The following is a 55,162-nucleotide window of genomic DNA, read 5'->3' on the forward strand; positions in this document are numbered from 1 at the left end:
CACGGCGACCGGGGCCACCGCGCCGCGGCTGGCGATCTCGGCGGCCAGGCGCTCCAGGGCATCGCCACGGCGCGCGACGAGGGCAACCCGCACACCCTCGCCGGCCAGCACCCGCGCCACGCCCGCACCGATGCCGGCACTGGCACCGGTGACCAGCGCGGTGCGCCCTTTGAGATCCAGATCCATCGCGGCTCCTCTTTTGCAGTGGGAAGAAACGCAGTGTCGCGGGCGACTGCCGCCCGATCAACCGCGCCCGGCTTGCTGCATTCCACACCGGGAGTTTTCAATGGATGGACCAAGGCTCCGGCATCGCATCAGCCGACGGCTTCCTCCACCGCGGTGCTTTGGACAGGCTTCAGCGCCGCTTTCTGCGCCTGCAGCGCCTCGGCCGTGATCGCTGCCTTGTGGCAGTGCGCGGTGGCGGCCTGCGAGAGGATCGTCCACAGCGCATCGTTGCCGGGCGACATGTGGTTCAGGATGCCGCTGGCGATCAGGTCTGCCGGATTGCGCAGCCCCACCGCCTTTTCCTCCAGTTGCTGGTTGGACGGCGGGCTGGCGTCGCCCGAAGCGGTCGATCCGTCGAAGAACTCGGGATGGAACTGCAGGCCGATGAGCGGCGCCCGCGGCTGGGACGACTCGATCGCCATCACGGCCCGCCAGGCGGTATCGCCCGCTGCGGACGGGATCGTGCGGCGCAAGGCGGTGCGCAGATCCGGCCGCGCCTCTTGATCGTCGATCACCGCCTGGTGGTGATACACGGCCGCACGAATGTTGTGCAGCGCGGTGCCGAAGACACCGATCTCTGCCTGCCCGACCCCCTTCTCGGCGCTGGAAGCCGGTGCGGTTGGCACAGCGGGCACCGCTGCCGCGCGGTCATCGTCCAGGGTGCGAACGCCGACCTGGCTGCCCACGTGCTGCTGCAGCGCCGCACCGAAAAAGACGTTGGTCATCTGAAAGCCGCGGCAGATCGCCATCAGGGGCACGCCCCGGTGAAAGCACTGGTGCAGCAGGCCCAGTTCGAGCACGGACCGCCGGTAGTCGCCGCTCCAGTCCGTCTGCGGCTCGGCCTGCCGGCCATACAGGCGCGGCGAAATGTCTTCACCGCCCGGCAGGACCACGGAATCGACATGGCGCGCGAGGATTTCGGCCTTCGCCAGGATCTGCGCGATCCCGGGCAGCGTTTCAGGCTGCGCCAGGGCGTCGATCACCAGCCGCTGGGCGAGCGGCTTGCCGCCGGAAGGCTGGGCCGCCAAGCGCTCCAGATGGGCCTCGACCTCGGCATCCACCGCCGCCGCCTGCAGCGACGCCGCGCGCATCTCGACCCGCAGGGGCAAGGTGCCCGCCACGGCCGCGATCTTGGCGCCCACGCGTGGCACCGTAATGCCGCGCACCTCGTGCGAGACCAGGGTGGCCGTGGTGGGCCGGGTGAGGCGGGCCGTCTTTTGTGAATCCGCATCAATGCGGAACCGGGCTTCGGTGCCCAGGAACACCGTGTCGGTCAGGTCGGAGGCTTCGATGCGCGCGTCCCCCACCGACGCGCAGAGGAAGTGCGTTCCCGGCATCTTCACGCCCTTGAACACCGAGCCGTCCTGCAGGTGTGCGTCTTCGAAACTGCTGCTGTGCAACTGGCTGGCCTCGAAGCGGACACCGCTCAAGGTCGCGTTGAGAAACATCGCCTCCTGAAAGCGGCAACCGATGAACTGGCTGTCGCGCACTTGAGCGTGGGCAAGTGACACCTCGTTGAACTGGCAGCCCTGAAAGGCGCTGCCTTCGATGTGCGTATCCGCCAGCGAAGTGCGGTCGAAGCGGCAGTCCTCGAAGGTCACGCCGGACAGGTCCCAGCCGCGCAGCGCCGGGCTGCCTTCCAGCAGTTCCGCCCCCTTCAATCGGGGTGCGTGGCCCGCCGCAGCCAGGGCCGCTGCCAGCGATGGCCGGCCTGCATCGGCTGCTGCCGGGTTGGTGACACCAGCCTGCAGCAGCCGGCGCAGCAGGGCGGTGTCCGCCAGGCCGCTGGCCCGGGCACTGCCGCTGGCCAGGCCAGGGGCGCTCGGGGCGAGCAGCGCCGTCAGCGGGGCGCGCAACCGGGCGGCTTCGGTGCCGGGGGAGCGGGGCTCGCGGGCCGCCAGGTCCGGATGGCCCGAAGGCCCCAGGGAAGCGGGCCCGCTTTTGCTGGCCGCTACAGCGGTTTCGCCGCCCGTGGATTCGGATTGCCGATGTTGGACCTCGGCAGCGTTCAATGACACTTTCATGGTGGGCCTCCCTGTTCGCCGGCCTTCCTGAGCAGCACAGCGCCGCTAGTGAAGCGATGCCGACGGAAGGTGATCTTTGAACGCGCCCATGCCAGAGCCAACGCATGTTTTCGCATAAGGCCCAACGCTATGGGCTGGAGCGGCGGCCCCCGCTCCGCAGGTCAGTCGCCCCTGCAGCCCGTCACTGGCCCCGCAGCCGCTCGATCAACCCGTTCAGCGCCTCGATCGAGCCGAACTGGATCGCCAGCTCGCCCATCTCTTCGGTGCGGCTGCCGCGCTTGACGCGCTTTTTCACGCGCACTTCGACCTCGGCCATGAGCAGGTCGGACAGCTCTTCTTCCACCCGCTTCAGGTCGCGCGACTTGGCGTCCTTCTTGGGCTTTTGCGGCACCAGGCTGAACTCGGCGCCGATCTTCTTGACCAGGGCCTCGGCCTCGCGCACCGACAGCTTCTTGGCAGCGATCTGGTTGCCCGCCGTGATCTGCGCCGCCCGGTCCAGCGACAGCAGCGCGCGCGCGTGGCCCATGTCGATGTCGCCGGCCATCAGCATCGTCTGCACGGGGTCGGCCAGGTTCAGCAGGCGCAGCAGGTTGCTGGCGGCGCTGCGCGAGCGGCCCACGGCCTGCGCGGCCTGCTCGTGCGTGAGGCCGAACTCCTTGACCAGCCGCGACAGGCCCTGCGCCTCTTCGAGCGGGTTCAGGTCTTCGCGCTGGATGTTTTCGATGAGCGCCATGGCGGCCGCCGACTCGTCGGGCACGTCGCGCACCAGCACCGGCACGGCGTCCAGGCCCGCCAGCCGCGCCGCGCGAAAACGCCGTTCGCCGGCAATGATTTCGTAGCGGCCCGCGTGGTCGCCCTGCGCGAGCCGGCGCACCAGGATCGGCTGCATGATGCCCTGCGCCTTGATCGACTCGGCCAGCTCGTACAGCGCGCCTTCATCCATGCGCGTGCGCGGCTGGTACATGCCGGGCACCAGTTCGGTGAGCGCCAGAGTGCTTGGCGTGCCTTCGGGCGGCGCCAGGGCGGCATCGCCCTTCTCTGCGACCTTGGGGCCCAGCAGGGCTTCGAGGCCGCGACCGAGGCCCTTGGGTTTCTTGGTGACCATGGAAAGTGCTTTCTGTTGTTCTTCGAAGGGGCCGGGCGGCGTGGGCGCTGGGCCTTCACGCTGCCGGACAAAATTTCAAGCGGTCATCGGTCGATGATGACCAGGGTGCCGTGGCTGCCGGGCGCCACGGCGTGCGGCACGCCCGCAGGGACGATGAACATTTCGCCGGCGCCGACCGGATGGCATTCACCGCCGATCTCCAGGTTCATCTGTCCTTGCAGCACCAGCAGGGCTTCGTCGAAGTCGTGCACCTCGTCGGGATAGGCCTGCGAGTCCATGCGCAGGACCTTCACCTGGGCACCGGCCGCCACTCCGCACACCTGCGGCCGCCAGGCCTGCGCGGCGGCCTCCGCCACCGCCAGCAGATCGGTCTTCGCCGCGGTCATGCCGAAGGCCCTGTATCAAGCCCTGTACCAAGACCGCCGCCAGGCCCTGCCACTGCGGGCTGCAGCAGCGATTGCAGCAGCGCCCTGCCCTCGGCCCAGTCGCCCAGGCCCGACTCGGCATTGATGTGGCCGGCCGCACCCGCATCGACGAAACGCGCGCCCCAGTCGCGGCCCAGGGCCTGTACGCGCTCGAAGCTGCAATACGGGTCGTTGCGGCTGCCCACCAGCACGGTGGGGAACGGCAGCGGCTGGCGCGCGATGGGGGCCCAGCCGGGCAGCAGGGGCGCGATGTCGGGGTGCTCCACATCGCCCGGGGCCACCAGCAGCGCGCCGCGCACCCGGTGGGCGTTCTTCGAATGCGCCGCCCACCAGGCGGTGAGGATGCAGCCCAGGCTGTGCGCCACCAGCACCACGGGGCCGTTGGCGTCCACCACGACCTCTTCCAGCCGCGCGGACCAGTCGCCGCGCAGTGGGCGCATCCAGTCGTGCTGCTCTACACGGCGATAGCCTTGCAGGCGCTCCCAGCGGCTTTGCCAGTGGTCTTCGCCGGAGTTCTGCCAACCCGGCAGCAAAAGGACGTGGTCAGGCTTCATACTATGAATTTGATAGCAACAAGGACAATGGATACGGCGGCAGAGGGGCGATTCGATTCAAATCCGCTGCGGCCGCCTACATGCGCTTGACGCGCTTGACCATCTCGCGGGCGAACTCGACGAACGCCTGGCTGCCCTTGGCCGCCGGATCGAACACCACGCCGGGCAGGCCGTAGCTGGGCGCCTCGGCCAGGCGCACGTTGCGCGGGATCACGGTGTTGAACACCTTGTCGCCGAAATGGTCCTTGAGCTGCTCGCTCACCTGGCTTTGCAGCGTGATGCGCGGGTCGAACATCACCCGCAGCAGGCCGATGATCTGCAGGTCCTTGTTCAGGTTGGCGTGCACCTGCTTGATGGTGTTGACCAGATCGGTCAGGCCCTCCAGCGCGAAGTATTCGCACTGCATCGGCACGATGACGCCGTGCGCGCAGCACAGGCCGTTCAAGGTGAGCATGCTCAAGGAAGGCGGGCAGTCGATGAGGATGAAGTCGTAGTCCTTGTCCACCTCGGCCAGTGCGGCCTTCAGGCGGCGCTCGCGGTGCTCCAGGGCCACCAGTTCGACTTCGGCCCCGGCCAGCTCCCGGTTGGCGCCCAGCACGTGGTAGCCGCATTTTTCGGACAGCACGGCCGCTTCCTTGACGGACGACGACTCCAGCAGCACGTCGTACACGGTGAGCTCCAGCGCGCGCTTGTCCACGCCCGAGCCCATGGTGGCATTGCCCTGCGGGTCCAGATCGACCATCAGCACCCGCTGGCCGATCTTGGCCAACCCCGCGGCCAGGTTGACGGAAGAGGTGGTCTTGCCCACCCCGCCCTTCTGATTGGCAATGCAAAAAATCTTGGCCATGAATGCTTTCGTTTCGCGGATTTATTTGGTGAAGGCCAGCTTGATGCCGAAGCCGATGAGAAACACGCCGGCGATCTTTTCCAGCACGCGTGCCACGCGCGGGTTGGCGCGCATGCGCTCCGCCAGGCGGTGGGTGAGCAGCACGACGATCAGGCCGTACACGAAGGTGAGCGCCGCTATGGTGGCCGCCATGGCGCCGAAGGTCCACAGGCCCTGGTGGCGCGCCGGGTCCACGAACAGCGGAAAGAACGCCATGTAGAACACGATGGCCTTGGGGTTGAGCAGCGTGATCCACGCCGCCTGCTTGAAGTAATGCCGTGGCTCGATGGCGATCACGGGCTGGCCGCCGGGCCGTGCGGTGAGCATGCGAAAACCCAGCCATGCCAGGTAGGCCGCGCCCAGCCACTGGACGGCATGGAAGGCCGTGGGGTAGGACGCGAGCAATGCCGCCACACCGGCCACCGCCATCCACATCAGCACCTGGTCGCCGAACATGACGCCCAGCGTGGCCGCCAGCCCGGCACGGATGCCGCCCTTGCCGGTAGAGGTGATGAGTGCCAGATTGCCCGGGCCGGGAATGGCGAGGAACAACACGATGGCTGCGACGAACGCGCCGTAATCTGCTACGCCAAACATGAAAGCCCCCCGAAAACTGGAGGAGCGAGTTTAAGCGACCGCAGGTGGCGCACCGTCCGTTTGCCGCATCCAGACGATGCAACGCTCGGCATCCAGCCCTGGCACGGTCAGAGGTTCCACGTGAAACACCTGCACATCGGGCGACAGCGCGGCGATTTCATCGTCGGGCCGCTTGCCTTTCATCGCGAGCCAGACCGCGTGCGGGGCCATGGCGCCACCCGACCAGGCGGTGAAGTCGGGCAGGGAGGCAAAGGCCCGGCAGCTCACCAGATCGTAGGGACCGGCAAGGTTTTCGACCCGCGCGTGAATGCCGTGCAGGTTGGGCAACCGCAGCGTGACCGCCGCCTGCTGGATGAACGCCGCCTTCTTGGCCACCGTGTCCACACAGCTCACATCCAGGCCAGGGCAGCAGATGGCGAACACCACGCCTGGCAGCCCGCCCCCCGAGCCCACGTCCAGCAGGCGCGGGGGCAAGGCCGGGTTGGCGTCGATGGCCGCTGGCACCAGCGCCAGCTGGCGGCGCAGCGGCGGCACCGCGGCCAGGCTGTCGAGCAGGTGGTGGGTGAGCATTTCCTGCGGGTCGCGCACGGCCGTCAGGTTGTAGACCTTGTTCCACTTCTGCAGCAGCGCCAGGAACTCCAGCAACTGCGTGATCTGGCCGCTGGTGAGCCCCAGGCCCAGGGATTGCGCGCCTCGGCTCAGCGCGCTCTGCAATGCCTCGGCATTCATGCGGGCACCTCGTCTTGCACGGGCGCCGTGCTGAAGCCCTTGAACCCGCCCCGCTTCAAATGCACGAGCAGCAGAGAAATGGCGGCAGGCGTTACGCCCGAAATGCGCGAGGCCTGGCCCAGGGTTTCCGGGCGGTGCTTTTGGAGCTTCTGGCGCACTTCGATGGACAGGGCTGGCACCTGCAGGTAATCCAGCTCGGCCGGCAAGCGCAGCGTTTCGAAGTGCGCGGCGCGCAGCACTTCGTCTTTTTGCCGGTCGATATAGCCTGCGTACTTGGCGGCGATCTCCACCTGCTCCACCACCGGCAGCGCCAGTTCACCCAATGTTTCACGTGAAACGTCCGCAGACGCCAGTCGGCCGCCGCCCATGCCCATGAGGTCGCCATAGGCCACATCGGGCCGGCGCAGCAGATCGAACAGGTTGTATTCGTGCTCGATGGATTTGCCCAGCACACGCGCCGATTCCTCTGCCGGCAGGCTGCGCGGGTTCACCCAGGTGGTCTTGAGGCGTTCTGTTTCACGTGAAACCGCATCGCGCTTTCGACTGAACGACTCCCAGCGCGCATCGTCCACCAGGCCCAGTTGGCGACCCACTTCCGTCAGCCGCATATCGGCGTTGTCTTCGCGCAGTTGCAGGCGGAACTCGGCCCGGCTGGTGAACATGCGGTACGGCTCGGTCACACCCTTGGTGATGAGGTCGTCCACCATCACGCCCAGGTAGGCCTCATCGCGGCGGGGCAGCCAGGCACCCCCGAAATCGTTGGCCTCGCCCTTGATCTGGCGGCACTGGAGCGCCGCGTTGATGCCCGCGAACAAGCCTTGCGCAGCCGCCTCTTCGTAGCCGGTGGTGCCGTTGATCTGCCCCGCGAAGAACAGTCCCTGCACCTGCCGCGTTTCAAACGTGCTCTTGAGCGAGCGGGGGTCGAAGTAGTCGTATTCGATCGCGTAGCCGGGCCGCAGGATGTGCGCGTTTTCGAGGCCGGCCATGCTGCGCACCAGGTCGTACTGGATGTCGAACGGCAGGCTGGTGCTGATGCCGTTGGGGTAGAACTCGTGCGTGGTCAGGCCCTCGGGTTCCAGGAAGATCTGGTGGCTGTCCTTGTCGGCGAACCGGTTGATCTTGTCTTCCACGCTCGGGCAGTAGCGCGGGCCGACGCCCTCGATCTTGCCCGTGAACATCGGGCTGCGGTCGAACCCGCTGCGGATGATGTCGTGAGTGCGTTCGTTGGTGTGCGTCACCCAGCATGGCATCTGGCGCGGGTGCATGGCCGCGCCGCCGTAGGCGTGCGCCATGAAGCTGAACACCGGCACGGTGCCCTCATTAATGCCGCCGGGCATGCCATCGCCGGGCTGCTCTTCGCACTTCGAAAAGTCAATGCTGCGGCCATCGATGCGCGGCGGGGTGCCCGTTTTCAGGCGGCCTTGCGGCAGTTGCAGTTCTTTCAGGCGCGCCGACAGGCTCGCTGCCGGAGGGTCGCCCGCGCGGCCGGCGGCGTAGTTGTTCAGGCCGACGTGGATCTTGCCGTCCAGGAACGTGCCCGCCGTGAGCACCACCGTGCGGCTGCGAAACCGCACGCCCACCTGCGTGACGGCGCCCACCACCCGGTCGCCCTCGACCATCAGATCGTCCACCGCCTGCTGGAACAGCCACAGGTTGGGCTGGTTCTCCAGCATTCGCCGGATGGCCGCCTTGTACAGAACGCGGTCGGCCTGCGCCCGCGTGGCGCGCACTGCGGGGCCCTTGGAACTGTTGAGGATGCGGAACTGGATGCCGCCCTCGTCCGTCGCCAGGGCCATGGCCCCGCCCAGCGCGTCTACCTCTTTCACCAGGTGGCCCTTGCCGATGCCGCCGATGGAGGGGTTGCAGCTCATCTGGCCCAGCGTTTCGATGTTGTGCGTGAGCAGCAAAGTGCGCTGGCCCATGCGCGCGGCGGCCAGCGCGGCCTCGGTGCCGGCATGGCCGCCACCGACGACGATGACATCAAATTCCTGGGGGTACAACATGGGACTGCTCCGGGGCCCCGCAGGGCCGTTCATCGACACGGACGCCGCCGCAAGGCGCGGGGCGCGCCCGCCAGTACCGGCGCACAGGCCGGCCCTGCCGGGCTGGAAACCCGGGATTTTCCCACTTCGGGCCCGCCCCTGCCATCGGTGCTGTTTCACGTGGAACCGGCCCGGTTGCCCGCGCGGTTTCTTGCAGGTTTCCTGCCCGGGCGGTGTGATTCAATCGCGGCCATGCAAAAACTCCTCGTCTTCGCGGGCAGCACCCGCCAGCAATCGTTCAACCGCCGCCTGGCGCGCGCCACCGCCGACATTGCGCGCGATGCCGGCGCCGACGTCACCTTGCTCGAACTCGCCGATTTCGACATCCCCATGTACAACGCCGACCTCGAAGCCGTTGGCACGCCCCCCGACGTGTTGCGCCTCAAGGCCGCGATGGACGCCCACCCCGGCTGGATCATCTGCTCGCCCGAGTACAACGGCAGCTACACGGCGTTGCTCAAGAACACCATCGACTGGGCGTCCAGCCCCGTGGCCGGCCACCCGGAGTGGAGCGACGGCACCCGCCCATTCCGCGGCAAGGTCGTGGGCATGCTCAGCGCCTCCAACGGCGGCCTGGGCGGCCTGCGCTCGCAAAGCCACCTGGCACCGCTGCTGATCAACCTGGAATGCTGGCTGGCGCCGCAGGCGTTCGCCCTGGGCCTGGCCGCGAGCGCCCTGGACGATCAGGGCGTGCTGGTGCACGAACCCCACCGCCAGCGCGTGCGGGCCGTCGTCGATCAAGTGCTGTGGGCGTCCGAGCGCCTGGGCACTGCTCGCATGGCCGGCGCCGCCGCTTGAGCCGGGTGCGACAGGGCTTGGGGTCAAAACAGCCTCCAGCGCAATATTCACTAGGGTGTATAGCTATACATTTAATAGCAAACGCATGGCATTGACTTGCCGCCCGGGTTGCGGCGCGTGCTGCACGGCGCCCTCCATTTCCAGCCCCATTCCCGGCATGCCTGCGGGCAAGCCGGCGGGCATGCGCTGCGTGCAGCTCGACGAGGCGCAGCGCTGCCGCATCTTCGGGCACCCGGACCGCCCGGCCGTGTGCGCCTCGCTGCAGCCCGAGCCGGCCATGTGCGGACCCGACCGGAGCCACGCCCTGCTCTACCTGGGTCGGATGGAGGCTGCCACCCGGCCGGCGCCACCGCCTGCAGCGGGCTCGGCCGCTTCCGGCTAGCATCCGTGGCTTGTCCAACACCACACCTTCGGGTCATCCATGAAGCTTTACTACAGCCCCGGCGCCTGCTCCCTGTCTCCCCACATCGCCCTGCATGAAGCGGGCCTGGCTTTCACCCCGGTGCTGGCCAGCACGAAGAGCCACAAGCTGCAGGACGGCACGGACTACTACACGATCAACCCGCTGGGTTACGTGCCCCTGCTGGAGCTGGACGACGGCACCCGCCTGCGCGAAGGCCCCGCCATCGTGCAGTACATCGCCGACCAAGCCCCCCTCAAGAACTTGGCACCCGCCAACGGCACCCTCGCCCGCTACCGCCTGCAGGAGTGGCTGACCTTCATCGGCACCGAACTGCACAAGGGTTTCAGCCCCCTGTTCGGCTCGGCCACGCCCGAGGAATACAAGGCCATGGCGCGCGAGAAGCTGCTGTCGCGCCTGCAATGGGTGGACGGCCAGCTGGACGGCAAGGAATGGCTGGGCGACCATTTCTCCGTGGCCGACGGCTACCTGTTCACGGTGGTCGGCTGGGGCAAGGTCGTGGGGCTGGACACGTCCCACCTGACCCATCTGTCGGCCCACCACGCCCGCGTGGGCGCCCGCCCTGCGGTGCAGGCTGCACTGAAGGCCGAAGGCCTGCTCAAGTAATCAAGCCAAACCGGTAAACGGCAGAGGCGGGGCGCATGCCCCGCCGCCTGCCGCGTGCCGTGCCCGGCCTCAGGCACGCCCCTTCCAGGGCACCAGGCGCGCCTCGGCCCAGCGCACGGCCAGGTCGAAGGTCCAGGCGACCAGTCCGATCACCAGAATGCCCATCACCACCAGGTCGGTGCGCATGAAGTTCGAGGCGTTGAGCACCATTTGCCCCACGCCGACGGTGGCGGCCACCATTTCGGCCGCGACCAGCGTCGTCCAGCCGAATCCCAGCGCGATGCGCAGGCCCACCAGAATGTCCGGCAGCGCCGCCGGCACGACCACATGCCACACCACTTGCAGCCGGCTCGCGCCCAGCGAGGCCGCGGCATTGAGCTGCTCGGTGCTGGCGCTGCGCACCCCGGCCTTGGCTGCCAGGGCGATGGGCGCAAAGCACGCCAGATAGATCAACAGCACCTTCGACGCCTCGTCGATGCCCAGCCAAATCACGATGAGCGGCAGGTAGGCCAGCGGCGGCAACGGGCGGTAGAACTCGATCGGCGGATCGAACACGCCGCGCGCGATGCGGCTCACGCCCATGGCGATGCCCACCGGCACGGCCGTCACCGCCGCCAGCGCGAAGGCGCCGAACACCCGCAGCGCGCTCCACTGCAGGTGCACCCACAGCGGCTCGCCGCCCTGGATGCGGCCCTGCCAGGCGTCCACGAAGGCGCGCGCCACGGCGTCCGGCCCCGGCAGGAACAGCGGCGGCACCCAGCCCCAGTGCGTGGCTGCCCACCACAGGCCGAACAAGGCCACCACGCACGCGGCGCTCAGGGCGCGGCTGCTGCCCGCGCCGGGCCGCACGAACGGCACCACGGGCGGCAAGGCGGCGACCGTCTCGCGGTCCAGGATGAAGGGTTGCTGCGGCTTTTCCTGCAACGCGCCCTCCTGCGGCGCAGGCTTGGCATCAACGGGCCATGTGGAGGCGGGCTGTGCCCGGCGGATGCTCATCGCCCGACCCCGGCCGATGCTGCCACTTCTTGCATTTCCTCCGTTTCCTGCACCGCCTGCAAGGCCTGTGGCGCGACCCAGCCCAGCACCCGCTCGCGCCACGCGATGAAATCCGGCCCCGACTTCACCGCGCGCGCCGCCTGCCCGCCCAGATAGGCGCGGTTGAACGCCAGGGGTTGCTCGCGAACGATGCGCCCCGGGCGTGGCGACATGACGATCAACCGCGAGGCCAGGAACAGCGCCTCTTCCACGTCGTGGGTGATGAAGAAAACGGTCTTGCCCGTGCGCTGCCACAGCCGCAACACCAGCTCCTGCAAGGACTCGCGCGTGAAGGCGTCGAGCGCGCCCAGCGGCTCGTCCATCAGCAGCACATCCGGGTCGCTCGCCAGCACCCGGGCAATGCCCACGCGCTGCTGCATGCCGCCCGACAGTTGCCACACGGGCGAATTCGCAAACGCTTCCAATCCCACCAGCGCCAGCGTGTCGGCGGCCACCGCACGGCGGGTTTCACGTGGAACACCGCGCAGCCGCAAACCCAGCGCCACGTTGTCGATCACATTGAGCCACGGCATCAGCGCATGCTTCTGGAACACCACGCCGCGCTCGGCGCCCGGGCCGCGCACCACGCGGCCTCCCAGTGCGATGTGCCCTGCCGAGGCCTGCGTGAAACCAGCGATGCAGTTGAGCAGCGTGGTCTTGCCGCAGCCCGAGGCGCCCAGGGCGACGACGAATTCGCCAGCGGCGATGTCCAGATCGACGCCTGCGAGGGCCAGCACCGGCTCGGCCCCGCGCGCGCCGGCGTAGCGCACGCTCAGGCCGCGAACGGTCAGGTCGCCCGCTCCAGGGCAGCCCGGAGCCGCCGAGCCCGGGGCGGATCCGGCTGCATCGCCGTCGCCCGCGCTTGTCCCGGCAGCGGGCAGGCTACTTCGCACGCTGCACCCAGGTCGGGTTCACACCCACCGAATAATCCGGCAGCACGCTCTGAACGGTGCCCTGCGCCTTGAGGAAAGCGGCCGTGGCGGCCAGCGACTGCGCGGCCACCGAATCCTTGCCGCCGCCCAGCCACTTCGCCGACGCCTGCTCGGCCGGCGGCACGAACGCATACAGCGCCAGGCTGGCAGGCACCGTGGAGGCCTCGGCGCCGGTCCACTTCGCCACCGCCTTCACGGCGGGTGAATCGGCCGTCCAGGCGGCCTTCCGGGCCGTGTAGGCGCGGTCGGCATCGGCCAGCAACTGCACGAACTGGGTCAGGAACGCATCGTGCTCACGCGCAAACGCCCGGGTCACGGCCAGCCCGTCGAAAGTGGCCTTGCCAGTCTGCGCTGCGATCTGGCCCGACGTGGCGATCACTGTGCCGCTTTGCTTGACCTTGGCCAGCACCGGGTCCCAGACGAAGGTCGCGTCGATATCGCCCCGCTCCCACGCCGCCAGGATCTCGGGCGGGCGCAGGTTCACGATCTTCACGGTCTGCGGGTCCACACCCGCGGCCTGCAACGCCACCAGCGCGTGGAAGTGGGTGGTGGAGACGAACGGCAGGCCGATCTTCTTGCCCTTCAGGTCGGCCAACTGCTTGACGCCCGATCCGTTGCGCGCCACCAGTGCCTCGGCCTCGTGGATATCGTCGAGGACCCAGAACACCTCGATGGGCACGCCCTGCGACAGCGCCGCAGCGAAGGGCGACGACCCGGCCTCGCCGATGTGGATGGCGCCCGAGGCCAGCGCGCGCACCACCTCCGCCCCGCTGCCCAGCTTGCGGTAGGTGACCTGGTAGCCCGTGCGCTGCTCGACCTCTTTCGTTTCCTGCGCGTAGCGCCAGGGCACGACCATGTCCTGGTAGCCGATGACGACCTCCTTCCTGGTCTGCGCGCCCGCCGCCGTGCAGAACAGCGTGGCGCCGAGCACGGCGAAAAGGCCGCGGGCAACGGCCCGGCGGGTGGCAACGAATGGCGAAGGCATGCGGAGTTTCCTCGGAGAAAAAAAGGGGGGCGGAACCATCGGAGCGGCCATGGCGGCGCACGGAGGCCCCTGCGCAAAATTCTAGGAAGCGCCCCGCAGGCCGCATGCGCCCGTTTCGCGCATCGATATCCGGAAAACGCCTGAGCAGCGCCCACGCACCGGCAGCCCGCGCCGCGGCCGGCCCGGCCACTAGCACAGACGGCAAATCCCCGGGGTCGCCAGTGCACTGCAGCACTTCGGAAATGGCGGTAAGTTCGTGTCCCTGGCCGGTGGGCGCGATTGCCCGGCCGATGCCATCCCGGAGCCCCGGGGCTCCGTTGTTTTTTCCTTCCAAGAAAGCAGCCTTCCAATGACGACTCTCTTCGACCCGGTCCAGGCCGGCGATCTGCACCTGGCCAACCGCATTGCCATGGCGCCGCTCACGCGCAACCGCTCGCCCGACGCCATTCCGAAGGACATCACGGCCACCTACTACGCGCAGCGCGCCACCGCCGGCCTGCTGATCACCGAGGCCACCGCCATCAGCCACCAGGGCCAGGGCTACGCCGACGTGCCGGGCCTGTACGGCACCGAGCAGCTGGACGGCTGGAAGCGCGTGACCGAGGCCGTGCACGCGCGCGGCGGCAAGATCGTGACCCAGCTGTGGCACGTGGGCCGCATCTCGCACAACGACCTGCAGCCGGAGGGCGGCAAGCCTGTGGCGCCCTCGGCCATCACTGCCAAGTCCAAGACCTACCTGGTGGACCGGGCCAGCGGCAAAGGCCAGTTCGTGCCGACGTCCGAGCCCCGCGCGCTCGACGCGTCCGAGCTGCCCGGCATCGTGCACGACTACGCCGCCGCCGCACGCAACGCGGTCGAGACAGCAGGCTTCGACGGCGTCGAAATCCACGGTGCCAACGGCTATCTGCTGGACCAGTTCCTCAAGACCGGCGCCAACCAGCGCACCGACGACTATGGCGGCAGCATCGAAAACCGCGCCCGCCTGCTGCTGGAGGCCACGCGCGCCGCGGTCGATGCCATCGGCGGCGGCAAAGTGGGCATCCGCCTGTCGCCCGTCACGCCGGCCAACGACATCGTGGACGCCGATCCCCAGCCCCTGTTCGACTACGTGATCCGCCAGCTCGCCCCCCTGGGCTTGGCCTACATCCACGTCATCGAAGGCGCCACCGGCGGCCCGCGCGAAGTGGAAGGCCGCCCCTTCGACTACGCCGCGCTCAAGGCCGCGTACCGCGAAGCCGGCGGCAAGGGCGCGTGGATGGTGAACAACGCCTATGACGGCGCCCTCGCCGGCAAGGCCGTGGCCAGCGGCGATGCCGACATCGTCGCCTTCGGCAAGCCCTTCATCTCCAACCCCGATCTGGTCGATCGCCTGCGCCAGAACGCACCGCTCATCGCATGGGACCAAAGCACGTTCTACGGCGGCGGTGAAAAGGGCTACACCGACTACCCGACGCTGGCCGAAAAGGCGGCCTGACGCGAGCCGCCAGTCGCTTGCTGTGGTGGCGCCTGATGGCGCTGCCCGACAAGCGATCCGGTGCGGCACGGTAGAGTGCCTTGCTGCCACAGCCCGCCATGGCCCCGACGGCCCGGCGGGCTGTTTTCATTCCCGTTCTATTCCTATTGCTTCAGGGCACATCCCCATGGTCACCTGCTACCTGCGCTACGTCATCGACCCCCACCAACTCGCCGAATTCGAGCACTACGGCAAGCTGTGGATTCCGCTGGTGGAGAAATTCGGCGGCCAGCATCACGGCTATTTCCTGCCGTCGGAAGGCGCGAACAACATCGCGCTGGCGCTGTTCACCTTCCCGTCGCTGGCGGCCTACGAAACCTACCGCGAGCAGTCGATGCAAGACCCGGAATGCCTTGCCGCCTTCCGCTACGCGCAGGAAACGCGCTGCATCCTGAGCTACGAGCGCAGCTTCTTCCGGCCAGTGTTCGAGTGATGCCTGCGACCTTTGATGCGTAGTTACGTAATTTTGCAATTTTGACGGATTTCGGCATTCAAACCTGCTTATATTTCGTTCCGCCTGACAGAATTCAAACGCATTCAAAGGGAGGTTTTCCATGTCCAATCCCGTTGCCAAGGGCGACGCTGCTGAAAAATCGCAGGATGAACTCAGAGCGATAATCGAATCGTTCTTCCGTTTCGCCCATGTCCAAGTGCCATGGGACGGCACCGTGAACGACAGCGTGGCCCTCGTTTTCCACCAGATGCTGTTGGAAACCGCCAAATGTTCCAATGCGATGTCTTTCGTTCCCCGCCCCGCAGGCGGGCCCCCTTCCGTACTTTGGCTCGCCACCCAATTGGCGACCATGGGCTACCGGAACATCGAGAACAAATTCACCATCTCCTGCGCCAAGACAGCCATTCGCAATTTCCGCTCCGACTTCGAACAGGCATCCACGGGCATCGCGGCCCTGATGTTCATGCCATGCGCCTGAAGCCGCTTCTTTTCTGCGCCCTGCTGCACGCATCGCTGGCCGGCAACGCCTTCGCCGGCGAGAAGGGGATGCTGGAAGACCGGAATTGGCCTGCCTACCAGCGTTGCTCCGGATGCGTGGCATTGCAGTACGGCTGGCTGGAACTGAAAGTCCCCCGGCATCTGGTGGGCAAGTTCTTCGTGCCGCCAGGGGGGGATCCCTTCGTCATCCTCGCGCCCACCGAGAACAACTTGCCCAACGGCCTCGTGGACGGCCCCGTGATTCACCTGAGGGAATACGCCAAGTTGCAAGAGCGTTACCAGAAGCTCGGCGTGCTGGAAAAGCATGGCATCCAGACACCGCTGGCGTTCTACGAGTTGCTGGGGCAGGCCAATTTGGGCGATCCCGTGATCGACCTGGCCCGAAAGGTCGAGGGCGTTGCGAATTCGATGCGCTACGAGAAATTTTCCAAGGGCCCCTTCACCGCCATCCGCATCCAGGACATAGAGCCCGATTTGGACCGGCTGTACCTCTTCACCCCCGATCCCGAGAACTACTACATGGTGTCCGGGCGCCTGTCGCCTGCGCTGTTCAGGCAACTGATGTCGCATCTGAAACTGGCCAAGTTCTGACTGTTATCCGTGAAGGCCGCGCATCCCGGTGTGGCCGTGGCACTCACCCTGCAAACACGAGCCGCACGCGCAGGCCCTCGCCGTGGGGGCCTGGCTCCAGCGCCAGGCGCACGCCCAGCAGTTCGGCGTAGCGCGCCACGATGGCCAGGCCCAGGCCAGCGCCCTGTCCCAGGCGCTCGCCCTCGCGGCCCTGGGCCCAGCGTTGCAGAAGATTCGTGCGCTGCGCGGCCGACAGGCCCGGCCCGTTGTCCACCACGGCCAGGGCGATGGTCTCGCGGCCATCGGCCGTGGTCTCGCGCGCGATTTCCACGGTGACGCGGGGGCGGCCTCCGGCCGGTGGGCGGCCGTAGCGCAGCGCGTTGTCGATCAGGTTGCCCAGCACGCCTTCGATGAGCAGGGGCTGGCCCAGCACCACCACGGGCTGGTCCAGGCCGGTGGCGCCCAAGTCCACGCCGGCTGCATCGGCGCGTGGCAAAAAACGCAGCACGGCATCGCGTGCCAGCTCGTCCAGCGCCACGGGCTGGCGGGGCATGGCGCCGCGGGCCTCGTCGGCCAGCGCCAGCGCGAGCAGTTGATCCACCAGGTGGCTGGCGCGGGCTTCGCTGTCGGCGATGCCGGCCAGTTGCTCGCGCCACACGGCCGGGTCTTTGTGGGCCAGGCCGTAGGCGGCCAGGGCGCGGATGCCGGCCAGCGGGGTGCGCAACTCGTGCGCCACGTTGCCGGCGAATTCGCGCTGCGCCCGCACCCCCTGGGCCACGCGCGCCAGCAGATCGTTCACCGCGGCGCCCAGGTGCTGCACATCACTCGTCGAGGCTTGCACGGGCACGGGTGCCAGGTCGCGCGCATCGCGCTGGTCCAGCGCCTGCTGGAACGCGGCGAGCGGCTGCAGGTCGCGCTGGATGGCGCGCCGCAGCCATACCGCCAGCGCGACCAGCAGCAGCAATTGCGATACGCCCGAATACAGCAGCACGCTGCGCAGCATGGCACTGCGGCTGTGCACGGTCTGCGCGGTGACGACCTCGAACGGCTGGGGCTCGCGCACATCGAGTCGCACCGCGCGCAGCGCACGGCCATGGAACTGGATGTCGGAAAAGCGATAGGCCTCGTCGCCACGCGGCGGGGGCACGGGCAGGCCGCCCGCATTGCCCGCCAGCATGGAGCCGTCGGGCCGCAGCACTGCGAAATACACCGTCTCCACCTGGTCGAACAGCACGGCCTTGACCTCGCGCGAGGTGAGTGCGAAGTCGAGCGCATCGCCCTTGAGCCGCACGTTGGCGGCCACCGCGTAGGCATCGTCGAGCAGCGACCGGTCGAACGCGCGCTGGGTGAACGCATTGGCCAGCAGCACCGAACCGGCGGTGCCCACCAGCCAGGTCAGCCCGAGCGGCACCAGCACGTGGCGCAGCAGCCGCGCGCGCAGCGAGTGGGGCGTTCGTTGCACCGATGGGCCGGCGGGCTTCGGGGAAGGCGTTGCGGCAGTGGTCATGGTGCCTCGGGCGTGTCTGCCTCGGCCTCCACCATGTAGCCCAGTCCGCGCAGCGTGCGGATGCCCGCGCCGCTGCCCTGCAGCTTCTTGCGCAGGCGCGAGATGAAGGCTTCGAGCGCGTTGTCGCCCAGGGCCTCGTCGAAGTCGGAGAGCTTGTCGGACAGGGTGCGCTTGCTCACCACGCGTCCGGGCGGTGTCATCAGTTCCCACAGCACCTCGAACTCGCGCGCGGGAAGGTCGGCCGGCGCGCCGTGCAGGGTGAAGCGGCGCGCCCGCCGGTCCAGCACCAGCGCACCGACGGCCGAGCGGTCGTCCGCGCCCAGGGTGCGCCGTGCCAGGGCACGCAGGCGGGCCTCCACTTCGGCCAGATCGAAAGGCTTGCCCAGGTAGTCGTCGGCACCGGCATCCAGGCCGGCGATGCGCTCTTCGGTGCGGTCTCGCGCAGTGAGCACCAGCACCGGCGTGCGGTCGCCCCGGGCCCGGGCTGCGCGCAGCACGGTGAGGCCGCTGGCGAGCGCGCTGCCGGGGGTGCTGTCCTGCGGCAGGTTGAGGTCCAGCAGCACGGCATCGAAGGGCTGCACGCTCCAGAAATGGTGCGCCTCGGCCACGGTGGCGGCCGCGTCCACGCGATGGCCCGCATCGGTCAGGCTGCGCAGCATCACGCCGCGCAGCACGTCATCGTCTTCCACGACCAGGATTCGCATGGGTTGGGGCTGGGTTGGTTGGTCAGGTAGCGGTCAGGCACCTGGGCCGATAAACGCGGCATGAGCATACGACACCCCTGCATCCTTCTTTGCGCCCTGGCCTGCGCGCTGCCGGGCTGGAGCCAGACCCGCGCCGCCGAAGGGCCGGCCGCCCCCGCTGCCGCCACGGTATCCCCGGCCGCCGCCACGCCGATGTCGCCGCAGTGGACGCTGGCGCAGGCCTTGGCCGCCGCCCGCGACAACAGCGACGTGATCCAGTCGCAGCAGGCGCTTGCCGCCGCGCGCGCCGACGTGCTGAGCGCCGACCACGCCCCTTTGCCAGTGTTCAGCTCGAAGGCCACCTCCATGGACCTGCAGCACGGCCTGGGCCCCGGCAACGTGCTCACGCGCAAGCGCATCGACAAATCGGTGGGCATCGACTGGACCTGGGAGCGCGGCAACAAGCGCGAGCTGCGCACGCAGGCCGCCCAGCGCGCCGCAGATGCGGCCCAGGCCGATGTGGAAGACACGCAGACCCAGCAGTTGCAGGCCGCCCTGGTCGCCTACTACGACCTGATGGCGGCGCAGGACCGCGTGCGCGAGACCGCCGAGATCGAACGCAGCGTGGGCGACCTCGCCCGGCTGGCCGACCGGCGGGTGAAGGCCGGCGACCTGTCCGCGCAAGACGCCGCCCGTACCCGCATCGAAGCCGAACGCGCCCGGGCCGACACGCAGGCCGCCATGCAGTTGCAGGAACAGGCCGCGCTGGCCCTCGCCCAGGTCACCGCCAGCAGCCTGGCCGTGCAGGCCAGCGGCACCGATTGGCCGGCGTTGCCGCGCACTGCGGCGCCGACATCGACATCGGGAACCGTGCCAGCGATAGCCGCCGGCAGCGGTGCGCTGGATGGCGGTGGCGACCTGGGCGCCTGGGCCGAAGCCCGCGCCGATGTGCGCGCTGCCATCGCCCGCGTGCAATCCGCACAGGCGGCGCTGGACAACGCGAGCGCCCTGCGCAAGTCCGACTGGACGGTGGGCGCCTCGGTGGACCACTACCCCGGCACCTCCAACCGCCTGCTGGAAGTGCGCGTGCAGATCCCGCTGCAGTGGGGCTACCAGTTCCAGGGCGAGATCGGCCGTGCGCAGGCCGAGCTGACCCGCGCGCAGGACGCGCTGGACAACACCCGCCGCCTGGCCCTGCTGGACCTGCAGCACCTGCAGCAGGCCGCTTCGAGCGCCGCGCGGCGCGCCGCCAGCTATGACGAAGGCGTGCTGCCGCAGGCGCGCCAGGTGGCGCAGAACGCCGATCTGGCCTACCGCAAGGGCGCCATGCCGCTGACCGATCTGCTGGATGCCCAGCGCACCCTGCGCGCAACGGCGCTGGAGGCGCTGTCGGCCCGCGCCGACTACGCCAAGGCGCAAGGCGCCTGGCTGCTGCGCACGCAGCCGCAGGCCCTGCAGGGCAGCCTGCCCTGAGCGGCGCACGGCGCCTGCCCTGCGGCCTTTCATTCCTCCCGTTTCACGTTTCTCTCTCTACAGCGAAGTCCACCATGGTGCACCCTGCCCTCTCCCTACCGCGCCTGACCACCTGCGGCCTGCTCGCCCTTGCCTTGGGCGGCGGCGCGCTGCTGCAAGGCTGCAGCAAGGCCGCCGAAGCCACTGCGGCGCCGGAAGCCGCGCCGCCCATCGCCCAGTCGGGGCAACTGCGTTTTCCGCCAGGGCATCCGCAACTGGCGTTGCTGGCCGTGGCCCCCGCGCGCGCCAGCAAGGAAATCGCCGTAGACCTGCCCGCGCGGCTGGTGTGGAACGAAGAGCGCACCCAGCGCGTGTACCCGGCATTCGCCGGCCGCGTCACGGCCATCCGCGCCGACCTGGGGCAGGCGGTGAAGGCCGGTGCGCCGCTGGCTTTGCTGGCTTCGCCCGACTTCGGCCAGGCCCAGGCAGACACGGCCAAGGCCCGCGCCGACCAGTCGTTTGCCCAGCAGGGCCTGCGCCGCCAGCGTGAACTGTTCGATGCCGGCATCGTGGCCCGCAAGGACCTGGAGCAGGCCGAAGCCGACGCGGCCCGCGCCCAGGCCGAGGTGGCCCGCGCGGCCGCGCGCACCAGCCTGTACGGCGGCGGCAACGCCGTGAACCAGCAGCTCGCGCTCACCGCCGGCATGGCGGGCGTGGTGGTCGAGCGCAACCTGAATCCCGGCCAGGAAGTGCGGCCCGACCAGTCCGGCCCCGGCAACCCGGCCCTGTTCGTGGTGACCGACCCGGCCTCGCTGTGGGTGCAGATCGACGCGCGCGAGGGCGACCTGGCCTCGCTGCGCCCCGGCGATACCTTCACGCTGCAGGTGCCTGCCTACCCCGACGCCACCTTCACGGGCTGCGTGACCGCGACGGCCGACGCGATCGACCCCGGCACCCGCACGCTCAAGGTGCGCGGCGTGGTGCCCAATGCCGACCGCCGCCTGAAGGCCGAAATGCTCGCCACCGTGCATGTGCAGGAAAGCCGCGACAGCGGCGTCGTCATCCCGGCCGCCGCCGTCACCCTCAGCGGGGCCGTGCACACCGTGTACGTGCAGCGCGATGCCGGCGTGTTCGAGCCGCGCACCGTCACGCTGGGCCATGAAGGGCCGAAGGACGTGGTGGTCACCGCCGGCCTGCAGGCGGGCGACAAGGTCGTCACGCAGAACGTGCTGCTGCTGGCCCGGCAATTCCAGCTGGCCGAGCAGGACGGCGCACCGCAGAAGGCCGCCCCATGAAACGGCTCATCCACTACGCGCTGCACCAGCCGCTCTTCATCGTGCTGGGCGTGCTGCTGTTCGCCATGGCGGGCGTGATCGCGTTCAAGAACCTGTCGGTGGAGGCCTTTCCCGACGTGACCGACACGCAGGTCACCATCATTGCGCTATACCCCGGGCGCGCCGCCGAAGAGGTCGAAAAGCAGGTCACGCTGCCCATCGAGGTGGCGCTGTCGGGCCTGCCCAACGCCATCCGCGTGTTCTCCCACACGCAGTTCGGCCTGTCGTTCACCGTGGTCACGTATGACGACAACGCCAACGTAAACCTGGTGCGCCAGCAGGTCGGCGAGCGCCTGCGCGGCGTGGACCTGCCGCCGGGCGTGGAGGCTGACATCGCCCCCAACGCCACGCCGGTGGGCGAAATCATGCGCTACCGCGTGAAGGGCGACGGGCACTCCACCACCGACCTGCGCACCATCGAGGACTGGACCGTGGAACGCGCGCTGCGCCAGGTGCCCGGCGTGGCCGACGTGGTGGCCATGGGCGGCTCGATCAAGCAGTACGAAGTGCAGCCCGACCTGGACAAGCTGCGCGCATACAAGCTCACCTTCCAGAACCTGCTGGATGCCCTGGGCCGCGGCAACGCCAACGCCGGCGGCAGCTACGTGGCGCAGGGCGCGCAGCAGTACGCCATCCGCGGCATCGGCCTGCTGCAGTCCAGCGAGGACATCGGCCGCATCGTGGTCGCCGCGCATGGCGGCACGCCGGTGCTGATCCGCGACGTCGCCCAGGTGAAGGTGGGCGCGGTGCCGCGCCTGGGCACGGTGGGGCAGGACGACGACGACGACGTGGTGACCGGCATCGTGGTCATGCGCAAGGGCGAGAACGCGAGCGTGGTGCTCAAGAACGTCAAGGACAAGATCGCCGACCTGAACGCGCGCAGCCTGCCGCCGGGCGTACAGATCGTGCCGTTCTACGACCGCACCTGGCTCATGGACAAGACGCTCACCACTGTGTTCCGCAACCTCGTGGAAGGCGCGCTGCTGGTGTCGCTGGTGCTGTACCTGTTCCTGTCCAACCTGCGCGCCAGCCTGGCCGTGGTGGTGGTCATCCCGCTGTCGCTGCTGGCCACGTTCATGGGCCTCAAGGTGATGGGCGTGCCGGCCAACCTGCTGTCATTGGGGGCCATGGACTTCGGCATCATCGTGGACGGCGCGGTGATCGTGATCGAAAACATCATGCACCGCCTGGCCGAGCGCGGCGAAGACATGGACGACCGCGACCGGCGCGACACCATCATCGAAGCCGCCGGCGAAGTGGGCCGGCCCACGCTGTTTTCGATGCTCATCATCATCGCGGCGCACATTCCCATCTTCGCGCTGCAACGCCACGAAGGCCGCATCTTCCAGCCCATGGCGCTGTCGGTCACCACCGCGCTCATCGGCTCGCTGATCTTCTCGCTCACCCTGGTGCCGCTGCTGGCCTACTGGATGCTGCGCAAGAAGCTGCCGCACGGCGACAACCGCGTGGTGCGCGCCGCCAAGCGCGCCTACGCCCCGGTGCTGGACTGGGCGCTGAACCGCCGCCGCACGGTGGTGGTGGTGGCGCTGGCGGTGTTCGGCCTGGCGCTGGTGGCGGCATCGCGCCTGGGATCGGAGTTCCTGCCCGAGCTGGACGAAGGCACCATCTGGGTCAACGTGCGCCTGCCGGCCAGCGTGTCCAACGACGAGGCGGCGCGCATGCTGCGCCAGGTGCGGCAAGCCCTGCGCACCGTGCCCGAGGTGCGCACCACCGTCTCCAAGGCCGGCCAGCCCGAGGACGGCACCGACCCCAAGACCATCTCCATGGCCGAGATCTTCGTGGACGTGAAGCCCGCCGAGCAGTGGCGCCCGGGCCTCACGCACGCGCAGCTCATCGAAGAGATGGACCGCGCCGTCTCCGCCATTCCCGGCATGGAGCCCGCGTTCTCCCAGCCCATCCGCGACAACGTGCTCGAATCGATTTCGCAGATCGACGGGCAGATCGTCATCAAGGTGGCGGGCGACGACCTGGTGGAGCTCAAGCGCCTGACCCAGTCCATCGAAAGCGAGATCCGCCAGGTGCCCGGCGTGTACCGCGCCGAGATCGACCGCCTGGGCGACCTGCCGCAACTGGTGATCGACATCGACCGCGACCGCGCGGCGCGCTACGGCCTGAACGTGGGCGACATCCAGGACGTGATCGAAGCCGCGCTCGCGGGCAAGGCCACCACCAACCTGTGGGAGGGCGAGCGCAAGTTCGCCGTCGCCGTGCGCATGCCGGAAGACCGCCGCGCGCTCGCCCGCCTGCCCGACACGCCCATCGCCACGCCGGACGGCGGCTACACCACGCTGGGCAGCGTGGCGCGCATCCGCGAAACCAGCGGCGCCATGAACATCGCCCGCGAGGCCGGCCGGCGCACCATGGCCATCGGCATCTTCATCAAGGACCGCGACATGGGCTCGGTGGTGAAGGACATGCAGACCCGCGTGCAGAAGAACGTGCAATTGCCGGCGGGCTACCAGGTCAACTGGTCGGGCGAGTTCGAGAACCAGGAACGCGCGATGAAGCGCCTGTCGGTGGTCGTGCCCATCTCGCTGCTGCTGATCTTCGTGCTGCTGTTCGACGCGTTCAAGTCGTTCAAGATGGCCTCGCTGATCCTCATCAACGTGCCGCTGGCGCTCATCGGCGGGTTCATCGCGCTGTGGATCTTCAACATCCCGCTGTCGGTGTCGGCGGCCATCGGTTTCATCGCGCTTTCAGGGCAGTCGGTGCTCAACGGCGTGGTGATGCTGTCGGTGTTCCAGCAGCTTCAGGCCGGCGGCATGGCCGTGGCCGAAGCCGTGCGCCTGGGCTCCATGCAGCGCCTGCGCACGGTGCTCATGACCGCGCTGCTGGCCATGCTGGGGCTGCTGCCCATGGCGCTCTCGCACGAGATCGGCTCGGAGACGCAGCGACCGTTGGCCATCGTGGTGATCGGCGGGCTGGTGACGGCCACGCTGCTCACGCTGGTGGTGCTGCCGGCGCTGTATGTGTCGTGGTTCGGAAAGAAAGCGCCCCGCGAGGCTGCGGGTCAGTGACCGCGCGGGGCTGCGGCCGTGGGCTGGGCAAGGAATGAAGCGGATGCGGACGCGTCCCGTGCGTCCGCTCCCTTGACCCGTCCCGCTCCGGGCCGCGTTCGGCGCCCTTCAGGCGGGTGGCCGGTGCACGTGCCGCACCGCCGGCCTGTGCCCCTTGCGCAAGGCGATCGCCTTGCGCGCTAGCGCGTCAGGCGAGCAGGCCCAGCGCCGGGTTGCGACCGCGCGTGGCTTCGTCGGCCAGATGGAACTGCTGCACCACCTGCGACAGGCGCGCGGCCTGTTCGCGCAGCGATTCGGCGGCGGCGGCCGATTGCTCGACCAGCGCGGCGTTCTGCTGGGTCATGCGGTCGATCTCGCCCACCGAGCCGTTGACCTGGCCGATGCCGGTGGTCTGCTCGGCCGAGGCCGAATTGATCTCGCCGATGATGTCCGACACGCGCTGCACGCTGTCCACGATTTCCTTCATGGCCGCGCCGGCGTCCTCGACGTGGCGCACGCCGCCCTCCACGGCCGACACGCTGGAGCTGATCAGCGCCTTGATTTCCTTGGCGGCTTCGGCCGAGCGCTGGGCCAGGCTGCGCACCTCGCCCGCCACCACGGCGAACCCACGGCCTTGTTCACCGGCGCGCGCCGCTTCCACGGCGGCGTTCAGCGCCAGGATGTTGGTCTGGAACGCGATGCCGTCGATCACGCCGATGATGTCGCCGATCTTGCGGCTGGAACTGGAGATCTCGTGCATGCTGGCCACGGCCTGCTGCACCACGCTGCCCCCGCGCGTGGCAATGCCCGATGCGGACGATGCCAGTTGGTTAGCCACCTGGGACGACGATGCCGTCTGCTGCACGGTGGTGGTGAGGTCGGCCAGCGAAGCCACGGCCTCTTGCGCGTTGCTGGCGGTCTGCTCGGTGCGGCCCGACAGGTCCTGGTTGCCGGTGGCGATCTCGGCGCTGGCGGTGGCGATGCTGCCGCTGGCGTCGCGCACTTGCGATACCAGCGCGCCCAGGCCGTGCTGCATGTCGTCCAGCGCACGTTGCAGGTCCGCCACTTCGTCGCGGCCCTCCACCTGCACGCGCTGGGACAGGTCGCCGCCGGCGATGGCCTGCGCCATGCGCCGCGCTTCGGCCAGCGGACGGCAGATGGACACCATGTTGAGCAGGGTCAGCGGCACCACGACGACGATGGTGATCAGCACCGCCAGCACGAAGAGCCACTGGGTTTCGCTGGACACGCGCTTTTGCTGCGCGGCGACCTCAGCCACTTCGTTGCGCAGGCTGGTGTCCAGCTGGGCCATGAGCTTGTCGGCCTCGGCGAACTCGGTCACGGCCTTGCCGCTCATGCGGTTGGCGATGGTGGCGGTGTCGTAGCCGCCGGCCTCCAGCTGGCGGGCCACGTGGGCGAATTGCTCCTTGTAGCTGTCCAGCCGCTTGACGATGTCGCGCACCAGGGCGTTGTCCGGGTCTTCAGGGCCTTCCAGGAACTTGGCCGAAACCTTCTTGGCACGCTCCAGGCTGGCGAGCCAGGCCGTGTGGGCCTGCTTCACGCCCTCGGGCTTTTCGTACTGGATGATCATGTCCTTCTCGAACTGGCGGATGGCGCCCATCTCGCCCCGAAGGTCGGCCATGTAGCCCACTTCGGAGAAGGAATTCGTCATGAAATCCTCGCTCATCGCGTGGATCCGGAACATGCCCAGCATGCCCGCGCCCCCCAGCAGTCCCAGCAAACCCAGCACCACGCCAATGGCGCCCAGCATGCGCACCCGAATCGAAAAACCCCGCATGAGCGAAAAGAAATTCATGTCTGTCGTCCTCTAATCTCTTCGGTGCCCAAAGAAAAGATGTGCACCATATGCAACCAAACGTTGCAGTGTGCCAGAGCCATGGGCTTTTAACTGAATGTAACTATCAAACGCGCCAGCGCTTCAATAGCAAAGCGTTCGCCATCACACTCACTGAACTCAGCGCCATCGCCGCCCCCGCCACGACGGGGCTTAAATAGCCCAGCGCAGCGAGCGGAATGCCGGCCACGTTGTACGCGAACGCCCAGAACAGGTTCTGCCGGATCTTGGCCACCGTGCGGTGCGAAATATCCAGCGCCGCGGCCACCAGCCTGGGTTCGCCACGCATGAGCGTGATGCCCGCGGCCTGCATGGCCACGTCGGTGCCGTTGCCCATGGCCATGCCCACATCGGCGGCCGCCAGAGCGGGCGCATCGTTCACGCCATCGCCCACCATGGCGATGACGCCCTGGCGCAGACCCGGCTGCGCGCCCTCCGCAGCCGGGTCGGTGTTGCGCAATTGCGCCACACAGGCGGCCTTGTCGCCCGGCAACACCTCGGCCATCACTTCGCCCGCCCCGGGGTCGAGCCCCAGGCGGCGCGCCATGGCCTCGGCCGCGCCGCGGTGGTCGCCCGACACCATCACCACGCGGATGCCGCGCGCGCGCAACGCCGCCAAGGCCTCGCGCGCACCAGGCTTGGGCTCGTCGCCAAACGCCAGCAGGGCGCGCAGGGCCCATGTGCCGTTCGCGGATGCCGCCTTGCCCTCCTGCCCGACCCCGGCCATGGCCACATGCTCGGCCACCGCCGACACGGTGGCGCCGGCGGTTTGCAGTGCGGTGGCGGACGCGGCCAGGTCGCCCAGCGGCACGCCCAGTTCCTCCATCCAGCGCAGACTGCCCACGCGAAAGCGGCGCCCGTCGGCCTCGCCCTCCGTGCCCCGGCCGGGCACGGCGCTCACGGCCTGCGGCGCCGGCACGGCCAGACCGCGGCGGCGGGCTTCCTGCACCACCGCGCGGGCCAGCGGGTGTTCGCTGCCGCTTTGCACGCCCGCCACGGCCGCCAGCACTGCCGCCTCGTCCTCGCCCGGCGCCACTTCGAAGGCGGTCAGCCGGGGCTGGCCCACCGTCAGCGTGCCGGTCTTGTCGAAGGCCACCGTGGTCACCCGGTGCGCACGCTCCAGCGCCTCGGCGTCCTTGATCAGAATGCCGTGCCGGGCCGCCACCCCGGTGCCGGCCATGATCGCGGCCGGCGTCGCCAGGCCCAGCGCGCACGGGCAGGCAATCACCAGCACCGCCACGGCATGGATCACTGCGGCCTCGCCGCCGGCCCCTGCCCACAGCCAGCCCAGCAGCGTGGCCAGCGCGATGCCCAGCACCACCGGCACGAACACCGCCGACACCTGGTCCACCAGCCGCTGGATGGGCGCCTTGCCGGCCTGCGCGTCTTCCACCAGCCGGATGATGCGGGCCAGCACCGTCTCGGAGCCCACGGCCGACACCTGCACCACCACCCGCCCGTCGCCATTGATCGAGCCGCCCGTGAGCACCTCGCCCGTGGTGCGCGGCACCGGCAGCGGCTCGCCCGTGAGCATGGATTCATCCACCTGCGTGTGCCCCTCCAGCACCGTGCCGTCGACCGGAATGCGCTCGCCCGGGCGCACCACGATCCGGTCGCCCGCCATCACCTCGGCCACGGGCACATCCACCTCGCCGTCAGCCCCCAGCAGATGCGCCACCTCGGGCCGCAGGGCGTGCAGCGCGCGGATGGCCGCCGTGGTCTGGCGCTTGGCCCGCGCCTCCAGCCATTTGCCCAGCAGCACCAGCGTGATCACCACGGCCGAGGCCTCGAAGTACAGGTGCGGCGCATGCCCGGCCGGCGCGCTCCACCACAGCCAGAGCGACAGCCCGTAGCCCGCACTGGTGCCGATGGCCACCAGCAGATCCATGTTGCCGGTGCGCGCCTTGAGGGCATGCCAACCCGCCTTGTAAAACCGCGCGCCCAGCCAGAACTGCACGGGCGTCGCCAACAGCCACTGCAGCCATGCCGGCAGCATGCCGTGCGGGCCGAGCAGCGCACTCCACCGGTCCGGCAACACGCCCAGCAGCATGGGCAGCACCAGCGGCGCCGACAGCGCCAGCCCGAGCGCGACCGGCCCGAAACCGGCCCAGGGCGAGCGGTCCCGCGCCTCGTCGTCCTGCGCCTCGGGCGCCTGCGGCTCATAGCCCGCGTTGCGCACCGCGCGGCGCAGCTGCGCCTCCATGGCGGCGCCGGCACCGGCCGCGTAGACCACATGGGCCCGCTCGGTCGCCAGGTTGACCGTGGCCTCCTGCACGCCCGGCACCTTGCGCAGCGCCCGCTCCACCCGGCCCACGCAACTGGCGCAGGTCATGCCGGCAATGCCCAGGTCAAGCAAGGCCGCAGCCCCGGCAGCAGAGGGCGACGGTGGTGCGGCGGAGGGTGTGGAAGCGGCGTTCTTAGTCATGCCCGGCACCTTAAACCTTGACGTCGTGGCAAGGTCAAGGCACGGTGAAAGCGATGGTCCGCTTGACTCTGCCAACATGTCAGGGTTCACCATCGGCGGACCCGGAAACTTTTCAACCCACTGAACGGAGCACCCCATGCAACACCATCTTCAAGTCACCGGCATGACCTGCGGCCACTGCGAACGCGCGGTCGTCCATGCCGTCCGCCAGGTCGACCCCGAGGCCACCGTGCAGGTCGATTTGGCCCAGGGCAAGGTCGTGGTCGAGAGCGACAAAGCCCGCGACGCGCTGGCCGCCGCGATCACCGAAGAGGGCTACACGGTCGCCGCATGAGCACGCCGGCCGCGACCGCACCGCAGGGCTGGCCCGTTGCCATCGGCGCGGCCGCCGAACGGGCCGGCGTGTCGCCCCGCATGGTCCGCCACTACGAGGCCCTGGGCCTGCTGGCCGGCGTGGCGCGCACCGGCAGCGGCTACCGCCAATACACCGAGGCCGACGTGCACACCCTGCGCTTCATCCGCCGCAGCCGCGACTTGGGGTTCTCGATGGAAGAGATCGCCACCCTGCTCGGCCTGTGGCAGGACAAGCGCCGCGCCAGCGCCCACGTGAAGCAGATCGCCCAGGCCCACATCGACGACCTGGCCCAGCGCATCGCCGCCATGCAGGCCATGCAGCGCACGCTGCAGTCGCTGGTGGGCTGCTGCCAGGGGGACGAGCGGCCGGACTGTCCGATCCTGGACGACCTGGCAGGCCCAACTGCAAGTTAGCTCATCTTTTGATAGCTGTCAGCGCTACTTGGACATGCGCTGAAGCCAAAAAACAGGCAGAACGATCCCGACCACCAGGCAATCTCCCATGGCAGACTCGCCGCTTTATTTGCTTGAAGCGCCACGCGCACTGCACGCCAACGCCACTGAAATCTCTAGCCCCACCGCACCCTATCCACTGCCATGCCCACTTCCGTCGCCCAGCTCCAACAATGGTTGCTTGAACCCGAAGGCCAGCGCCTGGAGTTTAAAGAGGCCAAACAGCGCTACGACTTTGAAAAGCTGCTCAAGTACTGCGTGGCCCTGGCCAACGAAGGCGGCGGCACCATGGTGCTGGGCGTGACAGACAAGCGGCCTCGGCGCATCGTCGGTTCGTTGGCCTTTGAAGCGCCAGAGCGCACAGAGGCGGGCTTGCACCAACGGCTGGGGCATCGCATCCCGGTCGAAGAACTCCGTCTGCCGGAGGGGCGGGTGGTGATAGTGCATGTCCCTGCCCGGCTGCCGGGCACGGCCTGGGAGATCAACGGCCAATACTTCAAACGCGCGGGCGACGACCTCGCTGCATTGAGCGGCCAGGAACTGCGCGACCTCTTTGCCGAGACTGGCCCAGACTTTTCTGCCCAGCCCTGCCCTGGTGCCACGTTGGCGGATTTGGAACCTGAATCCATAGCGCTCTTTCGCGAGCGCTGGGCCCGTAAAAGCGGTGACGTCCGCAGGCGCGACTTAAGCGACCAGCAAACTCTGCGCGATGCCGAGTTATTGGTGGAGGGCGACCAGGTGAGCTATGCAGCGCTCATCCTGTTTGGTACCCGCGCAGGCCTCACCCGGTGGCTGGCCCAGGCTGAGCTGGTGTTTGAATACCGCTCGTCCGAAGCCGCTGGCCCAGCTTCGGACCGGGAGGAATACCGCGCAGGCTTTTTTGCTTGGCAAGACGCGCTGTGGAAAAAGATCAACCTGCGCAACGACCGCCAGAGCTACCAGGACGATTTCTTTCGCATGGACCTGCCCACCTTCGCTGAAGTGCCGGTGCGTGAAGCCATCTTGAACGCCGTCGCTCATCGCGATTACAGGTTGGGTGGATCGATCTTCATCCGGCAGTTTGCCAAGCGGCTGGAAGTGGTGAGCCCTGGCGGCCTACCTCCGGGCATTACCCCGGAAAACATCATCGACCAGCAATACCCACGCAATCGCCGCTTGGCAGAAGCTTTAGGGCGGTGCGGCCTGATCGAGCGCTCTGGACAGGGCCTGAACTTGATGATGGAAAGCGCCGTGCGTCAGGGCAAGCCGCTGCCTAGCTTTGCGGGCACGGCCACGCATGAAGTGCGGCTGACGCTGGAGGGCGGGGTGCGCAACCCGGCGTTCGTGCGGTTTATGGAGCGGCTGGGTGAAGAGACGCTGCGCAGTTTCTCGACGCTGGACTATCTGGCACTTGAGAGATTGGAACAAGGCCGTCCGCTCACCCCAGAAATTCAAGAACGCTTGCCCGCCCTGGCAGAGGTAGGGGCAGTGGAAGTGATGGGCCGTGGCAAAACTCCGAAATACATGCTGGCTGCCGCTTTGTATGCGACGCTGGGAAACAAAGGCACCTATACCCGCAAGCGGGGCTTGGATCACGGCACCAACAAGGCCCTGTTGCTGCAACATCTCAAAGACCAGGGGGAAGCGGGTGCCCCGCTCAGCGAGTTCCGACAAGTGTTGTCGTCGCTGCCCACGAAAGCGGTGCAAAAACTGCTTGATGAGTTACGCAATGAGGGTTTGATCGGTGTTCATGGCCAGCGGCGTTGGGCCCGCTGGTACCTTGCAGATATGGCAGTCTTTAAACCCGATGCTGCCAAAAGGTAAAGAAATTCTTTAACCGAACAGAATATTTCATATAAATCAACGACTTATAAAACCCATAGCTGGTTAGAAAACACGATGGCGGGTTAAACAGCATGTTTAAGTCAAACCATATCCACTGGTCGCACAACGCAAAAACGTCTCCTTCCTCATGCAGTGAAGGCTACGTCTTGACAACATCAAATTACAGTTTCTATAGCCTGCAGTGAATTTTGATCGTTTTGGCAAAAAAGATAGCAACCTGCCCTACCAGTGATTGCCTTGCAGTGGCAAAAGCCTTGCAATGAGTTGCGGCAAAAGCGGTGGCAGCTCATTTTTCAATAGCAAACAGGAGACAACGATGCCACCTGCACCCGACGCCCCCAGCCCGCCCCTGGTCTTTCACCGCGAAGGCCCGGTCGCCACGCTGCAGTTCAACCGCCCCGCCGCGCTCAACGCCATCGATGTGCCCATGGCCCAGGCGCTGTGCGCCGCCGCGCGCAGCATCGCGGCCGATCCGGGCGTGCGCGCCGTGGTGCTGTGCGGCGCGGGCAAGGGCTTCATGGCCGGGGGCGACCTGGCCACGCTGCGCGACGATCCGGCGCAGGGCGCGGCCGACCTGCTGGGGCCGTTGAACGAGGCCGTCACCTTGCTCGCGAACATCGATGCGCCCGTGATCGCCAAGGTGCACGGCGTGGCGGCCGGCGCGGGCATGAGCCTGATGCTGCTGGCCGACTTCATCCTCGCCGCCGAGGGCACGCGCTTCAATCTGGCGTACATCAACCTGGGCACCTGCTGCGACGTGGGCGCCTCGTGGTCGCTGCCGCGCCAGGTGGGGCTGCGCCGCGCGCTGGAAATCGCGCTGCTGGGCGACACGCTCACCAGCGCCGACGCCGAGCGCCTGGGCCTCGTCAACCGGGTGGTGCCCGCCGATCAGCTCGATGCGGCGGTGGATGCACTCGCCACCCGCCTGGCCGCCGGCCCCACCGTGGCGCTGGGCCACATGCGCCGGTTGATGCGCGCCTCTTTCGACCGCGACTTGCCCGAGCAACTGGCCGCAGAAAGCCGCGCCTTCGACGAATGCGCCCGCACGGCCGATCTGCCTGCGGGCATCGCCGCCTTCTACGCCAAAGAGAAGCCGAATTTCCAGGGCCGCTGACGCCGGCGCGCCAGCCGGGCGCGCTCAGGGCGCCTACCATTCGGCGCGTGCGCAGCGCCACACTGGCTGCCTCGAGTGCTTCCAAGCGCGATGGCTATCCTGCTGCGGCCCTTTCTTTGTTTCATTCATTCAGCCATTCATCCGTCCATACCCATTCCTTGAGGAGACCCTTGCCATGAACCAACGCGACGTCTTCATCGTCGGCACTGCCCGCACCGCCATCGGTACCTTCGGCGGCACGCTCAAGGACGTGCCCAACAGCCAGCTGGCCACCACGGTCACGCGCGCCGCCATCGAGCGCAGCGGGCTCGCGCCCGACACGGTGGGCCACGTGGTCATGGGCAACGTCATCCCGACCGACACCAAGGACGCCTACCTCGCCCGCGTGGCCGCCATCGATGCGGGCTGCCCCATCGAGACGCCGGCCTTCAACGTGAACCGCCTGTGCGGCTCGGGCCTGCAGGCCATCGTGTCGGCGGCGCAGGCCATCATGCTGGGCGACTGCGACGTGGCCATCGGCGGTGGCAGCGAATCCATGAGCCGCGGCCCCTACTTCGACACCGCTGCACGCTACGGCCAGCGCATGGGTGACGCCAAGAGCATCGACTACATGCTGGGCATCCTGCACGACCCCTGGCAGAAGATGCACATGGGCATCACCGCCGAGAACGTGGCCGAGCGCTACCGCATCAGCCGCGACATGCAGGACGAACTGGCCGCCGCCAGCCAGCACCGCGCCGCCGCGGCCATCGCGGCCGGGTACTTCAAGGAGCAGATCGTTCCCGTGGAGATCACCACGCGCAAAGGCACGGTGCAGTTCGACACCGACGAGCACGTGCGCGGCAACACCACGCTGGAGGTGCTCGCCGGCATGAAGCCCGCCTTCAAGAAGGACGGCGGCAGCGTCACCGCCGGCAATGCCTCGGGCATCAACGACGGCGCCGCCGCCGTGGTGCTGGTGGGCGGCGACCGCGTCGCGGCGCTGGGTGCCAAGCCGCTCGCGCGCCTCGTCGGCTATGCGCATGCGGGCGTGGACCCGGCCTACATGGGCATCGGCCCGGTGCCCGCCACGCGCCAGGTGCTGCAGCGCACCGGCCTCAGGATCGAAGACATGGACGTCATCGAGGCCAACGAAGCCTTCGCTGCCCAGGCCTGCGCCGTCATCCAGGAACTGGGCCTGGACCCGGCCAAGGTCAACCCCAACGGCTCCGGCATCTCCCTGGGCCATCCGGTGGGCGCCACCGGCGCGATCATCACGACCAAGGCCATCGCCGAACTGCACCGCACCGGCGGGCGCTATGCGCTGGTGACGATGTGCATCGGGGGCGGGCAAGGGATCGCTGCGGTGTTCGAGCGGGTTTGAAACGGTTGGAAACAGCCACATAGAACCCCGGCAGCAAGGCTTGCGGCCGACCAGGATCGGCCCTTTTGTCCGCGAACAGACGATGCCTTGCATCTACCAGAACGCCGAAGCCTTGGAGGGGACCGGCAAGGTCGGCAGCAAGCACTGCGTGGCCCTGCTGCAGCACTATGCACAACTGCCCCACACCAGTTCCTGGAAGCCGGGCGAGACCGTGTTCGGCAACGCCAATGTCAAGAAGGGCACGGCGATCGCCACCTTCAACAGCGCGGGCCGCTACGGCAGCTTGCCAACGGGCAACCACGCGGCATTCTTCATCTCGCAAGACCCCGGCGGTATCTGGATCATGGACCAATGGCTGAGCGATACGCAAAAACCCAAGGTCTCCATGCGCTACATCCGCCCCAAGGTCCAGCGCAAGAACGGAGATTTTTCCGATCCCAGCAACAACGCCGCTGCGTATTCCATCATCGAGTGACCGATCAGAAAGGCACCAACCATGCGCCCAGCCACCCTTCTGCGCCGCGCGATAGCTCGCGCTTCGGCACTCTCACTGAGCGCGGTGGCCATCGCAGCGCTGCATGTGGTTCCCGCCACCGCGGCCACGGCTGCGTTGGAATGCCCGGCCACCTTGCGCCTCACCTCTCCCCGCGCAGAGGCCGCCAACCTGCCAGCCGGCACGGAGATCGTGCTGGACCAGCGCCCGCTGCGCCTGACCGGCCATAACGTTTTCGACGGCCCACCGGCCCAGGGCGCCGTTCTGATGCCGCAGTCGGACAAGCCCGCCAAGGGCGGCTCCACGGCCGTCTGGAGTTTCGAGGGCGACTATCCCCACGGCAAGTTCCTCTCGTGCGACTACGCCGGAGGGGCCGTGCGCCTAGTGCAGCGCGTGGACGATGCAGTGAAGCGCTGCACCTCGCAATCGAGCACCTCGAAGAACCCCGCCACGCTGCAGACGCGGTTCCAGTGCGAGTGAAGGACACCGCCTGACGGCGCCGCGAGCGATGAACGAAATGCTCGCGGGCGGTCCGATGCCTTAGCCGCCTCTGTCGATCATTTGCTATTAATTTAGTAGCAAACTGACCAATGAATACGGCGGCAGAGCAGATTTTTTACTTATAGAACGCTTCTACCGCGCCCTTGAGCGTGATCATCAGCGGGCGCCCTTTGCGGTCCACCGTCTTGCCAGCAGGCACCTTCACCCAGCCGCCGCTCACACAGTATTCCTCCACGTCGAACCGCTCCTTGCCGTTGAAGCGGATGCCGATGTCGTGCTCGAACACGGCAGCGACATGGTGGGGGCTACGCGGGTCGATGGAAAGGTGGTCTGGGAGGTCGGGGCGTTGGGATGCGTCGGTCATAAGGTTTTCGATGGGATTCAAAGTTGCGGAAGGTTTATATATATTCGGAAATTAATCAGTCACTTGCTGGTCAGCCTATCAAACAAAGGGAGTCGGTTTGCCAAATACCTATAACTATCACGATCTCACCAATCTTCCTCCGGAAGAACTGTTTCTCTGGATCGCCATTGATCAGACGCTGGATCAATTGGGCGGGGCTGATATTGCGGCAGCAGCAGCGGTCCTTTCAGGACAACCGTTTTTGCCAACCCGCGGTAAATTCGGAGGCGCGACCAAAGGAACGTCGATTGCATCGGTTGTATCGAGAAAAATGCTTCAGCAGCGAATGCCTTTTGCTTTGCCGACCATTACCGGCGCCAGTTTAAGAACTCTCAAGATTACATTCACAAGAAGCCTTGGTGCCTTTGTCGGAAGATTGGTGCCTGGCGTTGGCTGGACTGTATTGGCCTACGATGTTTTTCAGATCATCAACAAGTCCATCACTGTTTACAACTCCATTGCAATGAAAGAAGACCGCCTATGGTAATCGCCACTTCAGAACTCTGGAAAGATCTGGTTCAGCTTGCGTCGACTGTCGATACAGTGGGATTGAGGCAACTGGGTAAAAAAATCGATTACACGCCAGATACCGATTTGGTCAAAGACATGGGCCTCACAGGTGACGATGCGTTTCAGTTCATGGAAACTTTTGCTTCAAAATTCAACGTCGACAAGGGCGATTATCGGTCTTCGGACTACTTCGGATCGGAAGGTCTGTGGTTGCTTTCCATTTTCAAAAAGCCCGCACCAACCCTGCCTATCACATTAGGCATGCTCTTTATCGCCGCGCGCGAGGGAAATTGGGACGCACAGCGGCTCCAAAAGGCGCATGAAACACGCAAATATTTTTGAATTTCATTGCGCAAATTATTAACAGCTGGGAATAATTTATCAACAAATAGCCCCAATTTTACTTTTGCCTGATTTCAAATCAAATCCCATATAACAGGTATATTTTTCGGGTTTGTTCTTATAGCAGATCAAGTCATTTTTTCTACGCATCCTTTCTCCATGTTCCGACGGGCACACATTAGGAGTATCGCGTCCCATCTGGTCAAATATACGTTTGGCTGCTTCTTTTTCTATTTTCACCGAAATGCTAGAGTCTTCATTTTTCGCTGGTTGAGGGTCGCTCAGTTCGCCTGAATACAACTCATAGGCAGCATCAAATGGTTTGTATTTGAACTGCCAATTTTCCCCTGAAAAAGATTTCGGTGAACTAAGCAGCAAAATAAAACAAAACAACATTTTATCGATATATATTTTCACTATTAATCTCCCTTTTATTTCCATCGATCAACGCAGCATCGCGTACCCCACCCCGATCGCTGCCGCCAAGCCCACCGCATCCGCCACCAGCGCACACGCCAGCGCATGGCGCGCATGACGAATCCCCACGCTGCCGAAGTACACCGCCAGCACGTAGAAGGTGGTTTCGGTCGATCCCTGCACGATGGCGGCCAGGCGGCCGGCGAAGGAATCCACGCCGTGCGTCTGCATGACGTCGATCATCAAGCCCCGTGCGCCGGCGCCCGAGAGCACCTTCATCAGCCCGACGGGCAAGGCGGGCAAAAAATCGGTATCCCAGCCCATGGCGGCGACGCCCGCGCCGATGGCGCCCAGCAGCGCGTCCATGCAGCCGGCCGCGCGGAACATGCCGATGGCCGCGAGGATGGCGATGAGGTAGGGCACGATCTGCACCGCCACCCCGAAGCCTTCCTTGGCGCCTTCGATGAAGGCGTCGTACACGTTGATCCGCCGCACGGCGCCGGCCACGATGAACAGCATGACCACGCTCAGGATGACGGCCGCCCCCGTGGTGCCGGCCACGCGCGCGGCCTGGTCGGCCGGCAGCCGGGCCAGTGCCGCGACCGCTGCCGCCAGTAAGCCCGCCACGGCCAGCAGAGGCAGCAGGAAGCGCCCGCGCCACAGGGGCAGGCGCTGGCACACGGCCACGGCCAGCAGGCCCGCCAGGAGCGAGGCGAAGGTGACCAGCAGCGTGGGCAGGAAGATGTCCGCCGCGTTGAAGCCCGCGCCCAGGCCCTGCTTGAGTGCCAGGCTCTGGCGGATGGCGATGACCGAGGTGGGAATGAGCGTGAGGCCGGCGGTGTTCAGCACCACGAACATGATCTGTGCGTTGCTGGCGGTGTCGGGCTGGCCGGTGTTGAGCGTCTGCAACTCGCGCATGGCGGTCAGGCCGAGCGGCGTGGCAGCGTTGTCCAGGCCCAGCAGGTTGGCCGAGAGGTTCATCGTCATCGCGCCCTGCGCCGGGTGGCCGTCGGGCACGCCGGGAAAGAGCCGCCGCAGCAGTGGGGCAGCCGCCCGGGCGAGCAGCTCGATCATGCCGGCGCGCTCGCCCACGCGCAGCAGGCCCAGCCACAGCGCCATCACGCCGGCCAGGCCCAGCGATATCTCGAAGCCCGAGCGGGCTGCGTCGAACAGCGCCGCCAGCAGGGCCTGGAAGATGCCGTCCGCCCCCAGCAGCCAGCGCACCACCGCCGTGGCGAAGGCCACGGTGAAGAACCCGATCCAGACCCAGTTGAGCGCCATGGACGGGATGGTAGCCGCAGGGGTGCTACAAGAATCCGATCCAGCGCCCGGCCAGCACGGCGCCCAGCCACAGCGTGAGCGACACCGCGGCCTGCGCGCGCACGAGGCCGCCGGCATGCCCCTCGCGCAGGGCGCGGTCCCAGTGGCCGCCGGCGTGCAGCGACAGTGCGTTGACCAGCGCGAAGGCGATCAGGCCGACCTTCACCAGAAAGGCCGGGTTGGCCAGGTAGTCACCCGGCCGGGTGGCGAAGAGCCACAGCCCGGTGGCCAGGGCCAGCGCGAGCCCGGCCGCCGCCGCGCGCGACAGGAACGGGCCAAGCAGCGCGAGCGGAATGCGCCGCCCGATGATTCCCCACAGGCGCAGGTCCAGCAGCAACGCCGCGCCCACGCCCAGGCCGAGGGCGGCGATGTGCGACGCATTGACCACCAGGTAGGCCGTGCCGGAGCGCCGCAGCCACGCTGCGGGAGCCGATGCGGCCAGGGCGTCCAGCAGGGGCGCGAGCCCAGCGAGATCCATGCGCTCTCAGTTTTTGGGTTTCTGGATGCGCTCGGGGTAGAGGTCGTAGGTCTTGCCGCCGACCTGGATCTGCACGGCCTTCATGCGCCGCTGGGATGCGTCCCGATCGCGGTTGCCGGTGGCGGTGATGGCATCGCCCGGCTTGGCAGACGCTTCGTTGAAGCCGGAGCGCTCGGTCTGCGACGGATTGCCCAGCTCGACGCGCCAGACGGTGCCCTCGGCGGTTTTCACCTCCAGCGTCGGGTGGGGCGGCGCCATTTGCACGCGCTGCACGGTGCCCGCGAGTTCGGACTGGGCTTCCTCGGCCCACGACCAGCCGTGGTGCGCCTGCGCGGGGCCGGCGAACAGGGCGACAACGGCGATGGCGCTGCTGACAACGGAACGGGTGATGACGGTCATCGAATACCTCCAGGCAACGGTTTTCACGGGTCGGCGGAATGCGCCGGTCGGCCATCGGTCCAGGCCGGCCGGGCGGGTAACGGGGACAGTATCGAGGACAGCGCGATGCGTGGACCGCCACACCAAGCCCGTCAGCGGTAACCATCGTGCACGCAGCGGGCCCTGTCGCCAAACGATGGCCCTACGGCAATGCGGGTTCGTTTTGCCCACAGGCCGATGGGTCAGAACGGCGCGTCGTCGTCCTCGGCCCCGTTGGCCGCCACGGCCGCAGGGCGGTCGGAAGGTGCGGGCGCAGAAGCGTCGGCCGCCGGTGCCGCGGCAGGCGTGCCGCCCAGTTCGGTGCGGCCTTCGCCCCCCAGCGCTTCGATCAGGTCGGGAATCAGCTTCGCTAATTCGCCCGTGGCGATGGCCACATCGGTGTCGAAGCCGCCGTCGTCGGCCTTGGTGCCTTCGAACACGGTGTCGAGGAAAGCGATCTTGCGCACCTGCAGGCCCTCGCTCAGCAGGAACGAGACGCGGTCGTCCCAGGTCATCGCGAGCTTGGTGGGCAGCTTGCCGGCGGCGATGTGCTCGCGCACCTCGTCAATGTCCAGCGGATGGCGGGCATAGCGCACCACGGCCTTGGCCTCGTCGGCGCTCTTGAGTTCGCACTCGCGGTCCACGCTGAACCCCACGGGCGGTTCCTGCGTGCTGAGCCAATGCGACATGGCGGCCTGGGGCGAGGTCTGCGTATCGAGCAGCGCCACCGACAGGCCGGGCAGCGCCTCCACCAGCAGGGTGACGACCTCATCGGCGCGCGACTGACTGCTGGTGTCCAGCACCAGCCAGTGGGCCTGCGGGTCGATCCACACCCACATCGATCCCTGCTTGGTGAAAGCCATGGGCAGCAGATCGAGCTTGGCTTCGTCCTTCAGCTCTTTCGATTCCTTCTTGCCGGGCTTGCGGCCGGTTTCCTGCTCGATGCGCGCGGCCTTTTCCTTGACCTTGCGGTTGAGCACCGAGCCCGGAAGCATCTTGGACTCGACCATGAAGCGCAGCACCCATTGCCCGCCCACGGATTCGGCCATCAGGCCATGCGCATCGCCGCGCGGCGGGACCCAGCCCAGCGATTTTTCCTGCGTGGCGCCGCACTCCACGAACGGCGTCTTGGCCAGCGCCTCTTCGACCTGCGACAGGTCCACCTGCCATTGCGGCGCGATGCGGTACACGATCATGTTCTTGAACACGGAAATCCTTCAGCTCTGACGTTCATTGGCAACCCTTCGCCGCAAGCTGCGCAGGCGGCGCGGTGCAGCGGGGCCGCCATTGTCGGCGGTGCGGTCGGCCGCACCCCGGCCGGATGCAAGGGACAAAACAGCATTTTTTCTGGTTTGCTATTTTTTTAATAGCTGCCTGCGCAATCAATACGGCGGTAGCGGGCCATTCGGTGCCTGAACTGCCCTGCCCGGTCAACCAACCCTTGTCACAACTTTACACAGCCACATGAACCCCTCACGCCGGCGATACACGGCGGGGAGAGACTAGCCATCAACCGCTGCAACGGGCGTTGCGGCGGACCCACTCGCCCCCTGGGGCAAGAAAGGAACCACCATGGCTATCTTCTTCCAACGACGCATCGCCGGCGCTGCCGCCGCCACCGCCCTGCTGGCCGCCCTGGCCGCACCCGCCTTCGCACAAACCCCTGCGCCTTCCGCACCCCCCGCGGCCGGCCAGTCGCAAGAGGGCCCGCGCCACCGCATGCCCAGCCCCGAACAGCGCCAGGCCCGCATGGAACAGCGCGCCAATGCACTGCAGCAGAAACTGCAACTCACGCCGGCCCAGCAACCCGCCTGGGAAACCTTCAAGGCCGCGATGCAACCGCCAGAGCGCGGCGCACGCCTGGACCCCAAGGGCCTGGACCAGCTGACCACGCCTGAGCGCATCGACCGCATGCGCGCCATGCGCGCCCAGCACAGTGCCGAAGCCGACCGCCGCGGCGAAGCCACCAAGGCGTTCTATGCCGCGCTGACGCCAGCGCAGCAAAAGACGTTCGACGAGGAAAGCCGCCGCATGCACCGCCACCACCCCGGCATGGGCGGCCCCAAGGACGGCGAACCCGGCAAGCATGGCCGCCACGGCGGGCCGCGCGGCGAGCGCCCTTCCGCTCCTGCAGCACCCACGGCCCCTGCACCGGCGCCTCAGTAACCGACGGCAAAGCGGTGCACAGTCTGGCGACCTGTGCACCGTGCGCAGGCAGTTCCCGACCGCCCCGCGCGGTTGAGGCGGCTGCCTACAGCGCACCCCCGGAGGAGCACATACAGTGGGTTACACACTTTGTGCAGACCTAACAGTCATCCATTCGAGGGATTTCTATGCCGATCAACCCACTCCTGCGTTTCCGCGCCTTGCTGCGCGGAAACGCTTTTTTCGTGGCCCTGGCCTGCGTGGCCGCAACGGGCACCGTCCAGGCGCAAACCGCACCATCGGGCATCAGCCCTTCCGTCTATGTGCAAGGCGGCTGGGCCCGCCACCAGACCGACACGGCCACCGTCGGCGTGACCCTGCCCTGGGACTGGCAGGGCGCCTTCTGGGGCAACGAGGTCCGGGGCTATTGGGACATCTATGCGAGCCGCTGGTCGTTCAATGGCGTGGACGGCCCGGGCAACATCACCTTGATCGGTTTCACCCCCACCTTCCGCATGCGCCCGGACAACGGCCGTGCCAATTGGTTCTGGGAAGGCGGCGTGGGCATCACCTACGCGGACAGCAAGTACCACATCCCCGACAAGGAATTCAGCACCCGGTACAACTTCGGCTCCCACCTGGGCGTGGGCTACAGCCTGGGTGCGCAGCGCGAGCACGAGATCATGGTGCGGGTGCAGCATCTGTCCAACGCCGGCATCAAGAAGCCCAACCCGGGCGAAAACTTCGTGCAGTTGCGCTACGCGTACCACTTCTGAGGGGTGTGAACTCGCTCCTCCCTGCAGCCTGCCGGCGCAGGGAGTGAAAACACCAAGGGCCCTTCGGGGCCCTTTTTCTTGCGCGATGCGAAGAAGCAGAAAGAAAGCCCAATTTCAGACCGTCGACCGGGCACTGTGGATAAGCCTGGGGACATCAAAAGCACAACCCATGGGTTATCCACAGCGAAATCCGAACTGCCGAAGTTGTTGTCGCCCGGCGTGCCAGTTCACCCGGCCAGCGCCACAGGGTTTGACGGCACCCAAGTGCTTGGCAGCATTGAGGAAATCTCCCTTGTCCACAGAAAAGGGGCTGCTCTACTACTACTGCTATGTATTTATAGAACCTTTAATGGAATAACAGGAACATCCGCCGCGCTGGGTTTTGGAGCCGTGGACAGGGCTGGATGGGACGTTTTTGGGGGGCACAAAAATGGACACGGCCAAGCAAGCGCCGGATCGCCGCTCGCTCAAAAAGGAATTTGTGGCGCCTTGTTGGCAAAAGCATCACGAAGCACTGGCTCGTTCGGCAAGACGGTTCGCGGCTTGGCAGCCGGTTTGGCCCTGAAGCGCTTGGAAAAACGCCATCCGATGAACAACCCTGGGGATATTTCCGGCACAACTGGCCACTTGTCCACAGCGAAACACGCATCGCAGGTTTTGTCCCCGTCGCCGCGACAGCGGGACCGGGGTTCCGCCCACATGGTTCACGGCAACGCAAGTGCCTTGATCCGACAAGGGAAAAACCAGTTATCCACAAAAAACAGCCGTGCTTACTACTACGACTATGTATTGATAAAGACATTAAGGAGAAGACAGTAAAACAGCCGGGCGGAAGCACAGCCAGGGGCGTCGGCATTCGGAGGAGAGGATTGGCAGAGCAGGAAGCCGCCCAACAGGTTTGGCAGGGGGTGGGGGTTGACCCAGAGCGCAGACCGCGCTCAGCCGCCCGGCAGGGGCTTGCCTGTGGCCTTTGCCCTCAACGGGGCTCTTAGTTCGGCGCTTGCCGCAGAAACCGTTCGAGCACGTCCGCCGGCAGGGGGCGGCTGAAAAAGTAGCCTTGGTACAGCTGGCAGCCCGCCTGCGCGAGGCGGTTGCGCTGTGCGCCGGTCTCGACGCCTTCGGCGATCACGTCCAGGCCGAGGCTGCGCGAAAGCGCAATGATGGTGTCAACGATCGCCGCGTCGTTGGGATCGCTGAGCAGATCGCGTACGAAGCTCTGGTCGATCTTGAGCTGGTCCAACGGCATGCGCTTGAGGTAGCTCAGGGAGGAATAGCCGGTGCCGAAGTCGTCCAGCGAGAAACCCACGCCGTGGGCGCGCAGGGCGGACATCGTGGCGATGGTCGTTTCCATGTCTTCCACGAAGAGGCTTTCGGTCAGCTCCAGCTTGAGCTGGTCGGCCGGCGCGCCGGTGAACACCAGGGCCCGCACCACGTCGTCCACGAACCCGGCATGGTGGAACTGGCGCGAGCTCACGTTCACCGCCATGGTGAGGTGGGACAGCGATGGTTCGTCCTGCCAGCTGGCCAGCAGGGTGCAGGCGGTGTGCAACACCCAGCGGCCCAGGGCCAGCACCAGGCCGGTTTCCTCGGCCAGCGGGATGAAGTCGCTTGGCGGCACCATGCCGCGCTTGGGGTGGGGCCAGCGCACCAGCGCTTCCACGCCGACCACGCGGTTCAGCGTGTCCACCTGCGGCTGGTAGTGCAGCAGGAACTCTTCCTTGGCGAGCGCGGCGCGCAGGTCGTCTTCCAGCTCGGCCCTGGCCGTCACCACGGCCTGCATGCCGGGGTCGAAAAACCGCAGCGTGTTGCGCCCGGCGGTCTTGGCCTGGTACATGGCCAGGTCCGCCTGCTTGAGCAGTTCGCCCACGGTGGACTGGCCGTCGGTGAAAGGCGCCACGCCGATGCTGGGCGTGCTGCGGTATTGGTAGCCTTCCAGGGCATAGGGGGCGCTCAGCACCGAAAGGATCTTCTCACCCACCACCCGTGCGCTCAGGGCCAGCTCGTCGGGCCGGGGGCTGAGCGCCTCGATCATCACCACGAATTCGTCCCCGCCCAGCCGGGCCACCGTGTCCACGGTGCGCACGCAGGTGTTCAGGCGCTGCGCCACCTGCTGCAGCAGCAGGTCGCCCTTGTCGTGGCCGAGCGTGTCGTTCAGCGTCTTGAAGTTGTCCAGGTCGATGAACAGCAGCGCCCCGCCCTGCCGGCGCCGCTGGGCCGTGGCCAGCGCCTGGTGCATGCGGTCCATGAGCAGCATGCGGTTGGGCAGGCCGGTGAGCGAGTCGAAGAACGCCAGGCGCTGGATCTCGCGCTCGGTGGCCTTGCGGTGTCCGATGTCGGTGTGGATGGCCAGGATGGATTCGGCCTGGCCGCTTTCGTCGCGCACCAGGGTCCAGCGGCCTTCCACGTCGATCGCATGCCCGTCCTGGTGGAACTGCACGATCTCGCCCGTCCACTCGCCCTGCTCCAGCGTCGTCTCGGTGGCGCGCAGGAATTCGGCGGCGTTCTGGTAGAGCAGCATGTCGATGGTGCGGCCCAGCACCTGTTCCTGCGACCAGCCGTACATGCGCTCCGCGCCCTGGTTCCAGAAGGTGATGCGGTGCTCCAGGTCGCGCACGATGATCGCGTCGCGGGCCTTGTCCAGCAGCGAGGCCTGGCGCCGGATGTGCGCGTCCGAGGCCTGGCGGGCCATTTCGGCCGTGGCGCGGGCCGCGAAGATGCGCAAGGTCGAGGAAACCAGGGCCGGCCGCTCCAGCGGTTCGCGAAAGATCACGAAGATCAGCCCGATCGGCCGCCCTTCGGCATCGCGCAACTGCTGGCCCACGTAGCTCTGCGCTCCCAGCGCCGCGATGGGCGAGCGCGGGTACATCTCGGAGACCCCCGTCGTGACGACGTATTCCGCCTCGGTCGCAAGCCGCAGGCTCGGCGTGCCTTCCAGCGAATATTCGGCATTGGGCTGAACGACGCCGTCCTGCACGCGCGACAGCGTGACCGCGCGAGGCGCCTGCCCCTCCACCGTCGGCAGCAGCCGCGTCACGCAGCCCGCCTGGGCCCCGAGGGCATCGGCCATGTTGCTCGCCAGCTGCTTGAAGAATTCGGTTCCGGTGCTGGCCGAGATGGCCGCGGCCGCCTTGAGCACCACGCTTTGCAGCCGCTGCTGGTCCTGGCGGGTGCGCAGGCTTTCGATGCCGAAGGCGAGGTCGTTGGCCAGTTGCTGCAGCAACTCGGTTTCTTCGGCGCCGATCTCCAGCACATGCGGCGGGTAGAGGTACAGCAGGCCGAAAGAGCGCTCGGCATTGCGCAGCGGCAGGCTGATCACCGAGTGAAGGCCCTGGCGCAGCATGCGCTCGGCCCAGAGGGTGAACAGCGGGTCGAGCCGGATGTCGCGCACGATCACCGGGCGGCCGCTGCGCACCGCCAGCCCGGCCGGCCCTTGGCCACCCGGCTGGTCGGCCGACCAGCTCAGGTGCATTCTTTCGACATAGCGTTCGCTGTTGTGTCCGCCCCAGGCCACGGGCTCGATGCTCTGGCGCGCGTCGTCACGCACCATCCCGACCCAGGCCATGCGGTAGCCGCCCACGTCGGTGGCGATGCGGCACACCTCGCGCAGCAGGTCGGCCTCGGAGGTGGCGCGTACCAACGATTCGTTGCAGGCCGCCAACAGCCGCTGGATGCTGCCCACGCGCGCCAGTTCGCGCTCCACGCGCATGCGCTGGGTGACGTCGGTGGCCAGCACCTGCCGCGCTGGCACGCCGTTGAATTCGATGCCGCCCGCATAGACCTCGGTGTCGATCACCGTGCCGTCCTTCTTGCGGTGCCGGCGGTGCACGCCGTCGCTGTGGGCATCGGGGGCAATGACCCGCGCCTGCGCGGCGCGCTCTGCCCGCTCCTCTTCGGGCCAGAGGGAGGGCGTGGTCATGCACAGCAGTTCGGCTTCGCTGTACCCGTAATGGCGAACCATGGCCCGGTTGACGGCAAGGATGCGCAGCGTGCGCAGCTCATAGACCCACATGGGCTGGGGATGCGCGTCGAACAAAAGCCGGTACTGCTGCTCGGACGCATGCAGCTGCGAGGCGTAGCGCCGCAACTGCACCACCGCGCCCAGCGATTCGGCCAGGATCTGCACGTGCGCCACGTGGCGCTGCGAAAACGAGCCCAGCGGGTCGCCGTTCACCTTGAGCATGCCCACCACCGCGTCGCCCGCCCGTACCGGCGCCGCGATGAAAGCCACCGGTCCCGGCTCGAAAATCGCGAGCGATGCGGTGGCCTGGGGAACGGCCGGCTGGCTGCACACCGTCTCTCCGGCATCGATGCGCAGCCACAGCTCGTACCCTTCGATCGCGCGCACGTCGTTCACCGGAACCGCCCGCATGCCGATGCTCGCCTGCACGCGGGCCTGGTCGCCCTCGCGCATCACCACCATGGCGCCGCCGGCATCGGCCAGCTCCATCGCGGTGCGGGCCACGAGCTGGAGCACCTCGTCCATGGACAGTTCGAGCGATGAAATCTGTTGCTGCACGCGCACCAGTTCGGCGTGGGTGCGGGCCTCGTCCAGCGCCTGCAGCGCGCTGTCCTTTTGCGAACTGATGTCGGTCATGCCGCCCACCATTCGGATGGCGCGGCCCTCGGCGTTGCGGATCACGAAGCCGCGGTCCTGCACCCAGGCGTAGCTGCCGTCGTAGCGGCGAAAGCGGTATTCCTCGCTCCAGTGCTTGGCCGAACCTTCGATGGCGGCATGAATGCTTTCCAGCACCGCGTCGCTGTCTTCGGGGTGCAGGCGCAGCGTCCACGAGGTGCTGTCGTGCGGCAGCGTCTGCATGGGCACGCCGAACAGCGTCTGCATGCCCTCGTTCCACCACATGGAGTCGTCGTTCAGGTTCCAGTCCCAGATCGCATCGGCCGTGGCGCGCGCCACGAGGTTGAAGCGCTCGTCGCTGGCGGCCCGTTCGGTGGCCATGCGCGCCTGGTTGCGCTGGCTGCGGCGCAACTCCAGCAGGGCCACGGCCTGCCCGGCCACCGCGCGCAGCGATTCGAGCTGGGGCGGCTGCAGCGTGCCGGGTTTGGTGGACATCACCACCACGGCGCCCAGCACCCATTTTTCAGCCGTCACCAGCGGCATGCAGACCACGGAGCGCACCCGGGGGCCCGCAATGACCAGCGGGTGGCGGCGCAGCGAGGCATGCGCATGTGTGTCCGGCACCTGCACCACGCGGCCGTCCACCGCCAGGGCGCACAGCGGATGGGCCGAATCCAGCGATTGCAGTTCGATGCCGGTGCTGGCCTTGAACCATTCACGGCCCTGGTCGACGAAGCCGATCGCCGCCATGGGCATTCCGCAAAGGCGTGCCGCCAGGCGCGCCAGTTGGTCGAAGGCCTCTTCCGCCGGAGTGTCCAGGACAGCGCACGAGCGCAGCGCTTCCAGGCGTTTGCCCACGGGAGCGGCCTGCAGCGGCATGCTCAGAGGGCCCGTGGACCGGCAAGCGGCCGGTGGCATGGATCGGTTGGCGGCAACACCTGCATGGACATTCGAGGTCGAAAGGCTTCGGCGAAAAATGAATACAAATAGTAACGGGCAATGCTACACCGGCACCGCCTAGGCCGGTGTTGCTTCCTGGCCTATCCCGTGGCCTATTCCCTGGCCTGGCTCGCCGCCTGCCGCGCTGCGCGCCGGGCCCGCACCGCTTGCGCCAGGCCCTCGAGCACCGGCACCGTCTGCGCCAGGCTGATGCAGGCATCGGTCACCGACACCCCGTGCGCCAGAGGCTGGCCGGCCACGATGTCCTGCCGGCCTTCCCGCAGATGGCTTTCGATCATGACGCCCATGATGCGAAGGTCGCCGCCTGCGACCTGCCCCGCCACGTCGGCGGCCACGTCGATCTGCCGGCTGTGCTGCTTGCTGCTGTTGGCATGCGAGACGTCCACCATCACCTGCGCGCGCAGGCCAGCTGCCTGGAGCAGCTGGCAGGCGGCGTCCACCGACGGCGCGGCGTAGTTGGGCTGCTTGCCGCCGCGCAGGATCACGTGGCAGTCGTTGTTGCCCCGCGTCTCGAAGATCGCCGACTGGCCCATCTTGGTCATCCCCATGAACGCATGCGGTGCCTGCGCCGCCAGGATCGCATCGCTGGCCACCTTCACGCCGCCGTCGGTGCCGTTCTTGAAGCCCACCGGGCACGACAGGCCGCTGGCCAGTTGCCGGTGGCTCTGGCTTTCGGTCGTGCGCGCGCCGATGGCGCCCCAGCTCACCAGGTCGCTGATGAACTGCGGGCTGAGCAGGTCGAGAAATTCCGTGCCCACCGGCAGGCCCAGTGCCAGCACGTCCAGCAGCAGCGCGCGCGCCATTTCCAGCCCTTCGTTGATGGCGAAGCTGCCGTCCAGGTGCGGGTCGTTGATGTAACCCTTCCAGCCCACGGTGGTACGGGGCTTTTCGAAATACACGCGCATGACCACAAGCAGGTCCTGCGCCATCGCATCGGCGTGTTCCTTGAGCTGGCGGGCGTATTCCATGGCCTGCCCATGGTCGTGGATAGAGCAGGGCCCCACCACCACGACCAGCCGATCGTCCTGCCCGTGCAGCACCCGCGAGATCGCCGCGCGGCTGGTTTCGACGAGCTGCAGCGCGGCCGGGGGCGTGGGCAGCCACTCCTGCAGCAGCGCGGGCGTGATCAGCGGCCGCACGGCCTTGATGCGCGTGTCGTCGATGCGCGTCGTGTCGTGGGTGGAAAGCGGGGTGGCGGTGCGGTGCACGTGGGGGGTTGCGGTGGGCGTCATGGCAGCGATTGTCGCGCGCGTGGGCCCGGCGCTTGCGCGCTCCTGGCGTGGGTCCGGAGCCTCAGGGCCGGCGAAACGCCGTCTTCTGGCGCGACCAGTAGCGGGAATCGAGCCGGTCCATCCGCACCTCGCCGCCGGTGGAAGGTGCGTGGACGAACCGGTTCTCGCCCACGTAGATGCCGGCGTGGGTCGGCCGGCCCGAACCGAAGACCACCAGGTCGCCCGTGCGCAGTTCGCTGCCGTCCACCGGCTGCCCGAAGTCGTTCAGCTGCGCCACCGTGCGCGGCGGCGCGATGCCCGCGCGGCTCTTGTACACGTAGCCGATCAGTCCGCTGCAGTCGAATCCGCCTTCGGGCGTGTTGCCGCCGTAGCGGTAGGGCGTGCCCACCAGGCCCAGCGCATGGATGGCGATGTCGCTCGATTGGTCGGGCGACAGCTGCGAATACTGGACGCTGCCGCGCGAAGACCGGGGCTGGGGCGTGGTGCCGCAGCCGGCCAGCACCAGGGCTGTGGACAACAGGGCAAGGCAGAGGGAAGCGCGCATGCGCCGAGGGTAACGGATGTGCTGCAAAACCCTTCGCGAAGCCTCAGCGCGGTGGCGGTGCCGCCGGCTCTGCGGCAGGGGCGCGGTTCGCGGCCCCGACCTTGTCCAGCAGGTGCATGGCCAGCGTTTCGTACAGGGGCCGCACCAGCATGCGCGACACCAGGCTGGCCAGCATGGCCGAGGCCATGAGGCTGAGCACCATTGCATGGCCGTCCACCATCTCCATCACGATGATGAAGGCCGTCAAAGGCGCCTGCGTGACCGCCGCCAGGAAAGCCGCCATGCCCATGGCGATGAGTGCCGGTGCGATGTCGGGGCTGGCCAGCAGCGAAACGTTGTGCCCCACGCCCGCGCCGATCGACAGCGCCGGCGCGAAGAAACCGCCCGGCACGCCGCACCATGCGGTGAGCCACGTGGCGATGAATTTCAGCGTGACGTAGAACGCCGGAACATCGGCCTGCCCGGCCAGCATGTGCTTGACCGCTTCCGAGCCCGCGCCGAATGTGGCGCCGCCGGTGGCCAGGCCGATCACCGCGACCCCTAAACCACCCGCGGCGGCGAACCGCACGGGGAACCGGGCCCGCAGCTCGTTCAGCCGGCTGGGCGCATTGGTGAGCGAGGCCGTGATGAGCTTGGCGAACAAGCCGCCGAGAACGCCGCACACCAGTGCCACGCACAGGCCCGGCAGCAACGCGTCCCAGCCCAGCCGTGGCACGCGGATCACCCCGAAGTAGCTCAGATTGCCGAAGAACGACACGCCCATCAGCCCGGCCAGCACGATGGCCGCGATGATGAGCCCGCTGCTGCGCGACTCGAGCTTGCGCGACAGCTCTTCGATGGCGAACACCACGCCCGCCAGCGGCGCATTGAACGCCGCGGCAATCCCGGCGGCCCCGCCGGCCACCAGCAGCGCATGGCTGGTGATGCCCGAGCGCGGCCCGAGCCACCGCTGCGCGTGCTGCATCACGCCGGCCGCCACCTGTACCGACGGGCCTTCGCGCCCCATGGACAGCCCGGCCAGAAAGCCCGCGCTGCCCAGCACGATCTTGGCCAGCGACATGCGCAGCGAGACGAAGTAGCCGCGCTGGCTGGGCTGCAGCCCCGGCTCCAGCGCTGCCATCACCTGCGGAATGCCCGAGCCTGCGGCCCCCGGCATGAAACGGCGCGTGGCCCACACGATGCCCGCCGTGATGGCCGGGGTCCACAGCAGCACGGCCCAGCCGCCCTGCCAATGCAGCACTTGCTCGAAGCGCTCGAACGCCCATTCCGCCATGAGCGTGAAGGCCACCACGAAAAGCCCGGCCACGGCCGCGTAGGCCAGCACGATCGCACGCTCGACCCACCGCCAGCCGTCCGCGAACTCCTGCCGCAGGTTGTGAAGAAAATCGGGTTGGCGGTGCATGGGCAGGAAGGCCGGGGCCGGCGTTGGGGCGTTGGAAAAGGCGTTTTTATTGTGGCATGGGCTTGGGCGCGGGGTGCTTCGCGCCCGGGGCGAATCGGGCACAATCGACGCCTCTCTTCGCAGCCTGTTTTTTACTTTTAAAGCAGATTGCGCAGGCCGTAGTGCCTTTCTTCCACCATTCTCTACAGGCCCTTACACACCATGGCATCCGTCAACAAAGTCATCATCGTGGGCAATCTCGGGCGCGATCCCGAAATGCGCACGTTCCCCAGCGGCGATCAGGTCGCCAACGTCACCATCGCCACGACCGACCGCTGGCGCGACAAGAACACCGGTGAGAACAAGGAATCCACCGAGTGGCACCGCATCGTCTTCAACGGCCGCCTGGCGGAAATCGTGGGTCAGTACCTGCGCAAAGGCTCGCAGGTCTACGTGGAAGGCAGCTTGCGCACCCGCAAGTGGACCGACCAGGCCGGCGTGGAAAAATTCACCACTGAAATCCGGGCCGACAGCATGCAGATGCTGGGCAGCCGCCAGGGCATGGGCGGGGGCGGCCAAGGCGGTGGTGGGGGCTATGAAGACAGCGGCTACGGCGGTGGCGGCAACGATGGCGGCTACGACAACAGCGCTGCCCCTGCACCGGCACGCCGCCCTGCCCCGGCACCCGCCCAGCGGCCTCCAGCGCCGGCGCCCCGTCCGGCACCGGCACCTGCTGCCCAGGCCCCGCGTGCGGCTTCGGGCTTCGACGACATGGATGACGACATTCCGTTCTGAAAGACCCAATGGCTAAAAGCCGCTTCGGCGGCTGACACCGCCCAAAGCCCGGCTTCGAAGGAAGACGGGCTTTTTTTCTGGGTGCATCCGCCACCCTGCGCGCTCAGGCGCCCACGGTCTCCACCAGCTTTTCATTGAACGCCGGAATGTCGTCGGGCTTGCGGCTGCTGACCCAGCGGCCCTCGACGTGCACGGTTTCGTCCACCCAGGTGGCGCCCGCGTTGCGCAGGTCGGTGGCGAGGCTGGGCCAGCTCGTCAGCGTCTTGCCGCGCACGAGGTCCGCGTCCACCAGCAGCCAGGCGCCATGGCAGATCACGGCGATGGGTTTGCCGGCCTGGTCGATGGCTTTCACGAAAGCCTGGGCCTTGGCCTCCGTGCGCAGGGCGTCGGCATTGACCACGCCGCCGGGCAGCAGCACGGCGTCGAACTGGGCGGGGTCGGCCTGGTCGAGCGTGCTGTCCACCGGGAAGGTGTCGGCCTTTTCGTCATGGTTGAAGCCCTGCACCTGGCCGGACTTCGGGGCGATGATCTGCGTGGTGAAGCCGGCGTCCTGCAGGGCCTGGCGCGGACCGGTCAGTTCGACCTGCTCGAAGCCGTCGGTCACGAGGATGGCCACTTTGCGGGCACCGGCGGATGGGGATTGCGTTGCGGAAGAGTTCATGGGAAGGCTCCTTTTCGAAGCCCACCAATCTAGGGGCCGCGCCGGCGGCGGCGTGTCGGCCAAACGCCATCGCGGGGCAGGAAATCGGCCCACATCCGAAGGCTTCTCATTGCACTCCAAAGCCCCTGAGCCGCCGCGCGTGTCGGATGCCCGAGCCGTCGGTCAGTCGCGCCTGCGCCATCGCTCGATGCCCTCGAACACGGCCATGCCCGCCAGCATCGCCGCAGCGAACAGCCAGGCGTCCGGTGCGCCCATGCCCAGCAGCACCAGGGCCGGGCCGGGGCACAGGCCCGCCAGTCCCCAGCCGATGCCGAACAGCACCCCGCCGCCGACCAGCCGCGCATCGATGCCCCGCGCAGTGGGCCACTGCAGCGGCGTGCCGCGCAGCGTGGTGCCCCGCCGGCGCGCCAGTGCGAAGGCCACCATGGCCACGCCCACCGCGCCGCCCATCACCAGCGCGAGCGAGGGGTCCCAGGGCCCGGCGATGTCCAGAAATCCCAGCACCTTGGCCGGGTCGGCCATGCCGGAGATGAGCAGTCCCAGCCCGAAGACCAGGCCAGCGCCGAATGCGATCACCAGAGACATGGACGTGCTCCTTTTCTTTGCGTCAACCGAGGTGCCGCAGCACGAACACGGTGGCCATGCCGGCCGCCATGAAAACCACCGTGGCGGCCAGCGATCGCCCCGAAAACCGCGACAGGCCGCACACGCCGTGGCCGCTGGTGCAGCCAGCGCCGTAGCGCGTGCCCACGCCCACCAGCAGCCCCGCCGCGATGAGCATGCCAGCGCTGGCGTCGATGTGCACCGCGGGCAGCGGTGCGGCCAGCGCATACGCCAGCGGCGCGGCCATCAGGCCGGCCACGAAGGCCAGGCGCCACGCGGTATCGCCGCGCCGCGGCCGCAGCAGCCCGCCCACTACCCCGCTGATGCCGGCGATGCGCCCTGCCAGCAGAAAAAAGCCCCCGGCCGCGAGCCCGATGAGCGCACCGCCCGCCAGCGCGGTGCCCGGGGTGAAAACGTTCCAGTCGATGGCCATGCGGTTCAGTCCTTGGGGCAGTAAAGACGGTACAGCACTGCCAGGATGTCCAGCAGCGAGGCATCGGCCACGCGGTAGTAAATGTTCTTGCCCTCGCGGCGGGTGTCCACCACGCCCTGCGTGCGCAAGACGCCCAGTTGCTGCGACAGCGTGGGCTGCTGAATGCCGAGGGCCGCCTGCAGGTCGCTCACGCACTGCTCGCCTTGCGACAACTGGCACAGCAGCAGCAGGCGGTCTTCGTTGGCCAGGGCCTTGAGGGCCGATACGGCCTGGGTGGCGGCCTGGCGCAGCCGCTCGGGGTCGATGGGGGTGGGACGAGGGTCCATGAGGAAGAGATCCGGCAAAAAACCGCGAGAAAGGGGCGGCGTTGACTTCAATATATCAAATTACATAATATCTACCGTTAGATTGTTCCATGACGAAAGCGCTCCCATGCCCCGCTCCACCGCCCTTCAGTCGTTCTTCGACCCCGCCACTGGCACGGTGACCCATCTCGTATGGGACCTGGCCACGCGCTGTGCGGCGGTCATCGATCCGGTGCGGGATTTCGATGCGGCTGCGGGCCGCACGGCCACCCGCTCGGCCGATGCGGTGCTGGCCCACGTGCGTGCCGAGGGGCTGGCGGTGCAGTGGATTCTGGAAACCCACGTGCATGCCGACCACCTGTCGGCCGCGCCCTATGTGCAGGCGCAGGCGGGCGGGCGCATCGCGGTGGGCGAGCACATCCGCACCGTGCAGGCCGCCTTCGGCCGGCTGTTCCCCGCGCAGGCCGGTGCGGCGGACGGCAGCCCGTTCGATCACCTGATGCGCGATGGCGAAACGATTCAGCTCGGCCAGACGCCGCTCACCGCGCTGTGGGTGCCCGGGCACACGCCCGCCGACATGGCCTATCTCGTGGATGGCGCCGCGTTCGTGGGCGACACGCTGTTCATGCCCGATGTCGGCACGGCGCGCGCCGACTTTCCCGGGGGCGACGCGGCCACGCTCTACCGTTCGATCCAGCGGCTGCTGGCGCTGCCGGGCGACACGCGCCTGTTCGTCTGCCACGACTACCCGCCCGCCGGCCGCGCACCGCAATGGGAAACGACGGTGGACGCCCAGCGCCGGCACAACATCCATGTGGGCGGTGGCGTGACCGAGGCGGCGTTCGTCGCGCTGCGCAGCGCCCGCGATGCCACCCTGGGCGCGCCGGCGCTGCTGCTGCCGTCGCTGCAAGTGAATGTGCGCGCCGGACAGCTGCCGCCGCCCGAGGCGAACGGCATCGCCTACCTGCGCATTCCGCTGAACGCATTCGGCACGCCGCCCTGAACGGCCGCACCGTGCGGGATCGCTCCTACCCGGGGACAGGTGCCGCGCCCACCGCCCCGCCGCGCGGGTTGGGCGAAGCTGTGGACACACGGCGCTCCTATTTCGGACCGCCCCGCGACACCCCGCAATACCCCAGCCCAAGGAGCTTTCCATGCGCACACCCACCTTGCCCGATACCGCCATCGACCCCACGGACGATCCCACGGCTGAAATGCCGGAAGGCGACGACATCAACGACCACCTGGAGGCCGAGCAGGACGTCTCTGACGGCATGGCCGACATCTCCGTGCAGCCGTTCGACGACCCGCGCAGCGGCGGCCCGTTGAACTTCGACGACGGCACCGACATGGCCCACCCCCGCGGCAAGACCGGCCGGGATGGCGGCACGTGGGAGGCCGAAGGCAGCGACAGCGGCGACCTGGAGCCGCCGGCCGAGCTGCTCTCCGACCGCAACGGTCCGAGCGATCCGGACGCCAAGCGCACCGAGTGATTTTCGCGCCGCGGCGCGCTTCCTGGCGGAGGCGCTGCCGATCGCGGCGACCGCACAAAGCAAAGGGCGCCGAGGCGCCCTTTCTTCATTTGCTATTGATTTAATAGCTATGCCCCCTAGGGGAATATGCGCTGGAGGCCAAAAAGACCATAAGCCTCAGACGTCCCCCAGCGGCCGGCGCTCAATGCACCACCATCAGGTGGAAAGGCCACACGTACGCCTGCAGCGTCACGTACAGCCCCACCAGGCAGGCGAGCGCGATGGAGTGGAAGAACACGTAGCGCAGGATGTCGCCCTCGTGGTTGAACCAGCGGGTGGCGGTGGAGGCGACCACGATCGATTGCGCATCGATCATCTTGCCCATCACACCGCCCGAGCTGTTGGCCGCGCCCATCAGGTTGGGCGACAGCCCCAGTTGCTCGGCCGCCACCTTCTGCATGCCCCCGAAGAGCACGTTCGAGGCGGTGTCCGACCCCGTGAGCGCCACGCCCAGCCAGCCCATCAGCGTGCCGAAGAACGGATAGAACACGCCCGTGTTGGCGAACGCCAGGCCCAGCGTGGTGTCGGTGCCCGAATAGCGCGTGAGCGTGCCCAGCGCCA

56 protein-coding genes (2 of these 56 only partly in view) are annotated in these 55,162 nt (G+C 67.6%); 25 read left to right on the forward strand and 31 right to left on the reverse strand.

Going from position 1 to position 55,162, the window contains the following annotated elements:
- The 9 genes from BLT03_RS08020 to mnmG form a co-directional block, all read right to left on the reverse strand.
- Nucleotides 1-186, reverse strand: the 5' portion of a protein-coding gene (locus BLT03_RS08020) for an SDR family NAD(P)-dependent oxidoreductase (protein WP_092742150.1). It extends 573 nt beyond the left edge of the window; 186 of the gene's 759 nt are visible here — the first part of the coding sequence; its start codon is at nt 184-186; its stop codon lies beyond the left edge, outside the window.
- A 128-nt stretch (nt 187-314) separates the two neighbouring features.
- A complete protein-coding gene (locus tag BLT03_RS08025; RefSeq protein ID WP_092742153.1) occupies nt 315-2,249 on the reverse strand; it encodes a gamma-glutamyl-gamma-aminobutyrate hydrolase family protein in 1,935 nt (644 codons plus the stop codon).
- Nucleotides 2,250-2,430: 181 nt separating this feature from the next.
- Nucleotides 2,431-3,354: a ParB/RepB/Spo0J family partition protein gene (locus BLT03_RS08030; RefSeq protein ID WP_092742155.1), complete on the reverse strand. Its 924-nt coding sequence runs from the start codon at nt 3,352-3,354 to the stop codon at nt 2,431-2,433.
- An 83-nt stretch (nt 3,355-3,437) separates the two neighbouring features.
- Nucleotides 3,438-3,740, reverse strand: coding sequence for a cupin domain-containing protein (locus BLT03_RS08035; protein WP_092742158.1), 303 nt, complete (start codon nt 3,738-3,740; stop codon nt 3,438-3,440).
- A complete protein-coding gene (locus tag BLT03_RS08040; protein ID WP_092742161.1) occupies nt 3,737-4,333 on the reverse strand; it encodes an RBBP9/YdeN family alpha/beta hydrolase in 597 nt (198 codons plus the stop codon). Before BLT03_RS08040 ends, BLT03_RS08035 begins: the two co-directional genes overlap by 4 nt.
- 76 nt (nt 4,334-4,409) lie before the next feature.
- Entirely contained in the window at nt 4,410-5,180 is a 771-nt protein-coding gene (locus BLT03_RS08045; protein ID WP_092742164.1) for a ParA family protein, read from the reverse strand.
- Nucleotides 5,181-5,201: 21 nt separating this feature from the next.
- Complete coding sequence (locus BLT03_RS08050) at nt 5,202-5,816, reverse strand: LysE family translocator (RefSeq protein WP_092742167.1); 615 nt, start codon at nt 5,814-5,816, stop codon at nt 5,202-5,204.
- A gap of 30 nt (nt 5,817-5,846) precedes the next feature.
- The gene (rsmG, locus tag BLT03_RS08055) at nt 5,847-6,545 is read right to left on the reverse strand and encodes a 16S rRNA (guanine(527)-N(7))-methyltransferase RsmG (RefSeq protein ID WP_092742170.1); all 699 of its coding nucleotides are present in this window, start codon (nt 6,543-6,545) and stop codon (nt 5,847-5,849) included.
- On the reverse strand, nt 6,542-8,548 hold the full coding sequence (mnmG, locus tag BLT03_RS08060) for a tRNA uridine-5-carboxymethylaminomethyl(34) synthesis enzyme MnmG (RefSeq protein WP_092742173.1): 2,007 nt from the start codon (nt 8,546-8,548) through the stop codon (nt 6,542-6,544). The genes rsmG and mnmG overlap by 4 nt, the downstream gene beginning before the upstream one ends.
- Nucleotides 8,549-8,779: 231 nt before the next feature.
- Between mnmG and BLT03_RS08065 the strand changes: the two genes are divergently transcribed.
- From BLT03_RS08065 to gstA, 3 genes are all read left to right on the forward strand, one after another.
- Nucleotides 8,780-9,385 (forward strand): NADPH-dependent FMN reductase, encoded by a 606-nt coding sequence (locus tag BLT03_RS08065; protein ID WP_092742176.1) that lies wholly within the window; start codon nt 8,780-8,782, stop codon nt 9,383-9,385.
- An 85-nt stretch (nt 9,386-9,470) separates the two neighbouring features.
- On the forward strand, nt 9,471-9,767 hold the full coding sequence (locus BLT03_RS08070) for a YkgJ family cysteine cluster protein (protein WP_092742179.1): 297 nt from the start codon (nt 9,471-9,473) through the stop codon (nt 9,765-9,767).
- Between the two features lie 39 nt (nt 9,768-9,806).
- Entirely contained in the window at nt 9,807-10,412 is a 606-nt protein-coding gene (gene gstA / locus BLT03_RS08075) for a glutathione transferase GstA (RefSeq protein WP_092742182.1), read from the forward strand.
- Between the two features lie 69 nt (nt 10,413-10,481).
- Here gstA and BLT03_RS08080 read toward each other — a convergent pair whose 3' ends face one another.
- From BLT03_RS08080 to tauA, 3 genes are all read right to left on the reverse strand, one after another.
- Complete coding sequence (locus BLT03_RS08080) at nt 10,482-11,408, reverse strand: ABC transporter permease (protein ID WP_092742185.1); 927 nt, start codon at nt 11,406-11,408, stop codon at nt 10,482-10,484.
- Nucleotides 11,405-12,238, reverse strand: a complete 834-nt coding sequence (locus BLT03_RS08085; RefSeq protein ID WP_092743014.1) for a taurine ABC transporter ATP-binding protein — start codon at nt 12,236-12,238, stop codon at nt 11,405-11,407. Before BLT03_RS08085 ends, BLT03_RS08080 begins: the two co-directional genes overlap by 4 nt.
- A 91-nt stretch (nt 12,239-12,329) precedes the next feature.
- Nucleotides 12,330-13,364 carry a taurine ABC transporter substrate-binding protein gene (gene tauA, locus BLT03_RS08090; protein ID WP_092742188.1) on the reverse strand — a complete coding sequence of 345 codons (1,035 nt, stop codon included), beginning with the start codon at nt 13,362-13,364 and terminating at the stop codon, nt 12,330-12,332.
- Nucleotides 13,365-13,713: 349 nt separating this feature from the next.
- Here tauA and BLT03_RS08095 point away from each other — a divergent pair, with 349 nt between their 5' ends.
- The 4 genes from BLT03_RS08095 to BLT03_RS08110 all read left to right on the forward strand — a co-directional run bounded on the left by BLT03_RS08095 (nt 13,714) and on the right by BLT03_RS08110 (nt 16,420).
- Nucleotides 13,714-14,838, forward strand: a complete 1,125-nt coding sequence (locus tag BLT03_RS08095; protein WP_092742191.1) for an alkene reductase — start codon at nt 13,714-13,716, stop codon at nt 14,836-14,838.
- A gap of 166 nt (nt 14,839-15,004) precedes the next feature.
- Complete coding sequence (locus tag BLT03_RS08100) at nt 15,005-15,310, forward strand: NIPSNAP family protein (RefSeq protein WP_092742194.1); 306 nt, start codon at nt 15,005-15,007, stop codon at nt 15,308-15,310.
- 121 nt (nt 15,311-15,431) lie between these two features.
- Complete coding sequence (locus tag BLT03_RS08105; RefSeq protein ID WP_092742197.1) at nt 15,432-15,809, forward strand: hypothetical protein; 378 nt, start codon at nt 15,432-15,434, stop codon at nt 15,807-15,809.
- Nucleotides 15,800-16,420 carry a hypothetical protein gene (locus BLT03_RS08110; RefSeq protein WP_092742200.1) on the forward strand — a complete coding sequence of 207 codons (621 nt, stop codon included), beginning with the start codon at nt 15,800-15,802 and terminating at the stop codon, nt 16,418-16,420. The genes BLT03_RS08105 and BLT03_RS08110 overlap by 10 nt, the downstream gene beginning before the upstream one ends.
- A 43-nt stretch (nt 16,421-16,463) precedes the next feature.
- On the opposite strand, the gene BLT03_RS08115 is transcribed toward BLT03_RS08110, so the two are convergent.
- Together BLT03_RS08115 and BLT03_RS08120 are read right to left on the reverse strand one after the other, a co-directional pair.
- Nucleotides 16,464-17,906, reverse strand: a complete 1,443-nt coding sequence (locus BLT03_RS08115) for a sensor histidine kinase (RefSeq protein ID WP_092742203.1) — start codon at nt 17,904-17,906, stop codon at nt 16,464-16,466.
- Complete coding sequence (locus BLT03_RS08120) at nt 17,903-18,610, reverse strand: response regulator transcription factor (protein WP_092742206.1); 708 nt, start codon at nt 18,608-18,610, stop codon at nt 17,903-17,905. Before BLT03_RS08120 ends, BLT03_RS08115 begins: the two co-directional genes overlap by 4 nt.
- A 60-nt stretch (nt 18,611-18,670) precedes the next feature.
- On the opposite strand from BLT03_RS08120, the gene BLT03_RS08125 reads away from it, so the two are divergent.
- From BLT03_RS08125 to BLT03_RS08135, 3 genes are all read left to right on the forward strand, one after another.
- A complete protein-coding gene (locus tag BLT03_RS08125) occupies nt 18,671-20,062 on the forward strand; it encodes a TolC family protein (protein ID WP_092742208.1) in 1,392 nt (463 codons plus the stop codon).
- A gap of 74 nt (nt 20,063-20,136) precedes the next feature.
- Nucleotides 20,137-21,336 (forward strand): efflux RND transporter periplasmic adaptor subunit, encoded by a 1,200-nt coding sequence (locus tag BLT03_RS08130; protein WP_092742210.1) that lies wholly within the window; start codon nt 20,137-20,139, stop codon nt 21,334-21,336.
- Entirely contained in the window at nt 21,333-24,413 is a 3,081-nt protein-coding gene (locus tag BLT03_RS08135; protein WP_092742213.1) for an efflux RND transporter permease subunit, read from the forward strand. Before BLT03_RS08130 ends, BLT03_RS08135 begins: the two co-directional genes overlap by 4 nt.
- Nucleotides 24,414-24,600: 187 nt before the next feature.
- Here the strand turns inward: BLT03_RS08135 and BLT03_RS08140 are convergent, their stop codons facing one another.
- Together BLT03_RS08140 and BLT03_RS08145 are read right to left on the reverse strand one after the other, a co-directional pair.
- Nucleotides 24,601-26,208: a methyl-accepting chemotaxis protein gene (locus BLT03_RS08140; protein ID WP_092742216.1), complete on the reverse strand. Its 1,608-nt coding sequence runs from the start codon at nt 26,206-26,208 to the stop codon at nt 24,601-24,603.
- Between the two features lie 106 nt (nt 26,209-26,314).
- Nucleotides 26,315-28,579 (reverse strand): heavy metal translocating P-type ATPase, encoded by a 2,265-nt coding sequence (locus BLT03_RS08145; protein WP_245711312.1) that lies wholly within the window; start codon nt 28,577-28,579, stop codon nt 26,315-26,317.
- Between the two features lie 229 nt (nt 28,580-28,808).
- Between BLT03_RS08145 and BLT03_RS08150 the strand changes: the two genes are divergently transcribed.
- The 7 genes from BLT03_RS08150 to BLT03_RS08180 all read left to right on the forward strand — a co-directional run bounded on the left by BLT03_RS08150 (nt 28,809) and on the right by BLT03_RS08180 (nt 34,753).
- Nucleotides 28,809-29,006: a heavy-metal-associated domain-containing protein gene (locus BLT03_RS08150; RefSeq protein ID WP_092742222.1), complete on the forward strand. Its 198-nt coding sequence runs from the start codon at nt 28,809-28,811 to the stop codon at nt 29,004-29,006.
- A complete protein-coding gene (gene cueR, locus BLT03_RS08155; protein ID WP_092742225.1) occupies nt 29,003-29,440 on the forward strand; it encodes a Cu(I)-responsive transcriptional regulator in 438 nt (145 codons plus the stop codon). Before BLT03_RS08150 ends, cueR begins: the two co-directional genes overlap by 4 nt.
- Before the next feature lie 183 nt (nt 29,441-29,623).
- Nucleotides 29,624-31,282: an RNA/DNA-binding domain-containing protein gene (locus BLT03_RS08160; RefSeq protein WP_092742228.1), complete on the forward strand. Its 1,659-nt coding sequence runs from the start codon at nt 29,624-29,626 to the stop codon at nt 31,280-31,282.
- Between the two features lie 337 nt (nt 31,283-31,619).
- Entirely contained in the window at nt 31,620-32,417 is a 798-nt protein-coding gene (locus BLT03_RS08165) for an enoyl-CoA hydratase/isomerase family protein (RefSeq protein WP_092742230.1), read from the forward strand.
- Nucleotides 32,418-32,592: 175 nt separating this feature from the next.
- Nucleotides 32,593-33,780 carry an acetyl-CoA C-acyltransferase family protein gene (locus tag BLT03_RS08170; protein ID WP_092742233.1) on the forward strand — a complete coding sequence of 396 codons (1,188 nt, stop codon included), beginning with the start codon at nt 32,593-32,595 and terminating at the stop codon, nt 33,778-33,780.
- An 82-nt stretch (nt 33,781-33,862) separates the two neighbouring features.
- Nucleotides 33,863-34,255, forward strand: coding sequence for a BPSL0067 family protein (locus BLT03_RS08175; RefSeq protein WP_092742236.1), 393 nt, complete (start codon nt 33,863-33,865; stop codon nt 34,253-34,255).
- A gap of 21 nt (nt 34,256-34,276) precedes the next feature.
- Nucleotides 34,277-34,753 carry an STY0301 family protein gene (locus BLT03_RS08180; RefSeq protein WP_175537700.1) on the forward strand — a complete coding sequence of 159 codons (477 nt, stop codon included), beginning with the start codon at nt 34,277-34,279 and terminating at the stop codon, nt 34,751-34,753.
- 136 nt (nt 34,754-34,889) lie between these two features.
- Here the strand turns inward: BLT03_RS08180 and BLT03_RS08185 are convergent, their stop codons facing one another.
- Nucleotides 34,890-35,138 (reverse strand): DUF3297 family protein, encoded by a 249-nt coding sequence (locus BLT03_RS08185; RefSeq protein ID WP_092742239.1) that lies wholly within the window; start codon nt 35,136-35,138, stop codon nt 34,890-34,892.
- A gap of 97 nt (nt 35,139-35,235) precedes the next feature.
- Between BLT03_RS08185 and BLT03_RS08190 the strand changes: the two genes are divergently transcribed.
- Nucleotides 35,236-35,664: an STM2901 family protein gene (locus BLT03_RS08190; protein WP_092742242.1), complete on the forward strand. Its 429-nt coding sequence runs from the start codon at nt 35,236-35,238 to the stop codon at nt 35,662-35,664.
- Nucleotides 35,658-36,029, forward strand: a complete 372-nt coding sequence (locus tag BLT03_RS08195; RefSeq protein WP_092742245.1) for a DUF1493 family protein — start codon at nt 35,658-35,660, stop codon at nt 36,027-36,029. The genes BLT03_RS08190 and BLT03_RS08195 overlap by 7 nt, the downstream gene beginning before the upstream one ends.
- Nucleotides 36,030-36,068: 39 nt before the next feature.
- Here the strand turns inward: BLT03_RS08195 and BLT03_RS08200 are convergent, their stop codons facing one another.
- The 5 genes from BLT03_RS08200 to BLT03_RS08220 form a co-directional block, all read right to left on the reverse strand.
- Nucleotides 36,069-36,446, reverse strand: coding sequence for a hypothetical protein (locus BLT03_RS08200; RefSeq protein ID WP_245711288.1), 378 nt, complete (start codon nt 36,444-36,446; stop codon nt 36,069-36,071).
- A 27-nt stretch (nt 36,447-36,473) separates the two neighbouring features.
- Complete coding sequence (locus tag BLT03_RS08205; protein ID WP_092742251.1) at nt 36,474-37,727, reverse strand: nucleoside recognition domain-containing protein; 1,254 nt, start codon at nt 37,725-37,727, stop codon at nt 36,474-36,476.
- A gap of 25 nt (nt 37,728-37,752) precedes the next feature.
- Nucleotides 37,753-38,244, reverse strand: coding sequence for a DUF2214 domain-containing protein (locus BLT03_RS08210; protein ID WP_092742254.1), 492 nt, complete (start codon nt 38,242-38,244; stop codon nt 37,753-37,755).
- Between the two features lie 6 nt (nt 38,245-38,250).
- Complete coding sequence (locus BLT03_RS08215) at nt 38,251-38,643, reverse strand: DUF6152 family protein (protein WP_092742257.1); 393 nt, start codon at nt 38,641-38,643, stop codon at nt 38,251-38,253.
- A 221-nt stretch (nt 38,644-38,864) separates the two neighbouring features.
- Nucleotides 38,865-39,869 carry a recombination-associated protein RdgC gene (locus BLT03_RS08220; protein WP_092742260.1) on the reverse strand — a complete coding sequence of 335 codons (1,005 nt, stop codon included), beginning with the start codon at nt 39,867-39,869 and terminating at the stop codon, nt 38,865-38,867.
- A 364-nt stretch (nt 39,870-40,233) separates the two neighbouring features.
- On the opposite strand from BLT03_RS08220, the gene BLT03_RS08225 reads away from it, so the two are divergent.
- The 3 genes from BLT03_RS08225 (at nt 40,234) to BLT03_RS23835 (ending at nt 42,401) form a co-directional block, all read left to right on the forward strand.
- On the forward strand, nt 40,234-40,827 hold the full coding sequence (locus tag BLT03_RS08225; RefSeq protein ID WP_092742263.1) for a Spy/CpxP family protein refolding chaperone: 594 nt from the start codon (nt 40,234-40,236) through the stop codon (nt 40,825-40,827).
- 167 nt (nt 40,828-40,994) lie between these two features.
- Nucleotides 40,995-41,582, forward strand: coding sequence for an acyloxyacyl hydrolase (locus BLT03_RS08230; protein ID WP_092742266.1), 588 nt, complete (start codon nt 40,995-40,997; stop codon nt 41,580-41,582).
- Nucleotides 41,583-41,660: 78 nt separating this feature from the next.
- The gene (locus BLT03_RS23835) at nt 41,661-42,401 is read left to right on the forward strand and encodes a hypothetical protein (RefSeq protein WP_139160350.1); all 741 of its coding nucleotides are present in this window, start codon (nt 41,661-41,663) and stop codon (nt 42,399-42,401) included.
- A 169-nt stretch (nt 42,402-42,570) separates the two neighbouring features.
- Here BLT03_RS23835 and BLT03_RS08235 read toward each other — a convergent pair whose 3' ends face one another.
- The 4 genes from BLT03_RS08235 to BLT03_RS08250 form a co-directional block, all read right to left on the reverse strand.
- Nucleotides 42,571-47,034 carry an EAL domain-containing protein gene (locus BLT03_RS08235; protein ID WP_092742269.1) on the reverse strand — a complete coding sequence of 1,488 codons (4,464 nt, stop codon included), beginning with the start codon at nt 47,032-47,034 and terminating at the stop codon, nt 42,571-42,573.
- 173 nt (nt 47,035-47,207) lie between these two features.
- Nucleotides 47,208-48,347 (reverse strand): 3-deoxy-7-phosphoheptulonate synthase, encoded by a 1,140-nt coding sequence (locus tag BLT03_RS08240; RefSeq protein WP_092742272.1) that lies wholly within the window; start codon nt 48,345-48,347, stop codon nt 47,208-47,210.
- Between the two features lie 61 nt (nt 48,348-48,408).
- Nucleotides 48,409-48,891: a C40 family peptidase gene (locus BLT03_RS08245; protein ID WP_092742275.1), complete on the reverse strand. Its 483-nt coding sequence runs from the start codon at nt 48,889-48,891 to the stop codon at nt 48,409-48,411.
- A gap of 43 nt (nt 48,892-48,934) precedes the next feature.
- Nucleotides 48,935-50,293, reverse strand: a complete 1,359-nt coding sequence (locus BLT03_RS08250) for a chloride channel protein (RefSeq protein WP_092742277.1) — start codon at nt 50,291-50,293, stop codon at nt 48,935-48,937.
- A gap of 201 nt (nt 50,294-50,494) precedes the next feature.
- On the opposite strand from BLT03_RS08250, the gene ssb reads away from it, so the two are divergent.
- Complete coding sequence (gene ssb / locus BLT03_RS08255; protein WP_092742280.1) at nt 50,495-51,067, forward strand: single-stranded DNA-binding protein; 573 nt, start codon at nt 50,495-50,497, stop codon at nt 51,065-51,067.
- Nucleotides 51,068-51,170: 103 nt separating this feature from the next.
- Here ssb and BLT03_RS08260 read toward each other — a convergent pair whose 3' ends face one another.
- The 4 genes from BLT03_RS08260 to BLT03_RS08275 all read right to left on the reverse strand — a co-directional run bounded on the left by BLT03_RS08260 (nt 51,171) and on the right by BLT03_RS08275 (nt 53,090).
- Entirely contained in the window at nt 51,171-51,728 is a 558-nt protein-coding gene (locus BLT03_RS08260) for a type 1 glutamine amidotransferase domain-containing protein (RefSeq protein WP_092742283.1), read from the reverse strand.
- A 162-nt stretch (nt 51,729-51,890) separates the two neighbouring features.
- Entirely contained in the window at nt 51,891-52,313 is a 423-nt protein-coding gene (locus BLT03_RS08265) for a DUF6691 family protein (RefSeq protein ID WP_092742286.1), read from the reverse strand.
- A gap of 22 nt (nt 52,314-52,335) precedes the next feature.
- On the reverse strand, nt 52,336-52,764 hold the full coding sequence (locus BLT03_RS08270; RefSeq protein WP_092742289.1) for a YeeE/YedE family protein: 429 nt from the start codon (nt 52,762-52,764) through the stop codon (nt 52,336-52,338).
- 5 nt (nt 52,765-52,769) lie between these two features.
- Entirely contained in the window at nt 52,770-53,090 is a 321-nt protein-coding gene (locus BLT03_RS08275) for an ArsR/SmtB family transcription factor (protein ID WP_092742292.1), read from the reverse strand.
- A gap of 106 nt (nt 53,091-53,196) precedes the next feature.
- Between BLT03_RS08275 and BLT03_RS08280 the strand changes: the two genes are divergently transcribed.
- Together BLT03_RS08280 and BLT03_RS08285 are read left to right on the forward strand one after the other, a co-directional pair.
- A complete protein-coding gene (locus tag BLT03_RS08280) occupies nt 53,197-54,072 on the forward strand; it encodes an MBL fold metallo-hydrolase (RefSeq protein ID WP_092743017.1) in 876 nt (291 codons plus the stop codon).
- Nucleotides 54,073-54,223: 151 nt separating this feature from the next.
- A complete protein-coding gene (locus tag BLT03_RS08285; protein ID WP_092742294.1) occupies nt 54,224-54,562 on the forward strand; it encodes a serine/threonine protein kinase in 339 nt (112 codons plus the stop codon).
- Nucleotides 54,563-54,743: 181 nt separating this feature from the next.
- Here the strand turns inward: BLT03_RS08285 and BLT03_RS08290 are convergent, their stop codons facing one another.
- Nucleotides 54,744-55,162, reverse strand: partial view of an L-lactate permease gene (locus BLT03_RS08290; RefSeq protein WP_092742297.1) — the 3' end only. 1,243 nt of this gene lie beyond the right edge of the window; 419 of the gene's 1,662 nt are visible here — the last part of the coding sequence; its start codon lies beyond the right edge, outside the window; its stop codon occupies nt 54,744-54,746.

Origin of the sequence: Paracidovorax valerianellae, assembly GCF_900102625.1 — a bacterium.
GTDB classification, from domain to species: Bacteria; Pseudomonadota; Gammaproteobacteria; order Burkholderiales; family Burkholderiaceae_C; genus Paracidovorax; species Paracidovorax valerianellae.

Excerpts from the sequence above, each read along its gene's own strand:
- BLT03_RS08125 (WP_092742208.1), top strand. The coding sequence starts at position 18,671 with ATGAGCATACGACACCCCTGCATCCTTCTTTGCGCCCTGGCCTGCGCG.
- BLT03_RS08225 (WP_092742263.1), top strand. The coding sequence starts at position 40,234 with ATGGCTATCTTCTTCCAACGACGCATCGCCGGCGCTGCCGCCGCCACC.
- gstA (WP_092742182.1), top strand. The coding sequence starts at position 9,807 with ATGAAGCTTTACTACAGCCCCGGCGCCTGCTCCCTGTCTCCCCACATC.
- BLT03_RS08230 (WP_092742266.1), top strand. The coding sequence starts at position 40,995 with ATGCCGATCAACCCACTCCTGCGTTTCCGCGCCTTGCTGCGCGGAAAC.
- BLT03_RS08280 (WP_092743017.1), top strand. The coding sequence starts at position 53,197 with ATGCCCCGCTCCACCGCCCTTCAGTCGTTCTTCGACCCCGCCACTGGC.
- BLT03_RS08120 (WP_092742206.1), bottom strand. The coding sequence starts at position 18,610 with ATGCGAATCCTGGTCGTGGAAGACGATGACGTGCTGCGCGGCGTGATG.
- BLT03_RS08265 (WP_092742286.1), bottom strand. The coding sequence starts at position 52,313 with ATGTCTCTGGTGATCGCATTCGGCGCTGGCCTGGTCTTCGGGCTGGGA.
- BLT03_RS08250 (WP_092742277.1), bottom strand. The coding sequence starts at position 50,293 with ATGCACCGCCAACCCGATTTTCTTCACAACCTGCGGCAGGAGTTCGCG.
- BLT03_RS08185 (WP_092742239.1), bottom strand. The coding sequence starts at position 35,138 with ATGACCGACGCATCCCAACGCCCCGACCTCCCAGACCACCTTTCCATC.
- BLT03_RS08110 (WP_092742200.1), top strand. The coding sequence starts at position 15,800 with ATGCGCCTGAAGCCGCTTCTTTTCTGCGCCCTGCTGCACGCATCGCTG.
- BLT03_RS08135 (WP_092742213.1), top strand. The coding sequence starts at position 21,333 with ATGAAACGGCTCATCCACTACGCGCTGCACCAGCCGCTCTTCATCGTG.
- cueR (WP_092742225.1), top strand. The coding sequence starts at position 29,003 with ATGAGCACGCCGGCCGCGACCGCACCGCAGGGCTGGCCCGTTGCCATC.
- mnmG (WP_092742173.1), bottom strand. The coding sequence starts at position 8,548 with ATGTTGTACCCCCAGGAATTTGATGTCATCGTCGTCGGTGGCGGCCAT.
- BLT03_RS08275 (WP_092742292.1), bottom strand. The coding sequence starts at position 53,090 with ATGGACCCTCGTCCCACCCCCATCGACCCCGAGCGGCTGCGCCAGGCC.
- BLT03_RS08150 (WP_092742222.1), top strand. The coding sequence starts at position 28,809 with ATGCAACACCATCTTCAAGTCACCGGCATGACCTGCGGCCACTGCGAA.
- BLT03_RS08175 (WP_092742236.1), top strand. The coding sequence starts at position 33,863 with ATGCCTTGCATCTACCAGAACGCCGAAGCCTTGGAGGGGACCGGCAAG.
- BLT03_RS08165 (WP_092742230.1), top strand. The coding sequence starts at position 31,620 with ATGCCACCTGCACCCGACGCCCCCAGCCCGCCCCTGGTCTTTCACCGC.
- BLT03_RS08240 (WP_092742272.1), bottom strand. The coding sequence starts at position 48,347 with ATGACGCCCACCGCAACCCCCCACGTGCACCGCACCGCCACCCCGCTT.
- BLT03_RS08100 (WP_092742194.1), top strand. The coding sequence starts at position 15,005 with ATGGTCACCTGCTACCTGCGCTACGTCATCGACCCCCACCAACTCGCC.
- BLT03_RS08050 (WP_092742167.1), bottom strand. The coding sequence starts at position 5,816 with ATGTTTGGCGTAGCAGATTACGGCGCGTTCGTCGCAGCCATCGTGTTG.
- BLT03_RS08070 (WP_092742179.1), top strand. The coding sequence starts at position 9,471 with ATGGCATTGACTTGCCGCCCGGGTTGCGGCGCGTGCTGCACGGCGCCC.
- rsmG (WP_092742170.1), bottom strand. The coding sequence starts at position 6,545 with ATGAATGCCGAGGCATTGCAGAGCGCGCTGAGCCGAGGCGCGCAATCC.
- BLT03_RS08115 (WP_092742203.1), bottom strand. The coding sequence starts at position 17,906 with ATGACCACTGCCGCAACGCCTTCCCCGAAGCCCGCCGGCCCATCGGTG.
- BLT03_RS08270 (WP_092742289.1), bottom strand. The coding sequence starts at position 52,764 with ATGGCCATCGACTGGAACGTTTTCACCCCGGGCACCGCGCTGGCGGGC.
- ssb (WP_092742280.1), top strand. The coding sequence starts at position 50,495 with ATGGCATCCGTCAACAAAGTCATCATCGTGGGCAATCTCGGGCGCGAT.
- BLT03_RS08140 (WP_092742216.1), bottom strand. The coding sequence starts at position 26,208 with ATGAATTTCTTTTCGCTCATGCGGGGTTTTTCGATTCGGGTGCGCATG.
- BLT03_RS08205 (WP_092742251.1), bottom strand. The coding sequence starts at position 37,727 with ATGGCGCTCAACTGGGTCTGGATCGGGTTCTTCACCGTGGCCTTCGCC.
- BLT03_RS08160 (WP_092742228.1), top strand. The coding sequence starts at position 29,624 with ATGCCCACTTCCGTCGCCCAGCTCCAACAATGGTTGCTTGAACCCGAA.
- BLT03_RS08080 (WP_092742185.1), bottom strand. The coding sequence starts at position 11,408 with ATGAGCATCCGCCGGGCACAGCCCGCCTCCACATGGCCCGTTGATGCC.
- BLT03_RS08245 (WP_092742275.1), bottom strand. The coding sequence starts at position 48,891 with ATGCGCGCTTCCCTCTGCCTTGCCCTGTTGTCCACAGCCCTGGTGCTG.
- BLT03_RS08095 (WP_092742191.1), top strand. The coding sequence starts at position 13,714 with ATGACGACTCTCTTCGACCCGGTCCAGGCCGGCGATCTGCACCTGGCC.
- tauA (WP_092742188.1), bottom strand. The coding sequence starts at position 13,364 with ATGCCTTCGCCATTCGTTGCCACCCGCCGGGCCGTTGCCCGCGGCCTT.
- BLT03_RS08260 (WP_092742283.1), bottom strand. The coding sequence starts at position 51,728 with ATGAACTCTTCCGCAACGCAATCCCCATCCGCCGGTGCCCGCAAAGTG.
- BLT03_RS08030 (WP_092742155.1), bottom strand. The coding sequence starts at position 3,354 with ATGGTCACCAAGAAACCCAAGGGCCTCGGTCGCGGCCTCGAAGCCCTG.
- BLT03_RS08195 (WP_092742245.1), top strand. The coding sequence starts at position 35,658 with ATGGTAATCGCCACTTCAGAACTCTGGAAAGATCTGGTTCAGCTTGCG.
- BLT03_RS08045 (WP_092742164.1), bottom strand. The coding sequence starts at position 5,180 with ATGGCCAAGATTTTTTGCATTGCCAATCAGAAGGGCGGGGTGGGCAAG.
- BLT03_RS08210 (WP_092742254.1), bottom strand. The coding sequence starts at position 38,244 with ATGGATCTCGCTGGGCTCGCGCCCCTGCTGGACGCCCTGGCCGCATCG.
- BLT03_RS08130 (WP_092742210.1), top strand. The coding sequence starts at position 20,137 with ATGGTGCACCCTGCCCTCTCCCTACCGCGCCTGACCACCTGCGGCCTG.
- BLT03_RS08025 (WP_092742153.1), bottom strand. The coding sequence starts at position 2,249 with ATGAAAGTGTCATTGAACGCTGCCGAGGTCCAACATCGGCAATCCGAA.
- BLT03_RS08105 (WP_092742197.1), top strand. The coding sequence starts at position 15,432 with ATGTCCAATCCCGTTGCCAAGGGCGACGCTGCTGAAAAATCGCAGGAT.
- BLT03_RS08170 (WP_092742233.1), top strand. The coding sequence starts at position 32,593 with ATGAACCAACGCGACGTCTTCATCGTCGGCACTGCCCGCACCGCCATC.
- BLT03_RS08040 (WP_092742161.1), bottom strand. The coding sequence starts at position 4,333 with ATGAAGCCTGACCACGTCCTTTTGCTGCCGGGTTGGCAGAACTCCGGC.
- BLT03_RS08145 (WP_245711312.1), bottom strand. The coding sequence starts at position 28,579 with ATGACCTGCGCCAGTTGCGTGGGCCGGGTGGAGCGGGCGCTGCGCAAG.
- BLT03_RS08215 (WP_092742257.1), bottom strand. The coding sequence starts at position 38,643 with ATGACCGTCATCACCCGTTCCGTTGTCAGCAGCGCCATCGCCGTTGTC.
- BLT03_RS08065 (WP_092742176.1), top strand. The coding sequence starts at position 8,780 with ATGCAAAAACTCCTCGTCTTCGCGGGCAGCACCCGCCAGCAATCGTTC.
- BLT03_RS08180 (WP_175537700.1), top strand. The coding sequence starts at position 34,277 with ATGCGCCCAGCCACCCTTCTGCGCCGCGCGATAGCTCGCGCTTCGGCA.
- BLT03_RS08035 (WP_092742158.1), bottom strand. The coding sequence starts at position 3,740 with ATGACCGCGGCGAAGACCGATCTGCTGGCGGTGGCGGAGGCCGCCGCG.
- BLT03_RS08285 (WP_092742294.1), top strand. The coding sequence starts at position 54,224 with ATGCGCACACCCACCTTGCCCGATACCGCCATCGACCCCACGGACGAT.
- BLT03_RS08235 (WP_092742269.1), bottom strand. The coding sequence starts at position 47,034 with ATGCCGCTGCAGGCCGCTCCCGTGGGCAAACGCCTGGAAGCGCTGCGC.